Here is a 56941-nt window from a genome sequence, read left to right as displayed (position 1 = left end):
AGCCCGGTCTCGCCCGGGGTGCGGAACTCCTCACCGGACGGGCGGATCGCCTCGTGCGCCTCCTGGGCGTTCTTGACCTTGCTGGCGTAGACGCGCGGCTTGTCCGGCACGTACGCAGAGCCGTACAGCTTGATGGCCTGGCCGCGGGCGGCGGCGACGGCGGTCTCCGACAGCGTGATGCTGTCGGTACGCATGTAGGTGATGAAGCCGTTCTCGTAGAGCCGCTGGGCGATCTGCATGGTGTACTTCGCCGAGAAGCCGAGCTTGCGGCTCGCCTCCTGCTGCAGCGTCGTCGTCCTGAACGGCGCGTACGGCTTGCGTGTGTACGGCTTGCGCTCCACCGACGTGACAGCGTACGACGCGTTGCCCAGGCGTCCCGCCAGCGCTCCGGCGGCGGCCTCGTCCAGGTGGAGGACGTCGGCGCTCTTCAGCGCGCCCGTGGAGGCGAAGTCACGGCCCTGCGCGACCCGCCTGCCGTCCACGGCGGTCAGAGTGGCGCTGAACCTGCGCGGATCCTCGTCCCTGCCCGTGTCGAAGAGTGCCTGCAAATCCCAGTAGCTCGCGGCGGTGAACGCCATGCGATCCCGCTCGCGCTCGACCACCAGCCGCGTCGCCACGGACTGCACGCGGCCGGCCGACAGCCGGGGCTTGACCTTCTTCCACAGGACCGGGCTGACCTCGTAGCCGTACAACCGGTCGAGGATGCGCCGGGTCTCCTGGGCGTCCACGAGCCGGAGGTCGAGGTCGCGCGGGTTGGAGACGGCGTCCTGGATGGCGTGCGGTGTGATCTCGTGGAAGACCATCCGGTGCACCGGCACCTTGGGCTTGAGCACCTCGCGCAGATGCCAGGCGATCGCCTCGCCCTCGCGGTCCTCGTCAGTGGCGAGGTAGAGCTCGTCGGCGTCCTTGAGCAGCTGCTTCAGCTTGGAGACCTGGGACTTCTTGTCCGGGTTGACGACATAGAGCGGCTCGAACTCATGGTCGACGTTCACCCCCAGACGGGCCCATGCCTCTCCTTTGTACTTCTCAGGGATGTCATCGGCCCTCTCCGGAAGATCACGGATGTGACCGATGCTGGACTCCACGATGTAGCCGCGCCCGAGGTACCCGGCGATGGTCTTCGCCTTGGCAGGCGACTCGACGATCACCAGGCGGGTTGCGCCGGCGTTGCCGTCCTTGGCTGGCACGCTGCTTCCTACCTCGCTGTTCCCTGTCGTTCCCCGTGTTCCCAGTCGGGACAGCCGCCCTCACAGCAGGGTCGGCTGATCCTTCGCCCGGCCCGGCCACGGGATCGTTTCGACGGTAACCCGTCGCCGGAAGTCCTTCCCCCTCGGGCTACCCGGTCCCGCCCCGGTGTGTAACTCACCTGGACCTTCTATCCACGAGGACGCAGAATAGAGCCAGGCGGGTTCCCCTAACACACCTCTCGGAGACTAATCGCTGTGCTGGACTACTCCTACAAGGACCTCTATCTGCCGTGCGGGACCTCACGTGAGGTCGCCAGGCAGGTTCTCACGGAGCATGCCGAGTACGGAAGCTGGGAACTGGACCGGCTGCGACTTTATCCCGACGGAAGCAGGCGCGTCCGACTGCGCCGCAAGATCATACGCGTCGTCCGCACCATGTGACCACGTCCGCGGATGGTCGGCATGCCTTCATCGGCATGGCTTTGCCCGCCCCGGGCCGCGCCCCCGGAGCGGGCAAGCTCTTCGCGGCTTCGCCGTACCGGCCTGGTGAGAGCGGCCTTGGGCCGAGCCCGCCAGAGGCGTGACGAAGCTTTTCCACTTCCTCCCACTCCGGGTGCATCACCTGGAGGGGGAGGAAGCGCCTCTGCTCACTCGCTGGGCTGTTGGCCTTGCCAGTCGCCTGGGCGATGAGCGCTCGTGGTCACCCGCACCGGGGCCGGATCGGCAACCGGTTGCCACCGCGTGCCCCGGGCGGGTGAGATGTTTCTTACCTCTCGCCGCGGAGGCGGAAGCGGCGCACGACCGCGAACATGGTCGCCGAGGCGGCGAACATGGCGCCCAGGGCCAGCGCGATGAGCGAGCCGGGGTTCATCCCGGTCACGCCGACCGGCTGCTCGGCGCTCATCAGGCCGAGGTCACCGAGCGGGAGCACGTCGCTCGCCCCACCGAGGGCGTTCGCTCCTCCGAGGCCGTTCGCCACGGGCAGCGAACCGACCAGGCCCGTCACCGGGGCGAGCGCCGCACCGGCGCCTCCCTTGCCCGCGGCGGGCCGGCTCGGCGTCAGCGCGGCGGTGGGGAGCACCCCGCTGTCCGCGGCGCCAGGGACCATCGGCAGGGTGGACAACATCCCGCTGGTCTTCACCGGCACGGCCTTGCGCGCGCCCTTGTTCCAGGTGCCGTGCAAGGTCTTGCGGCCGTGCCACTGCCCGCCGCCCACGCTGGCGCCGCCGAGGCATCCGGCCGCGGCGTCACCGAGCACGGCCACGGCGTTGCCGCAGATGTTGATCGGAGCGGTGATCGGGGCGACGATCTGGTTCCCGCCCAGGATGCTGTGCGCACCGCTGGTGACGTTGCGACCCGCGCCGCCACCGGCGCCACCACTGACCGAGGCGCCGCCCTTGCAGTTGGCCTTGGCGTCACCGAGCACGGCCACGGCGTTGCCGCAGGCGTTGATCGGCGCGGTGATCGGGGCGACGATCTGGTTCCCGCCCAGGATGCTGTGCGCACCGCTGGTGACGTTGCGACCCGCGCCGCCACCGGCGCCACCGCTGACCGAGGCGCCGCCCTTGCAGCCGGAGAAGGCGTCACCCAGTACGCCGACCGAGTTGCCACAGACGTTGACCGGCGCCGTGATCGGAGCGAGGATCTGGTTTCCCCCGAGGATCGAGGAACGACCCGAGGTGACGTTGCCGCCCGTGCCGGCCCCTGAGTTCTTCACGGACGTGCCACCGGCGCAACCGGCGCTGGCGTTGCCCACCGCGTTGCCGCAGGCGTTGATCGGCGCGGTGATCGGGGCGATGATCTGGTTCCCGCCCAGGATGCTGTGCTCACCGTTGGTGACGTTGCCTCCGGCGCCGCCGGGACGGCCGTGACCGTGCCCGTGCCCGTGACCGCGGTAGCCGTGCCCGCCGCCGTTGCCCGGGCCGCCGACCGAGGCGCCGCCCTTGCAGCCGGAGAACGCCTCGCCCAGAACGGCGACCGAGTTGCCGCACAGGTTGATCGGGGCCGTGATCGGGGCGACCACCTGGTTGCCGCCGAGGATCGAGGACCGGCCGGAGGTCCGGTTGCCGCCGGCCCCCGATCCGGAGTTCTTGACGGACGCGCCGCCCTTGCAGCCCGCGGTGGCGTCGCCGAAGATCGCGACCGCGTTGCCGCAGGCGTTGATCGGAGCGGTGATCGGGGCGACGATCTGGTTCCCGCCCAGGATGCTGTGCTCACCGTTGGTGACGTTGCTCCCGGCACCGCCGTTGCCGCGGCCACCGTTGACGACCGACGCACCGCCCTGCGACGTCGCGGACGAGTCACCGGCGACGGCGACGGCGTTGCCGCTGATGTCGATCGGAAGTGAGATGGGGAGGTTGAGCTGGTTGCCGCCACCGATCGAGCCGCTGCCCGAGGTGTCGGCGAAAGCCGTACCGCTGCCGAGGGACATGACACCGACGGCGAGAAGCGCCACGGGGGTCGAACCCTTCGCCCACGTTCGCATGATGGATGCTCCTAGGTTCTTTGGGGGATACCTGACAACTCGCGACGGAGGTCCGGGCCAGGGCACAGCGGGGCCGTGGACCGTCACGAGGGATTTGGGAAAACTCGCGTCACCCGCACGGAGACGCTCAGGCGGCACGGCTCGGAGGAATCGAGGCCGTCGCAGGGCATGCTCCGCCACCGGTCCGGTGTTCGATGAGGTGGACCGGCGTGAACGCGGGATCAGTCAGGCGAGAAGGATGGGTCGTCCGCCGCTGTGCGCACGACCGGGGGAAGGACTGCCGCGACAGGCGCGGGCAGCGCCACGAGCCGCACGTCGTAGAAGGATCGTGCGACATCCCCGAACAGGATCGATCCACCGCTCCCTTGCGGAACCATGCCATGGCTCCCTGGGGTGTGGTCCGCGGTGGCCGGTGGTGGGAATCCGGGCGTCGACTGGCTGGTCAGCCCGTCGACCGTGCGCCCGGCCATCGCCTCGGCGTTGACCAAGGCATCGTCACTCGTGGGGAAACCGTCGGCTCTCGTGGAGGCACCGCCATCGATGACCGACCCGGTGACGACAGCTGAGGGGGCCGCGTCGGCACTGGCCGAAGCCGTGCCGAAGACGCCGAAGATCACACCGAGCAACCAGGCGACGGCGACGAATCCGCTCACGATCAGAAAGCGGACCAGCCGCGAGCCGGCCACGAACCGCGCCATCCGGCTCTTCCCGCCGGTCTCGGAAGCAGTCGCGGGCACGCACGGGTCGGCGGCGGGCATCTCTGCCCGCGACCGATCTTCCGCCGTGCGTGCCACGCGACCTCCCCGAGATCCACCGAGTCCGCCTTGGTGCGGATCAACCCCTCAACGCAGAGTTACTCTATCGATACGCCAAGTGATCGCAACCGGTTTCTCAGCAGTAATCGAGGAAACGGTCAAGAACCCGAACCCCGAACTTGAGCGAATCCACCGGAACCCGCTCATCGACCCCATGGAACATTCCGGAAAAATCTAGATCCGCCGGAAGACGCAGGGGCGCGAAGCCGAACCCGCGGATGCCCAGGCGGCTGAACGCCTTGAGGTCGGTGCCCCCGCTCAGCGTGTACGGCACGGCCTTGGAGCCGGGATCCTCCTCCTGGAGCGCGTCGGACATCGCCTTGACCAGAGAGCCCTCGAAGGCCGTCTCCAGCGCGACGTCGTGGTAGACGAACTCCCTGGTGACGTTCGGCCCGAGGAGCTCGTCCACCGTGCCGAAGAACTCGTCCTCATAGCCGGGCAGGAAACGCCCGTCCACGTGCGCCGAGGCACTCTGGGGGATGACGTTGGCCTTGTACCCGGCGTCCAGCATGGTGGGATTGGCCGTGTTCCGCAGGGTGGCGCCGACCATACGGGCGAGCGGGCCCAGCTTGGCCACGGCCTCCTCCGCGTCCTCCGCCTTCAGCTCGATGTCGAACGCCTCGCGGAAGAAGGACTGGACGGTCGGCGTGAGCCGTACGGGCCACTGGTAGCGGCCCAGGCGGCCGATCGCCTCGGCGAGCTCGGTGACGGCGTTCTCGTCGTTGAGCATCGAGCCGTGGCCGGCCCGGCCCGTCGCGGTCAGCTTCATCCAGGCGATGCCCTTTTCCGCCGCCTCGATGAGATAGAGACGACGGCTGTCCGAGATGCTCACGCTGAAGCCGCCGACCTCGCCGATCGCCTCGGTGCAGCCCTCCAGGACGTCCGGGTGATGATCGACGAGCCACTGCGCGCCGTAGTTCCCTCCGGCCTCCTCGTCGGCCGTGAACGCCAGCACGACGTCTCTCGGAGGCTTCCTGTTCTGGCTGAGCCGCTGCCGTACGACGGCGAGGATCATGGCGTCCATGTCCTTCATGTCCACCGCACCACGGCCCCACACGCAGCCGTCGGCGATCTCGCCGCTCATCGGGTGATGCGTCCAGTCGGCCGCGTTGAACGGGACGACGTCCAGATGCCCGTGGAGCAGAAGCGCTCCCCGCCCGGAGTCCGCCCCTTCGATGCGGGCGATGACGTTGGCCCGCCCGGTGTCGGATTCGAGGATCCGCGGTTCGAGCCCCACCTCGGCGAGCTTCTCCGCGACGTACTCGGCGGCTTGGCGCTCGCCCGGACCCGCGTTGTCACCCGCGTTCGTGGAGTCGATGCGGATCAGGTCCCGGCACAGGCCGACGACCTCGTCCTCGCCGTTGAGCGGAGTCATGCGCCTCTCCCCGTGTCTGCCGTGCTTCGGTCGGTCACAGCGTGGTCCTCCTGTTCACGTACGGCTGGTGCCTTCCATCCTGCCGTCCGCTCGCGTCCCGGAGGAGTGGGCATGGGGGCGTCTGATTCTCGGTATGACCCACACGCCGGACAGTGCTAATCTGTGTGAGCCGACGCGGGATGACGGTCCCACGTGCAGGCACCAAGTCCGGGTGGCGGAATAGGCAGACGCGCTAGCTTGAGGTGCTAGTGCCCAGTGATGGGCATGGGGGTTCAAGTCCCCCCTCGGACACCAAGATCATTCATGGGGTTGCATGAAAATGCAGGATTGAGTCAACGCTCGGGCGGTTTTGTCCGGGCGTTTCGCTTTTACTCGACCGGTTCAGTTACGGGTGTACTGCATAGTCCTCCATGGAGGTTCGACTCGCCGACCGCGTCACATCCTGATGACGATGCTTTCGCCTTGAACAACGGTCACGAGTGCGGGGACATCCGCCTGATAAGTGAGCGTCAGACCCATCGAGCGGCACAGGGCGACCTGTTCGGCGAGGACGCGCGGAACCTCGACCATCTCCAGATTGCTCCGTTTCGCCGACTCTGCGACTGCTCGGATGAGCCATGCACCCAGGTGCTCAGCCACCTTGTCGTCCCGGACGAAGACGTTCGGGTGATGCCCTTGACGGCACCGGTAGTTGGACCGGTTGTTGGTCCACGACCCTTCCAAGGACCGCTGGCAGAAGCCGCAGCGCAGCAGCCCTCTGAACGCATAGGTCCGTGTTGTGCCGAGGATCACAGGAGCGAACTGGGCACGGTCGAAGTCCCCGATGCTGATGATGGCGGGGTGAGCGGGATGCCGTGACCACACCCACGATGGCTCGGGATTGCCCCGCCTCACTTGGTGAACGCCCATAGCGATGTCACGGGGATCGACCAGCACCTCGGTCGTGCGTTGCTTGTTCCACACCTGGTAGCCGGTGTAGCGGGCGTTACGCAGGATCGACAGCACGGTGCCGACCGTCCACATCTCGCCAGAGCGGTGAGGATTCCGGGCGCGGTCGTGAGCCGACGGGCAGGGCACCCGGGTGGCGTTGAGGGTGGCGGCGATCCGCCCGGCGCCCAGCCCGTCGAGTCGAAGCATAAAGATCCTCTTCACCACCGCAGCGGCCGGCGGATCCAGAGCGAGCCGGTGGAGCCGTACCCCTGCGGCGGCCTGCTGGGGATTGGGGTGAAGTCCGGCGTCGGCCAGCCGATATCCGTACGGCGGGCGCCCTCCCAGGAAACGGCCTTCGAACTCGGTCTGGGCTGTCATCGCGGCGCGAACCCTGACCTGGATCCTGTGGCGCTCGGCCTTGGAGATCCCCGCGTACATGGACATGATGAGGTTGTGCGCCTCGGAGTCCGGATCGATGGGGCCACCGATCTCCGGAACCCACAGCGGCACGCCGAAGTGGGCGAACAGCGGGAAGGTCAGGACGTACTGGTTGTCGTAGAAGACCCGCTGCGGTTCGCCGATGACCACGGCGTCGAAGCCCCGTTCCGGATCGTCCAATGCGGCGAGCAGGCGCGCGGCCTGGGGACGCCGTGACCAGGCGACCGAGCGAGAGTACCCGATGTCGAAGAACTCGGTCACGATCGTGCCGTTGCCTTCGATCAGGCCCTCGGCTCGGGAGCGTTGCCACTGTTTCGAGGTCGTGGGATCTTGCAGGTCCTCAGTGGATACCCGCCCTGCGAACGCGAATCTGAGCACTCACCCATCGTGCTCGTCAAGGAGGTCCAGATACCCCTGAACGGCCTCCCACAGACGATGCTCCGGATAGCGGCCAGCCCCCCCGATGCTCATGACGCCACTCGTGCTCCCAGTACCTCGCGTGTACGGCACGCAGATGGCTCAGAGCCGTCCGAAGCTCCCCGACCACTTGAGCGCGTTCATCCCCTGGAGGCTGCGCCACCTGGCGCAGCCGGTCGAAACGGCGCTCGGCCAGCGCGTCGAGTGCGATCTCATCCGGACCGTCCAGAGACCAGAACCGAACCGGCCCGCTGATGACGTGGCTCCATACCGGCTCCAGGTGAGAGCGCCACCAATAGGCGACCCCGCCCTTGTCCAGCCGTAGGAGATCGGCCAGCCACTCGGTGCCACGCGGGTGCGACTCCCAGGGCACATCCTCTGGCGGGAGGTTCAGCACGAAGGCGACCTCCACGTTGTCGAGCGGATCGGCACCGGCGAGCACGTCGCCGAACACGTAGGCCTCGCGCAGGAACGGCTCCTCCAAGCGGCATCCGCTTGGTCCGCTCACACGCCTCGGCGAGGATCCTCAGCCTCTCCACTGCTCTGCGGTATCGCGTCGCCCACCACCTCTCGCGAGCGAGCGTACGGCTTGGTAGAGGGCGGTATGCGGAGTCAGCCGGCCCAGAGGATGTCGACGATGCGCAAGGACTGGGTCTCCTCATCGAGGATGAACGTCAACATCCCTTGGATGTCATCTCCGAAGAAGGCATGTCTCACCGCGGACTGACCAGGACGCTCCGCGACCGCGTCCCACGGATTGCGGAGGAGTTCGATGAGACGCTCAAGCAGCGGGCCGTCGCGAACCTCCTCGGGAAGACCGTTCAGTTCGTACAGGGCGCGTCCATGGAAGCCATCGAACTTGTAGCTCACACCCGGCCTTCCCACTCCGGCGGGGTGTAGCGAGTGAACATCTCCGTACGCCCCTGGAGAGCGTCATCGACAGCCTCCCCGTAGCCGGGGCGGGTGTAAGCGATCGCACGCAGGCGCCACTGACGCAACAGCGTCTGTACCTGCTTGAAGCGGACCAAGTCGTGCGCGGCTTCCAAAGCCTCGTCATACTCTGACCGGAATTGGGCACGGTGCGACGGCGGAAGCGCCTCGAAGATCGCAGCCGGGTCCTCCCCAGGATCACGAGGCGCGACGGGTTCCAGAGGCTGAGCGGTCATACCGACCAATCTATCCTCCCGAGCACAGCGTCGCCGCGAACTGTAAATCAGCGCCACCGACGCGGAGAACGGTTGGGCTGAACCGCTGGTCGATCACGTCATGTCGACTTCGGCACGCCGCTGCTGGCCGTACGTCTGCGTGACGGCGCCCTGGAGATCTCCACGATGAAGCCGCCGAAGCCGAGCAGCCGAATGTCTCGTCTGACTGACGTCTGCGCGCTGGCGTCGGTCGAGGCATTGAAGCGCTACGTCGACGAAGGGACCGACAAGCCGGTCGCTCCATTGGCCGAACTCCTCGTCGAGTTGCTGATCTCCGAACCGGAGCTCTCGCCGCACGGACACGTACTTTGGTACATGCTGGGCCTGGCTTCAGCTACGGCAATCCTCTGTGAGGGGTCGTAGACGAGGTGCAGGCCCATCCGCGTTTAGAGGTCGCTTCGGTCGGCTGGATCCGCCTCCTTCAGGACGTCTGTCATCTCGGACAGTCGTGGGATCAGCTCCATGATCTCCCTCTCGGTGGTCTCTCTCTTGTGATCGATCGCGCGTAGCTGTCCTTCCGCCTTGAGCCGCTCGGCCCGTGTCTCGGCCATCCACTTGCCGATCTCCTGGGGATCGTCGCCCGCGTACAGAGTCGAGCGGTAGCGGGCCATCCGGCGATCACAGTCGTCGACGGTCCGCTTGGCCACCTCGATCGAACAACCACGGACACCTCCGTACACAGTCCGTGTCCGCTGCCTCGTCCGGTGGCCACGGACCCACCCATTTCTCCCGAACTCAGCACCGAGGCGCTCACAGACGAGCATCTCCGCGGGCGCGGGGGCGATGCCCTGGTCGCATTTAGGCCACGCCCCAACCCGATACAAGTCGTATCCAAGGGGTGTTGCCTAGCCTCTCCCTGGACGCTAGACCGGGAGCGTCCAAGTATGAGATGCGTACGCAATATGCACCTCAGTTCTTCCCGGCTTTCCACGGCGAAGTATCAAGGAATTTCTCATGCAGATCGGATACGCAGTCCCGCAGTACGGCGCCTTCGCCGACCCGGATTTCATCCGGCAGGCCAGCGCGGATCTGGAGGCCATGGGCTATAGCAGCCTGTGGGCGGGTGATCGAATCATGCTGCCGCTTGCCCCCAGCGATCCCTACCCGGGAGGAGACGGCGAGGTCCCCCCGGCCTTCGCGACGTTCTTCGACCCGCTGACCGCATTGACGCTGGCCGCTGTCAGCACTCGGGAGGTCCGGCTGGGAACCAGCACGCTCAACGCGCTGTGGCAACCGCCGGTCCTGCTCGCCCGCATGCTGACCTCGCTCGACCTGCTCAGCCATGGACGGCTGGACGTCGGCATCGGTCTCGGCTGGCTGCGTGACGAATACACCGCGACCGGGGTGCCCTGGCAGGGGAGGGGAGACCGGCTCGAAGAGACGCTCGACGTGATGGAGGCCGTCTGGAGCAGTGAGGTGGTCGAGCACAAGGGCACTCTCTGGACCGTGCCGCCGTCGCACATCGACCTCAAGCCCTTCCAGCGGCCGCGCCCCCCGATCCTGCTCGCCGGTTACACGCCCTCGGCTCTGGAGAGGATCGGCCGGCGAGCCGACGGCTGGCTGAGCGCGGCGATACCCATGCCCTATCTGACCTCCCTGTGGGATATGGCGCTGCAGAGCGCGGCACGCGTCGACCGGGACCCGTCGGCCCTGCGAATGGTGGTGCGCGTCAATCCGAAGATCACCGATTCGCCCGCGCCCGACGACCAGGTGCCGCACGCCGGAACCGTGCAGCAGATCGGTGACTACCTGCTGACCCTCGCCCAGGCCGGTGCCCACGAGGCGTTCGTCGACCTGCAGACGACGACGTCCTCGCGCGATCAGTTCATGGACGTCGCGCATGAGCTCATCACCAGGCTGCACGCCGGCTGAGCTCGCGCGCCCAGCCCACGCTCGGCACCGTGGCACCGCAGGCGCATCCGCCCACCGACGCCGTCCTGACGGTCGAGGAGCGCAGCAGGAACGTGGACAGGTTCGGCCAGCTCGCGTGGTTGATGATGCCGTAGTCGGCGCATTCCCCCTCCAGCGGCTGTAGCAGGGTCGAGTTGGGCAGCGCGGTCTTGGCCTGCAACCAGCCGGCCGTGTACTCCCACACCTTCAGCAAGGTCTCGCGGTCGTCGGCGTAGAAGTAGTTGAACAGGAAGGCGTGGTCCGGGCCGTGGTCGACGTCGCCCAGCCGGGCCGCGTCGCGGCCCGCGATCTGGTGGGTGCGGCGGGCGGGCGACGGCGTGACGGTCGTTGACGAGCTTCACGAGGCGCCCCTTCAGCTGGGGTGGGCGTTCACGCGGCGTGCCGTCTGTTCAGGCCGGACAACCGCCAGGCCAGCCGGGTGCGGACGGCGGGGATGCGGCCGGCCAGGGCGAGGAGGAGATTGCGCAGCACGCGGTGGCCGGCGGCGGCGGTGGCCAGCTTGGTGAGCCGCCCGGCGAGGGCGACCACCTGCTCGGCTTGCGGGCGGCGGGTGGCGGCGTAGGAGTCGAGCAGGCTGTCCGGTTCGCCGTCGAGCACCCGGGCCAGCGTCTCGCCCAGGTGTACGGCGTCGTCGATGCCCAGGTTCATGCCCTGGCCGCCGGCGGGCGAGTGCACGTGGGCGGCGTCGCCGGCCAACAGGAGGCGACCCCGGCGGTAGGTGTCGGCGATGCGGTGGTGGACCCGGAAGCGCGAGCTCCAGATCAGCTCCTGCACCCGCGCGGGCTCGGCCTCGGGGCCGCGGGTGTCGAGCAGGTGCTGCACGAAGGGGATGCCGGGTTCCTTGGGGGCCTGGTCCACGGTGGCGACGATGCGGTGCAGGCCGCCGCGCAGCGGGGCGACGACGACCAGTCCGGCGGGCGAGAAGTACAGGATGACCTCGTTCTGCGGCACACCGCCCGACAGGCGGACGTCGGCCAGCACGAACGACTCGGCGTAGGTGCCGCCGGTGAAGCCGATCCCGGCGCTCTGGCGGACGGTGCTGTTCAGGCCGTCGGCACCGATCAGGTAGGCGGCTCGGATCTGCTGCCCGTCCTCCAGGGTGGCGGTGACGCCGTCGGCGTCCTGCTCGACGCGGGTCACCCGGGCGGGCCTGATCACCTTGCCGCCGAGCTCTTGCAGGCGGGCCAGCAGGTGGGCCTCAGTGTCGGCCTGGGAGATCATCAGGGTGTAGGGGTAAGCGGTGGGCAGGCCGCCGAAGGGCACCGGCACCAGCACCTGGTCGCGGTCGCGGATGGTGAAGACCGGAGTGGGGATGCCGTGCGCGGTCAGCCGGTCCGCCACGCCGTACGGCTCCAGGACTTCCAGGGTGCGTGCGTGCACGACGGCGGCGCGAGAGGTGTTGGCGCCCTCCGCCTGCGCGTCCACGATCATGACCTGCCGGCCGCGCTGGGCCAGGACGATCGCGGCGGTGAGCCCGGCGGGCCCGGCTCCGATGATGAGCGCTTCGGCGTTCACGTCGCCTCCTTGGTCAACGGCTGTGCGATCCGGAGCGTGCTCCCCTGCGGGCTTCCCTGATCGCCTCGCAACTGCTGGGGCTGGCCCTGTCCCGCTACATCCTGAAATTCCCGCCGATGGTGGCGACAACGGAGGAAGAGCTCATCGCCTGGCTGAGTCCCACGATCCAGCGCTATCTCACCGAGTGAAACCACAACGCCCGCCCATCGGTCCACGACTTAGCGGGGGGTGCGCCACCACGCCTGCACGGGAGGGGCGAGGTTTCAGGACCTGCGGTGCAGGCGCTGACTGCGGCGGTGTCCTGGCGCCCTGGCGATCGACGGCTCAGACGTGTTCAAATCCTCGCTCGATGGCGTCAAGCGCCTGCCCAACGACATCTTTGACCTGCCGTTCAACCTCAGTCGGCTCCGCCCCACCGAGGAGTCCTCGCTGGAGGAGATCATGGCGGAGTACCAGAGCGCCGACCATCAGAGCCGCCCACGGCGCCGATCCGCTGGCGGCCGCCAGCGGATCCAACCACGACTGAAGAATCGCAGCGCGACGAGTTCTCAGCGTCGGAGAGTCGTATTCGCATTGGGCCCAGACACGCATCGCGTTCCACGAGTCGGTGTCGACCCCAGTCCACGGACACGGAGCGGTGAGCAGGGGGCCGTCGAGAATCATCGGCCGGAGAGTGGTTGTCGCCGACACCGACGCGCGGTGCCGAAGCGCGTCAACGAAGGCATCGAGGATCGCGGGCTCAGCGTCGAAGAACAGGTCTTCCTTCGCCCCGAAGTAGTTGGTCACAGTCTTCACGGAGACGTCCGCCGCCTCCGCGACCTGCGCCAATGTGACGTTCTCGAAGCCATCGCGCTCGAACAGCCGCGTCGCACGGTCTGAGATGCGTTGCCGGGTCTCTACGCGCTTGCGCTCCCGAAGGCCTCCATTTACCATGATGGTAAGTTTACCATGTTGGTAATTATCTGGCTATCGCGCCACATGCGCCGCGGTGACCCGTGTCACAGGCCAGGTGCATGCGGCACCCCGACGCCATCCACGAGAAGGACTCATGAACGACCCATCCATGTGCATCGCCAGGGACCACTTCGCATCGACATCAGCCGGTCGCGATGTCGACTATCAGGTTCTCCTCCCGTCCGACTGGGAGGAGGGCGAACGGCTCCCGCTCGTACTCCACCTCCACGGCGCGATGTCGTCATCAGCGTCACTGGAACTCGCGAGGCCGTTTTACGAGGACCTCCTCCAGCGAGGCGAATTCCCTCGCGCTGTTGTCGCGTGCCCGAGCACTCCCACAGCTGGAGGTTTCTATATGGACTGGCCGGACGGAGCCTCGTGGGAGGCGTTGATCACCGATGAGTTCCCTGAGCATCTTGCGGTGAAGTATGGGCCCTTCACCGAAACGGCCCTCATCGGCGCATCGATGGGAGGCTATGGGGCCCTCAAGGTGGCCTTCGGTGATCCGGATCGCTTCGCGGCAGTCGCAGCGATCTCGCCTGCCGTGTTCCCCGGCGAGACGCCGGAGGACGTTCCCCAGCCGAATCTCCCCTCTGTACTGGGTGATCTTCACCAGGCCATGGCGAACGGATCTGGCGACGCCGATACGTACGTCGGTAATTCCGTCTACGGGAGAGCACGTTTCAACGCCCACAGGATCCGCGACACTGCTCTTCCGATCCTGGTGGATTGCGGTGCCGCCGACGAGTTTCTCCTGCACGAGGGGGCGGACTATCTGCATGGAGTACTCACGGAGCTCGGCATCGCCCATGAGTTCCGGCTCGTTGAAGGCGCAGGGCACGTTGGGCCGGCGGCTGACGCTCGGACGCGGGATGCGATTCGGTTTGTCGGAGCTGCGCTCGGGCCTTTTCGTCGTTCAAATCACGGTGTTCACGCTGCGGGCGAACACCGCGGCTGATAGCGCCTGTCGGGGCCGATTCCTGACCAGCGCAGGCAGTTGGTGAAGCGACGGCGCCGCAAGGCCCGGCTGAAAGCTGCCGAGCTGGGCCGGTCGCGGGAGACAAGGCCTACTCCTATGGCCAATCGCGCCTACCTACACCGACGCCACATCAAGGCGGTCATCCCCTCAAGGGATGGAAGGAGCTGGCCACCCGCTACGACGCAACCCCGGCAGCTACCTCGCTGGCCTCCACCCGCACGGAATGCCCGAGGCCCGCCTGCAGGCCGCCCTCAAGGCCTTCCAGACCGACCGCCCGAAGTGGTTCGCCCGGCAGGCGCAGGTGTGGTTCGCCACCCATTTGAACGAGATCTCCCCGGCCGCCGTCGAGCACACCATCAGCCAGTGCCTGGCGACCTCGCCGTGGGCCACCGCCAAGCTCTTCGAGGCCGCCTTCCATGAGGACCACCGGGCGGGGCTGCGCGAGATCACCATCCCCGCCCTGGTCGTCCACGGCACCGCCGACTCCTCAGCGATGATCGCCGTCACCGGCCGCCGCACCGCCAAGCTGATCCCCGGGGCGATCTTCAAGGAGTATCCGACCGCCGGCCACGGCCTCTACTTCACCCACAAGGACCAGCTCAACGCCGACCTGCTGGACTTCATCACGGCCTAGCGCTGGACCGCCCGGCCGACGCTCCACGGGCGCTTGGTGTTCCTGGCGGGCCAGGCGAGGCGGTGCGGCAGCGCTCGAACCGAAGCAGGGTGATCCTCGCGCCTGTACGACCCCGCCGGGTCCGGATCTCAGTGATCCATCGGATGACGTCCGTTCCGAATAGAAAATTTTTCTTGACGAAAAAAGTTGTCGGTGGGAGGGTGGGGAGGCACACGGGACAAGAGAGGCAGGGATCAGTGATGAGGAAGATCGTTGCGGGGCTGTTCATCTCGCTCGACGGCGTGGTCGAGGCGCCGGACCAGTGGCACTTCCCGTACTTCAGCGATGAAATGGGCGAGGCTGTCGGCGGCCAGATGGCGGACACGGACACCATGCTGCTGGGCCGTCACACGTACGAGGCCTTCGCCGAGTACTGGCCGCACCAGAACAGTGACGTGCCCCCTGCCGACTTCATGAACGGGGTACAGAAGGTCGTCGTCTCCACCACGCTCGACAAGGCGACGTGGGAGCCGACCACGATCATCGGTGGGGACGTGAACGCTCAGCTCACGGCGCTCAAGGCGCAGCCAGGCAAGAACATCTCCATCACGGGCAGCCCGACCCTGGTGCGCACGCTGCTGCGCGACGGCCTGCTCGACGAACTGCGGCTGCTGGTGCACCCGATCGTGGTCGGCCATGGTCAGCGGTTGTTCGACGAAACGGCCGAATCGATCGGGCTCGCACTGGTGAGTTCACGGACCATCACCAACGGCGTGCTGGAGCTGGTGTACACGCCGGCGCCGATCCCGGCCCCGCAGTCACCCGAGGCCTGATCGTCCACCTGTTCACAGCGCCGGCGTGGAGATCACCGGGCCGATCTCCACGCCGAGTGCCTTCAATCGTCCAAGGTGGGCGGGCAAGCGAGCGGGAGCGGGATCACCCCTTCACCGCCCCGGCGATCATGCCCGTGCCCACCCGGCGCTGGAGGAACAGGAAGACGACGAGAACGGGCAGGGCGAACAGCGTGGCCGCGGCCATGGTGGCCCCCCAGTCGGCGCCGAACACGTCGCGGAAGGACGACAGCCACACCGGTAGCGTCCGCTTGCCCTGCTCCTTGATGATCAGGATGTTGACGAAGGCGAACTCGTTCCAGGCGGTGATGAACCCGAACAGCGAGGTCGCCATCAGGCCGGGCGCGAGAAGCGGGAAGATCACTTTGCGGAAGGCCGCCGACCGGTTACAGCCGTCGACCAGGGCCGCCTCCTCGACCTCGGCCGGGATGGCGGCCAGGAAGCCGCGGAGCGTCACGATCGTGAACGGTAGCGTGATCATGAAATACACGCCGGTCAGCATGGTGAGCGAGTCCAGCAGATCGCTGTCGCGGGCGATGATGAACATCGGCACGAGCAGCGCCTCCCAGGGCGCCATCTGCGCGGCGAAGACCGCCACGATGAACGCCCCCCTTCCCTTCCAGCGCATCCGCGCGACCGCGAACGCGGCAAGGAGCGAGACGACCAGCGCGATCAGCACGGCGGCACCGGTGACGATCAGGCTGTTGCGCCAGAACGTCCAGAACCCGTCCGCGCCGACGGCTGTGGCGAAGTGTGCGGTCGTTGGGTGAGCGGGCCACAGGGCGGGGGTCTCGGACTGGATGTCGGCGGTCGATGTGAACGCGGTGACGACCATCCAGTAGACCGGGAAGATCATCACGGCCAGGACGGCGAGGGCGGCCGCGTTGAGCGCGATCCGGCGCGGTCTCACGTCTCTGCTCCTTCCTGCTTGAGCATCCGCCGCAGGTTGCCGACCAGGGCGACGGTGAGGACGACGACGGTGAGCATGGCCACGGCCGAGCCGAGGTCGTAGCGGTGCAGCGCGCGAGCGATCTTGAAGGCGTAGACGGGCAGGGTGGTCGTCGCGCCGTCGGGACCGCCCTGGCTGAGGACCCATATCTGCGGGAAGCATTTGAACACCCAGATCACCTCCAAAGACGTGATCAGCGCGAACATCGGGCGCAGGATCGGAAACGTGATCTGCCGGAAGATCTGCCATGCGCCGCCGCCGTCGATCCTGGCCGACTCGTAGAGTTCGACAGGGATGGTGGTCAGCCCCGCGTAGAGGGTGAGCGCGGCGAACGGCACCGACTGCCACACCACCAGGACGACCAGAACGCCGAACATGGCTGTACCGTTCGCGAACCAGGAGAACCCCCGGAAGGAGTCGAGTCCGAGGCTCGTGAGCACCCAGTTGACGACGCCGAGTTCCGACTGGAACAACCACTGGAAGATCGTGGTGGCGGCGATGATCGGCGTGGCCCAGACCAGCGCGAGCGAGCTCATCAGGGCCGTACGCATGCGGCGGCCCAGCCGCACCAGCATCAGCGCGATCCCGGTCGAGATACCCACGATGAGGACCACATTGATCGCGGTCCAGACGAAGGTCCGCAGCACCACGGTCCAGAACTCGCCGGTGGCCAGTAACTCCCGGTAGTTATCCAGACCGACGAAGGCGGCTCCGCCCCTGATCAGCTCGCCCATCCTGAAGTGCTGGAAGGAGATCAGGGCCGCCCGCAGCAGCGGGTAGAGCAGCAGGAACACGCCCCCGGCCACGGCCGGGGCGACCAGCAGGTACGGCCACGGCCACGAATCGCGGCGGACTCCGTTGCGACCGGTAGGCGGCGCCGGGCGCCGGCGGCCGGTGTCGGCGTCCGGGGCGGGGGCGTGGATGGCGACGGGCACGACGCCCTCCCTCCAGGGTCGGGCGTCGCCCGGCGTTCCGGCCGGGCGACGCGAGGACGTTCAGGAGCCGCTGTTGAGCGTCGAGGTGATGGCCTCGGAGGTCTTGCGCGCCTCGGTGGCCGCGTCCTTTCCGGTGAGCGCCGCGGTCATGTACTGCTTGATGACCTGCGTGGCCTCCACCGCGGCCCAGTTGGGGGTGTTCGGGGTGGCCCTGCCGCCCGCGGCGCCCGCGGCCATCGCGGCGGTGCCCTCGTTCGCGTCGAGCACGTGCGCCAGTGACGTCTTGTTCGGCACGAAGCTCATCGCCTTGGCCAGCTCGGTCTGGAACTTCTCGCCGGCCAGCGCCTTGACCACCTCGTAGGCCGCGTCGTGGTGCTTGGACGCCTCGGGGATGATCAGGTCCGACCCGCCGGTGAACACGGCGCCGGGCTTGTCGGCGGTCTTGCCCGGGATCGGGAAGAAGCCCATCTTGTCCTTCATCCCGGGCGCGACCTCCAGCACTCGGGCGGCGCCGCCGGGCACGCTGATCATCTGGGCGACCTTGCCCTTCGCGAACACCTCGTGCTGCGGCGGGTTCGCCTCGTCGGCGTCTTTGGGGCCCTTGCCCAGCGCCTGGAGCTTCCTGTAGAAGTCGAGGCCGGCCAGCGCCTGGGGCGTGTCGAGCGCCCCCTTCCAGGTGTCGCCGTCCTTGACGGCGAGGTCGCCGCCCTCGTCCCAGATGAACCCGGCGAGCACGTACCAGGTCTGCCCGGTCAGGTAGATGCCCTGGTCGCCGCCTTCGTCGAGCTTGGCGGTGTCGGCCAGCCACTCGTCGCGGGTGTTGGGCGGGGAGTCGATGCCGGCCTTGGCGAACAGGTCCTTGTTGTAGATGACGACGCGGTTGGCGGCGTACCACGGGACGCCGTACTGCCTGCCGTCGATGTTGCCCGGCTGGGCCAGGCCGGGGATCCAGTCCGCGCCGCCCAGGTCCGCGATCTTGTCGGTGAGATCCGTGACGCCACCGCTGGAGGAGTACTGCGCGACCTGGGTGTTGCCGACCTCGATCACGTCCGGCGCGTCTGTGCTGGCCAGCGCGGCGGTGACGCGCTCGCCTATGCCGTCCCACGCCTGGATCTGGATGTCCAGGTCCAGGCCCTGATGCGTGGCCTCGTACTCGGTCTCGAACCGCTTGATGAGCTCGCCGGTGACGCTGCCGTCCATGATCCAGACAGTGAGCTTGGCCGGTCCCGCGCCGGTGGGGTCGGCGGCGGGCGGCTCGCCGGAACCGCAGGCGCTGACGCCCGCGGTCATGACGAGCGCGGCCGCTGCGGCAAGAAGGCGGTGCTTCATGGTGCTTCTCTTTTCGGGGGGTACGGCTGGCGCCGGTCTTCTCAGGGAAAAGGGGGCGGTGCGGCTCGCGCCGGGCGGCGCGAGCCGCACGGCGACTCAGGAGTTGGGGACGGTGTCGGTGAACGTGGTGGAGGCGGCCCGGAAGGCGCCGACCCTGTTCTGCACCTCGGCGGGCGAGACGACCTCGCCCTTGCTGTAGTAGACCCAGTCGACCTGCTGGTGATACGTGCGCGGAGCGCTGCCGCCCTGCAGGTCGATGAACCACTGGTTGAACATCAGCCACATCGGCGTCTCGGGGTAGTAGATGTCGCCGTGGTCGGCGAACAGACGCCCGTCGATGTAGTACTTGACGCGGCCTCCGGCGACCTGGATCACCAGGTCGTGCCACCCGGCGAAGCTGGCACGCTCCTCGGTGTGGGTGTTGACGGCCAGCCACGGGTCGTTGCGGTAGGTCTCCCAGCTGGTGGTGTACATGATGTTGCCGGGCTCACCCCACCCGCCGTTGGGGAGGTACTCGAAGTCGAGTTCTCCGTAGTCCGGGTCGAGGTCGTGGGCCAGCGGCGTGATGGTGAAGAAGGTCTGCACGATGTGCTCGCCGTCGGGACCGCTCACCGGGGCGTCACTGAACTTCACCCTGGCGGCGTAGGTGCCTTCGAAGAACTTGCGGTTGGCCGTCGAGAGCTCGGTGTGGACGGTGCCCGAACCGGTGCCGTCGGTCGAGGAGGCGAGCTGGAGCACCTGGTTGCCGCTGACCGTGGGGAAGGTCACGGCGGCGGGTGACCAGGTGGCGCCGGGCACACCGGGACCACCGGAGTTCGAGCGCACCGTCCAGCCGCGCTGGGCGAGGCGCGGATCGGAGGATCCGGTGTAGGCGAAGTCGTCGAAGAGCGTGCCCTGGCTGGTGCCGGGGTCGCCCGAGGGGCTGGCCGAGGGGCTCGGCGACGGATCACCGCCGGCCGCGGGGACGCCCCAGGCAAGCCGGCCGTCCACGTACACCGCCACCTTGTCCCAGTCGGCGTAAGCGGTCTGGGCTCCGAAGGAGTAGTCGTCGCTCTGGGTGAAGTTCTGCCAGTCGGCGCGGTAGAAACGCAACTGCAGGTCGCCGGTGTCGGCACCGGCCGCGAGGGATCCGGAGGTGAAACCGACCTCCAGGTAGCGATCGGCGGTCGGCACGGGGGTGGCGAGGTTCACGAACTGCCCCGTCACCGTGGAGCAACCGACCACGGCCCATGAGCAGGCGAAGCGGTAGGTCGTCTCACCCGTGAAGTAGTAGCGGATCTTGACCTGGTTGAGCGGGACGGGCGTAGTCCCGGTGTTGAGGAGTTTCAACCACGGCTCGGCCTGCGCGGTGGTGGCGCCGGTCGAACTGGTCCTGTACTGCAGCCGCACAGCCTGGGCGGCGGAGGCCGGCGTCGCCAGGACGATGCCGGCGAGGGAGACGGGGAGGGCTAAGGCCAGCAGAACCTTCAGGAAATGTCGGGACATGAGGTGATCTCCTTTTACGGGACCCCCGAGCGGTTGGACGGCATGGCGACAGCAGCCGCCGTCGATGATCGGCCGGGGCCGCGCGCCCCCACGGCGGAACGCGGCTCGCGACCGGAGTTCCCCGAGATGGGTCAGGCGCCCCGGCGAATCCGGCCGGCATAGCGGGCCTCGAGTGCGAGATTGTGCGCGTCGCCCTCGGGAACGTTCGCCGACAGGTACACCGGCGGCACCTGGCCTGCCGCGAGCAACTCGCCTACCGCCTCGGCGACGACGAGTTGGACGAGCAGGGCGGAGGTGATGGTGGAGACGGCTCCGACGGCTCCTCCGCCGGGCAGCGGGAGCACGGCGTCGCCGTACGGGGCCCGGTTGTCGAGGACGACGTCGGCGAGGTCGCACAGTTTGCGGCCCGAGGGGTGCTTCGGGGAGACCGCGGAGCTGTGCTGCAGGGAAGTGATCGCGATCAGGTCGTGACCGCGCTCCTTCACGAGGGTGGCGAGCTCGACGACGACGCCGTTGACGCCCGAGCTGGAGATGATGACGAACAGGTCGTGGTCCTCCACGGGCGCGACGTCCAGGATGCGGCGAGCGATGGAGGGGTCGCGCTCCAGGTCGTAGCGCTGGAGCTCCTTCGGGTCGGCGCCGCCGTACAGGACGATGTCCCTGAGCGCGAGCCGGTTGGTGGGCACCAGGCCGCCGGCCCGGCCGGCGATCTCCATGGCGACCGCCTCGGAGTGGCCCGAGCCGAACGCCTGGATGACGCCGCCTCGGCCGAGTGCCGTCGTGACAAGGCCCGCGGCCCGCGTGACGGACGCCGCCTGGTCTGCGGGAATGGTCTGCACCAGCTCGGCGATGTGCTCGGCGTAGCGGTGCGGGTCGATCGTCACGCGTCTCCTCCGGGAAGCCGGTGGCCGGTCACGGCCCTGAGCGTCAGGTCGAACGCCTGGCGGGTGCGCTCGTAGGAGCGCTGCGCGATCGAGACGTAGACGACGTCGAGGACGAGCAGCTGGGAGTGGATCGCGGCGAACCCATCGCTCCTGAACGTGGTCTCCCTGCTCGCGGTGGTCAACACCAGCTCGGCCACCTCGGCGAGCGGCGATCTCGGGTGCGAGGTGACCGCCACCGTGATCGCTCCGTGGCTGCCCGCCTCGGCGAGCACCTCGATCACCTCACGGGTCCTGCCGCTGTGCGAGATGCCGATGGCCACGTCCCGCTCGCCGAGCAGCGCCGCGTCGGTGAGCGCGCTGTGCGCGTCGGATCTGCTCCAGGTGGGGATGCGGATGCGCTGAAGGCGGTACTCCATCTCGCTCGCCACCGCCGCGCTGCTGGAGACGCCGAACAGCAGGACCCGGCCTGCCTGCGAGATCGCGGCGGCGACCTTCTCGACCGTGGCGAGGTCGAGCTGGGCCGCGGTCTCCTGGATGAGCCGGATGTCGTTCCCCGACACGACCCCGAGCACCCGCTCCAGGTTGTCGTCGGGCAGGATCTCCTGGCCGATGTCGGTCTCCCACGTCTGCTGGGCGACCCTGCCCTGCTCGGTTGCGATCGCCACCCTGAGCTCGGCGTAGCCGCCGAAGCCCAGCGCCCGGCAGAAGCGGGTTATGGTCGCGGTCGAGGTGCCGCTGCGCTCTGCCAGGTCGACGATCGTCGACCTGGCGGCCTCGCCGGGGTTGCTGAGGATCAGGTCCGCCACCCGGCGCAGGGCCTCGGGCAGCTCCGACCGCTCGGCTCGGATCCGGCCCAGTAGCTCCACGTTGCTCCTCCTCTCACCGTGCAATGAAAATTATGCTCAACATATAGCATCGTCAAGGGGAATAGGTAATAATTTTTGACATGAGCCTGGTTCTCGGCGTGGACGCGGGGGGCACGTCGTCACGCACGGTGTTGAGCACGATCGGCGGTGCCGTCGTCGGCCGCGGCAAGGCGGGGGGAGGCAATCCGATGGCGCTCGGGCCCGCCGACGCCTTCGCGCACGTGGGCGCGTCCGTCCGGCAGGCCCTGAGCGCGGCCGACCCGGAGGAGGTGAAGGCCGTGATCGTCGGGATGGCGGGATCCGGCCTGCTGCGCGAGTCGTCCGCCCTGGCGGCGTTCGAGCGGGCATTCGCTGACACCGGTCTCGCCTGTACGCCGCGGGTCGTGGGTGACGTCGTGGTCGCCTTCGCCGCCGGCTCTCCCTCGCCCTCGGGCACCGTGCTGATCTCCGGGACAGGAGCGATCGCGGCGAAAATAATCGCCCATGCGCCCGTGGCCCTGGCTGACGGATTCGGCTGGCAACTCGGCGACGAGGGATCGGCTTTCTGGCTCGGCCGGGCCGCCGCACGCGCCGCGATACGCGAGCTCGCCCGGGCGACCGGCCGGGCGGGCGCACCCCGTGTACCCGGTGCGCCCCGTGCGCCCCGGATCGTCGGCGGTCTGACCGATCTCGTTGTCCGGCACCTCCTACCGGGCGACGCGGACCTGGACGGTGGCTGCGTCGACCGGCTTGCCACGGCGGTGCAAGGGGGGCCGCCCCTCGCGCTCGCCGAGCTGGCGCCGCTGGTCAGCAGGGCGGCGATCGACGGCGACCCTCGGGCGCTCGGCATCGTGGAGGAAGCCGCACGATGCCTGGCGCGCAGCGCCCTGGAGGTCCACCACCCGGGCGACGGCACCCCCGTTGTCCTGGGCGGGAGCGTGCTGACGAGCAAAGGTCCCGTACAAGATGCCGTTCGGGACCTGCTCCAGCCGGAGGTGCCGGTCGCGGTGGCAGGGGACGGCGCTGGGGCCGCGGCGTGGCTCGCGCTGCGCGAGCTCGTCCCTCCGGCGGAGGCCGCCCGCCTGCACGCGAGACTCGCGTCGACGGGCAGGTGACGCTAGAGCCGTACGGTGACGGTCGAGGAGCCGCCGCCGTGGGCGGCGAGGCGCTCGAAGGTGAGGGTGAGTGTCGCGCCGGTCGCGGCGCTCGCCAGGAACGGATCCCCGTGAAGCACCGCGGCGACCGGCCGATCCCAGGTCACGGTCAACTCGCTCAGGTCGCGCCGAGGGTCCGACACGGCCAGCGTTGCCGTACCGTCGCCTCTTTCTCTGACGAGGACCGCGCACGGGGCGGAGGCGGACAGGCCGCCGGCGGCTCCCTCGTTCCAGAAGTTGACCGCGGTGATCCCGAGGGACGGCACTTCCACACCCTGCGTGCGTGCGGTGTTGGCGAGCACGCGCGCCCAGCCGGTGTCGGCGGCGCGGGTCCGGGTCTCCGCGAGACTCGCCCCCGGCAGGAGGAGGTAGACATAGCCGGCCGAGCTGGGATCCACACCGTGGTCGAGCCAGAGAGTCGCATAGCTCCTGGTCACCGAGCTGCTCGCGCGTTCCTCGCACAGCGTCTCAAGGCGGGCGCCACCGGGCAGGACGTAGCCGCCATGTCCTTCCAGGTGGGCCCAGCCCGCCGCGTCGTCGACGGTGAGGAGCGCGTCGGTTCTGCGGTTGTCCACGATCGTCTCGACCGGTACGCCGTCCCGGCCGCTGATCGCGGCGCCCAGGCAGATCACGGCGTCATCGAGGAAGAACCACGACTTGAAGGCCTCCATCGTGCTCTCGAAGCCGTTCAGGTGCTGGCCGACCGTCGCGTACATGCCGTCGGTGGCGCCGCCCACCCAGCGGCCCGGCGGGCAGGTGTCGCCCCACCCCTCACCGGCGCCGTCGGCCAGCCGCCGGGTGGAGACGGTCGTGCCCGGCAGGCGGTAGGGGTCCACGGTGGACCAGAAGGCGTCGGAGTACTGGTCGCCGTGGCCCTCGCCCCACCAGTAGAGCATTCCTGAGCCGGTGTGCCAGCCACGCGGGTTCTCGCCGTTGCCGTGCTCGTAGTGGCCGATCCGGTAGGACGCCATGCTGAGCCCCGCGCACCATCCCGGGCGGCGATGGACGGCGCGGGCGCTCATCGCCATCAGCCGGTGCCCGACGGGTTCCTCGGCGGCGGGGATCGCGTCGTCGTCCAGCACCGCGGCGAGGCGGGCGTGAAACCCCAGATCGCTGCTCTCGGCCGCCTTCAGCATGGGTACGGAGGTGTTTCGCGACGCCCACCCTTTGACCATCCGCTGCCAGCGGTCCCGCTCGGCGGCGGTGGCCGCCTCTGCCAGCAGCAGGATCGAGGAGGCGATGCCGCGCCCCTTCCTGTGGTCGCCGTAGGGTTCCCTTCCGATCCCGCGCCCGCTGACCAGGTCCATGCAGAAGCCGTCGTGGACGACCGGCGCGAAGGACCGCTCGACCATGTCGAAGACGACCTGCCGGTTCGGGTCGGTGATCTCCCACGGCGAGCCGCGCACCACCGCGAACAGCGTCGCGAGGCCGGACAGCGTCACCGCCCCGTACCCGCCCTGGTAGGGGACGAAGGTGTGCTGGATGAAGGATCCGTCGCGGTAGAAGCCGTCGCCCTCGTGAACGTACGGGAAGACCGGGGAGAGCGCCGAGACGGCCAGCGCGGCCTTGTCCGGGTCGGATCTGAGGATGGCGCGCAGCAACATCACCGTGCACAGGTCCACCCGGTTCGCCCCGGTGCTGGTCCCGCTGTAGTCGTTCAGGCGGCATTCGGGGACGAAGTGGTCCACCGCGTCCCGCAGCGCGCCGCTCCGCCGGTTCGTCAGATGGGGACCGATCAGCACAGCCGCGTCGAGGAGCTTCCTGGGCGTGCCGATCTGCCAGTCCCACCAGTTGCCGACCGGGTCCGCGCCCTCGGTGTACACCCGCCGCCGGTAGTGGTCGATGCCGGTGGCGACGGCCGCGGCCAGGCTCGCGTCACCGGTCAGGCCGGTCCCCTCCAGTGCGTACGCGCGGGCCATGGTCCGCAGCCGCGCCGGGGTCTCGGTGAGGGAGGGGAACGGCAGATCGGGCCAGAGCGACGCGTCGGCCGGCACCATGGCGTCCCGGTGTCCGGCCGCCACGGCCCCCAGCCTCGCCAGCCTGGTCCGGTACGGCTCGGCCTCCGCGTCGAACCCCGATCCCGCCGTCACGTCCCGCCAGCGGCGGCGTAGTCGCGCGAAGGAAGCGTCCCCAGGGTGCTCGGCGTGGACGCGCGTGACGCATGCCGAGACGAGCGCTCCGGCGGCGGCGACACCGCTGAGCTGGAGAAATAATCGCCTCGAACATCCCATTTACGGAATACGTTATCGCGCGAAATCGATAGCGGTTCTGAATATCACACCATGCCGCCCAAAATGGGTCTTGTGTCGGCCTGACGGGGTCCTCATCATGAGGGCACGTCCGTCACAACGACGTCGTACGCGGCGAGGACCTTTTGGCTGCTTTCCGGATCCGACCCGCCGCCCGGCCGTTTCTCCCGCGGGGAAGAACTGCGGCGCTCGGATGGGGAAAAGCCGCTGCGAGGTCTGCACTCCTGATGCTCCTCCTCCTCTCGCTCGCCCCCGGGCCGCCGCCCGGTCCTCCGCCGGTTCGCCGTCCACCGGCCACGTCCGGCGTCATGGTCACGGCGGACGCCTCCGCGTACGAGGGCCGCGACCGGGAGGACAGGGTGCTGTGGCGGACGGAACTGGTCGCCCGGGCGATCGGCGACCTGGCCTCCGGTCGGCTCTCGTACGGACGGTTCCTCATACTCGACTCCGAGGCGGGGGCGGCCGATCCCGACGAGGTCCGCTACGTGGCCGAGGAGCGGCCCCGCAGGATCACGGTCCTCGACACGACCACGGGAGTCGTCCGCTGGACGATCACTTCCGGCCGGGGGGAGGACGAAGGCGGCCGCTCCTACTTCTATGCCCTCGGGGCCGCGGACGGCCGGGTGATCGTGGACCTGCCCGCGCTCGGCGTGATCCACGCCCTCGATCTGGCCGACGGCGCGCTGGGCTGGGAGGCGCGGCTTCCCACCGGATGCCGGAGCCTCGGCCGGGACACGCACATGGACGGGCACACCGAGGCCTGGGACGGCTCCAGCAGGAGCGAAGATTGGGACATCCCCCGTGAGCTGGTGACCGAGGACGAGGTCACCCTGCTCGTCCACTGCGAGGGAGGCCGGACCCGGCTGCTCCGCTTCGACGCCCGGACGGGAGCGCCGCGTGGCGAGATCGCCGTGGCCCCGGCGGGCCACCCGCGCCTGCGGGTCGAGCGGGGAGTCACCGTCATCCGCGCGGACGACTCGATCACGTTGGTCGATCCCCTGGGACGAGTGATCTTCGACCGTGTCTCGGGGAGGTGTGGCTGCGACGCCCTCGTCACTCCGGCCGCCGCCTTCGTGGTGTGGGGAAGCGACGAACACGCCTCCCTCCTCACCGTCATCCGGCGGGACTCGGGCCGGGCGGTCGCCACGCGGGCCTACCGCAACGCCTGGATCTCGGGTTTCGACGAGCGGCGCGGCCTGGTCTTCGTCTTCCGCTCCTGGCCGTATCCGCTCCACCAGGAGGTCGGAGGCTTCACCACGTTCGACGTCCTGGAAGCCTCCACCGGACGCCTGGTCACCGTCGTCAGCGAGCCCCTGACCGAGGACGACGCCGTCCGCGCCATCGCCGAGGGCGGCGGGTGGGGTGCGCGGGGCGGAGTACCCGCGACCGCGTGGCCCGATCCGTGCGCCCTGCTCCCCCCCGAGGCACTCACGGCCCGTACGGGAATCGCCTACCGCGCGATCCCCGTTCCCGGGCCCGTGGAACTCGGTCTGACGACGCCGGTCTCCTGCCGGTTCCTCCCGCTGCGGGCCGGGCGGCTGGAGGTCACGGTGACCGTCAACTGGGTGTACGCCTCGGAGGCGGCCGCCGACGAGACCATGTCGGGGCTGCTCCAGCGGTCCACGCCGGGCGGCCCCGATTTGGCCGACCGGGCGTACTGGGTGGACGACCTGGAGGACGCCGTCGCGCTGCGCGCCGGGAACACGATCGTCCTGGTCGAGGCGCTCGGGGAAAGGGACACCGCGCTCCGCGCCGCCGAACTGGTCGCGGCCCGGCTCGAAGGGGGAGTCGATGACGCGTGACGCCGATGCTCCGGAGGACGGCGCCGCCGGCGACGCTCCGCCTGGCCGCGCGTTGAGAGCGCTGAAGAAGCCCGCGGTGTGGCTGGTCGGCACGGTGGGCGCCGCGCTGGCCTCGATCATCGGAGGCGTGGTGCTCGGAGCCTGGCCGTGGCTGCAGGACATGTGGGCCGATCACCAGGACCGGCCGCGGATCACCGCCGTCGCGTACTCGCCGGTGGAGGAGGGCGACTCGTTCGCCTTCCGGCGCGCCATCACCGGCGGTCCGCGCCGCATCCTGCACGGCAGCCCCGACGATACGAAGCTGGTGGACTTCATCCGCCGGGAGCGGGGCGCCCGGATCGGGTCGATGAACGTGACACTGGTGCTGCGCGGGGAGCGGCGCGACATGATCAGGATCGTCGACGTGCGCCCCCGCGTCCGGAAGTCGATGCCGAACGCGTCCGGCACCTGCTTCGTCATGCCGAACGCGGGCAGCGCCGACGTCTTCGCGATCGTCGCCGACCTCGACGCGCTCGCCCCCGGAGGCACGGCCAAGCGAGGGGCGCGTTTCCTGAAGAAGAACATCGATCTCGCGTACGGCGAGCGGGCCACGGTGGAGATCACCGCCGAGGCCGCCAGGCGGGCCTACGAGTGGGACGTCCAAATCGACTACGTCTACGGCGACGACCTCCTGATCCAGCACGCGTACGTCACAGACCGGGACGGGCAGCCGTTCCGGATCACTGGAAAGGCCCGGACGTACCAGGTGGCCTACGACCAGCGAGGTCTGACCGACGTCTTCAGGGTGGCCAGGAGGAACCGGTCGTGCTGACGACCCGCCTGCGGAGGGCCATCGCCGGGATCGGAGCGCTCGTCCTGCTCATGGCCGCGCCACCCGCCTCCTCGCCGCCGGGCAACGGCGGGACGCGCACCCTGTGGCGGGCGGCCTATCCGGCCCCGCTGATGGGCGAGGCGGCCCTCGCGGGCGGCGACGTGGTCGTGGTCACCAGCGCGGTCGCTGCGGTCCTGGACGCGGCCAACGGGACCGAGCGCTGGCGGCGCTCCATCCAGGACGCGCAGGTCGTGGACTGGCTGGCGCCGGGCGGCGCGGTGGTGCTGGCCCACTCGCGGCCCTCGCCCACCGGCGACCTCCCCGCTGTCGAGGCCGTCTCCCGGGCGGACGGGCGGCCGATCTGGCGACGTGACGGCCTCGGCCGGGCGGGCGTGTGGCGCGGCCCGTACCAGGGAGGGAACGTTCCAGCCCTTCCCGCGTGGACGGCCGAGGGGGCGCTGGCCGGGCTCGACCCGGCGAGCGGTGAAACGCGGTGGACGTGGCGGCCGCCCCGCGAGTGCGCCGTGCCGCGTTTCTCGGCGGCGGACGCCGCGGTCATGGTCGTGGCCGTCACTTGCGGCCGGGACACACTCTTCGCGCTCGATCCCGCCTCCGGGCGGTCGCGCTGGCGCCGGGACCTCGCCTCGCTTCGGGACGTCCGCCTCCTGGACGGGGTCGTGGCGGCGGCCGGGGACGACCGCGTCGCGCTTCTGGCCGCCGCCGACGGCCGTGAGATCACGGCTCCCGTGCCCTGTGCGGAGTTGTGCGCGTGGCCGGCATCGGCGGACGGCCGGCTGCTGGTCGCGCGCGCCGCCGGGGGCGCCGAGGTGATCAGTGGCGTGTCCGCCGACGACGGGAGCGCGCCATGGCATCTCGTCGAAGGGCCCACCCAAAACGGCGACGCGGCACGGCACGGCACGATCGTCGCGGACGGCCGGTGGGCTCTGGCCTTCGTGAACGAGGCCGACGTCCCCGGTCGGCCGGTCGATCTGATCGACGTCGACGGCGGGGCAATCAGCCGGGCCGTGCTGCCCCTGAGCGGCCAGCCGTTCGCGTTCAGGGGCAGGACGCTGTTCACCGGCTCCTACGTCACTGCGAGCCCTGGGCGACCAGCCTGGCTCGCCCTCACCGCCGTCGATCTCCCGAGACCGAGCTCGGCCCTGCCGTCCGCCCTGCCTTCGGCCCCGCCCTTCACCCCGCCCTTCGCACTGCCCTCGGCGAGGCCCGAGCCCGACCCCTGCCGGCTCGTACGGCCGGGGCTCGGGGTGACCCGCCGCCCGCTCGGCCGTCCACCGGCCACGCTCTGCGCGTACACCGACCGGGCGGGGCTGCGGTTCACCGTGGGGGTCTGGACCGCCGCGAACGACGAGAACGCCTCGGAGCTGTTCCGGGAACTGGGCGCCGCGCTGGGGACGAGCCCCCTGGACGACGTCGGCGAGGAGGCCTACTCGGCCGGCCCGCGCTCCTCGATGGTCGTCGCGCGCGAGGGCTCCCACATCTTGTGGGTCTCCTCACCGTACCTGCCGTTGCGGGACCGGCTGCCCGTGCTCGCCGCCGAGGCCGCCGGCCGTCTGGGCGCGGCACCGCGCGTCGTCCACGAGATCGCCGGTCCGCGCCCGGGGCCCGTCCCGGCCTCCTCCGAGCGTCCCATGACGGTCCTGCCGGGCACCTCGGTCACCGTACGGGACGACCCGGCGGGAGCGGTCTCCGTCGCCGGATATCGCGAGGACGGTGTGCTGCGTCTGCGCGACGGCTCGGGCCGGTTCCGCCCGGCGCCCGGCAGGCGGGTGTCCGTCTCGCCCGACGACCGCTGGCTCGTCAGCTTCCCTTCCCCTTCGAGGGTGAAGATCGTCGACCGGACGACGGGACGTGCCCGCCGCGTCACCGTGCCGCCGGGGGCGAACACACCGTCCTGGTCGCCCGCCGGGCTGCTGCTCACGACCTGGGAGGACGAATGGCAGCCGAACGGTTTCGTCGTCGTGGATCCCGTCTCCGGCACGACCCGGCGGGTGAAGGCGACGGACGAGAATGCCGACCTGGGAGCCTACCGGTGGAACGGCGACGGCCGGACCGTCGTGACCCCGTACGAGTACTACGCCCACGAGCGTCCGCCGGGCCTGCGCTCCCTGGACCTGTCCGGACGCACGGTGAGCGAGCTGGCCGAGATGGGGGACGAGGTCTCCGATGTCCGGGACCCGCTCTCTCCGAGCCGGTCCCGGTTCCTCACCCGCTGCTACGGCAGGCCCACCGACCTGTGCGTCCGTGAGTCGGACGGCGGGCGACTCCTCGCGTGGATCGAGGCCGGCTTCGTCCGCGTGCTCGGCTGGTACGACGACGAGCACCTGATCCTGTGGCAGCGTGAGGGCACGGGATACCGTGCCGCGGTGGTCGGCCTCTCCGGCGAGACGACGGCGGTGCTCGCCCGCACGCCCGCCCCCGGCGACAAGGACGTGGAGATCCTCTACACGCCCTCGCGCGGGAAGCCCCGGGACTCGGTCCCCTGACCTCTACCGTGACCACGTGCGCCGTCAGGCGGTGCGGTCCATCATCTCGTAGGAGGCGGCCGCGGCCAGGCCGTACCCGAGGTGGGCGCCTGTGGTCAGCGGTCGAAGCCGGCGGCGACCGCTCTGACGGCCTCGGCGAGGTCGCGGCCGGAGGGCGCGCGCTCGGGGTCGATCAACCACTGGGAGAGCAGACCGCTGAGCAGCGTCTGGTAGAGCCGCCCGGTTACCCGCAGGGTCTCGGCGTCGGCGTCCGGGTCGAAGATCTCGGCGAGCCCGCGTCTCGCCTCCTCCAGCCCCGTGCCGAACGCCTCGCGCATCTCGGGCAGGTGGTCGAGCTGGGTGATCGCCTCGAACTGGGTGGTCCAGAGCGGACGCTGGGCCGCGAACGACCCGGCCACCCGGTCCCAGATCTCCTCGAACCGCTCCCGCGAGCCCGGGCGCATGCCCGTGTCGGTCCCGAGCGCGCGCTCCAGCTCTTCGCCCCACTCCCGCATGGCGTCGAAGAGCGCCTCGTTGAGCAGCGCCTTCGTGGACCGGAAGTGATAGCCGATCGAGGCCAGGCTGGTGCCGGAGGCCGCCGCGATGTCACGCGCGGTCGTGCGTGTGTAGCCCTTCTCGTACAGGCAGCGCTTGGCTCCGGCAAGCAGGTCTTCGCGATTTCCCATGCCCCGCACCCTACACCACCGTCTGAGACATTTGTACTAGACAGAATTCTGAGACAGTTGTACAGTCGGCGGCGTACGGACAGAGCGGATGAACCCGACAAGCCCGAGGGAGCCCCCCATGAAGACGGTCCTGATCTCCGGCGCGAGCATCGCCGGCCCCACGCTCGCGTACTGGCTGAGCGAGTTCGGCTTCGCCCCGACGGTCGTGGAGCGCGCCCCCGCTCCGCGCGACGGCGGCTACAAGATCGACATTCGCGGCGTCGCCCTCGACGTCGTCGAGCGCATGGGCCTGCTGCCCAAGGTGCGGGCGCTGAGCACCGACATGAAGGCGGCCCACTTCGTGGACGCCCACGGCAAGGTGCTCGCCACCATGGACGCCGAGCTCTTCGGCGGCCGCGAGGACGCCGACGTGGAGATCATGCGCGGCGACCTCGGCCGCCTCCTCCACGAGGCGACCGCCGACCGGGTGGAGTACGTCTTCGGCGACTCGATCACCTCGCTGACCGAGACCGACGACGGCGTGCTCGTCACGTTCGAGCGCGGTCCCTCACGCGTCTTCGACCTGGTCGTCGGCGCCGACGGCCTGCACTCCAACGTCCGCGGGCTGGCCTTCGGCGACGAGGGGCGGTTCGTCCGCGACCTCGGCCACCACATCTCGATCTTCACGGTGCCCAACCACCTGAACCTGGACCGCACCGAAATGTGCCGGGCCGTGCCGGGCGGCACGGCGCTCATGTACGCCACGGCGCGCGCCGCCGACGCCCGGGCGATGTTCCTCTTCGCGTCGGAGGGGCCGGCCCGCGACCGCAACGACGTCGAGGGGCAGAAGACGACCGTCGCCGAGCGGTTCGCCGACCTCGGCTGGGAGGTTCCCCGGCTGCTCGACGCCATGGCCGACGCCCCGGACTTCTACTACGACTCCCTCAGCCAGATCCACATGGACACCTGGTCCAGTGGCCGGGTCACCCTGGTCGGCGACGCCGCCTACTGCGCGTCCCCGGCCTCGGGGCAGGGCACCAGCCTCTCCCTCGTCGGCGCGTACGTCCTGGCCGGGGAGCTGGCCGCGGCGGCCGGTGACCACACTGCCGCGTTCGTCGCGTACGAGCGCGAGCTGCGGCCCTTCGTCACGGCCAACCAGGACCTCGCCGAGGGCAACCTCAAGGGCATGGTCATGAAGTCGGGGCTCCAGATCAGGTTCCAGATGTTCATGCTCCGCCTGCTGCCACACCTGCCCGGCTCCTCCGCCATGGCCAGGCGCATCACGGAGAAGATCCACAAGGCGGCCACCTCCGTCTCCCTCAAGTCGTACTGACCGGGCGCCCGCCCACGCGTGCTCAGTGCGTGTGCGGGTAGGAGCCGCTGCATACCGAAGGAGGGGTGGGCATGCCTGACCGTGCCGCGCTTGAGGAGATGCAGAAGGTCCTGGACGAGGTCTTCCGGGACCGCGACCGGGCCACCCGCCGCGAGGTGTACGCCTCGGCGTCCGCGAACGTACGCCTGTCGGCCGACATGCTGACGCATCTGAACGAGATGCCCGACCGCAGCTACAGCCGGCAGGAGATGGTGGACGCGATCAACAAGGTCATCGAGAGCCGCGGCGAGCAGGACGCCTTGGGGTTGCTGTGACATGGGGTCACGACCCGGCCGGTTCTCCCCTGCGCGCCTGCCGGGCGGTGTAGTGCGGCCGGTCCGCGAGAGACTCCCTGTGGGCGTCGGCGGCGAGGAGCACGAGCTCCTCGGCCCGGTGCGCGAGCGCGCCGTCGCGGCGCCAGGCGACCAGATGCCTGATCCACAGCGGCGTTCCCACGAGCGGGCGGACCACGATTCCCGCACTCGCCTGGAAGGTGGCCTGGCAGGGTGAGATCGCGTGTCCCCGCGCGACGAGGTCACCAATCATCTGCGGCTCGACCATGATGTGGGGCACCCTGGGGCTGAATCCCGCGTCGCTGCAGGTGGTCACGAAGCACTCCGGCCAGCCGACCCCGTCCGGCGGTGAGAGCACCCAGTCGTCGCCCGCCAGCTCGGCGAGGGACACCTCCTCCTTCACCGCGACGGGATGGTTCTCCGCCATCGCGACGAAGACGGGCTCCATCCCGACGGGCCGCATGCCGACCGAGGGCAACACCGGCAGCTCGTGGCCCGGATAGTCGATGAGGGTCGCCGCGTCCAGCCGCCGCGAGGCCAGGAGGTCCAGGAGCAGCCGCGGCGAGTGCTCGGTGTGCACGGTGATCGACACACCGGGGACGTCGAACAGGCGCTGGAGCAGGCCGCTGAGCAGCGGATTGGCATAGCCGCCCATCCGGGCCACGCGCGCCTGCCCGCCGTACGGCAGGGCGCCCGCCGTCAGCTCGTCCACGGTGTTCACCGCGGACCTGGCGCGGGTGAGCACGAACTGCCCGAACGGGGTCGGCGTCACGCCCAGCCTGCCGCGCCGGAAGACCTGGCCAATATCTCTGGGATAAGACGTGAGCCCCTCACGTGCCGCATGCAAGGACACGTGCACCTACAGCGTGCAGGTGGCCGACTCCACCGACTTCGTCCGGAACACCGCCTACAAGGCGGACATCCTGAGCACGTCGATCACCTGGACGATCACCGGCTGCGAGCAGTAGCCCACCTGGTACGGCTCAGTCCTCGGCGACCACGATGACGTGGTCGCCGTCGTCCAGGACCAGCGGCGCGCCCTTCGGCGGGTTGAGCGTCACACCGTACGCGGGGGGCTCGTCGCTGTGGCCGGCCCGCCGGTAGCCGATGGCGACCTCTCCCCTGCGCCGCGCCGACTCGATGACGGTCGCGAAGTTCGCCTCCACGCCCGGCAGCACGTAGTCCGACGCGGGCTTGAGATAGATCTCCGACCCCGCCGGGTCGAAAAGGTCGGCGAAGACCGCGTACAGGTTCCGGTTCTCGGCGAGCTGGGTCAGCATCAGGCAGATCAGCTTGCTGCTGACGATGAAGTCGTCGGCCTTGGTGACCTGGGCGACCTCGCGGTTGTTGTCGTCGTTCATCTCCGTGACGATCGAGTACGGGTCGCCCAGCCGTACCTCGATGTCGCGCAGGTGGAGCAGTGTCACCAGCGTGCGGTTGTCGGCGCGGTCCGGGTCGACGCCGTCGTTGGAGAGCACCACGATGTGCTGGTACGACCCGAGATCGAGGGACTCCAGCGACCGCCTGCTGGTCGGCTCGCAGGGCTTGAAGCCGACCACCAGGTTCTGCCGGGGCATCTCCACGGCATACACGGGCCTGCGTGGCGCGGCGACGTCCACGGCGGAACCGGGCGGGGCGAGCCGGTCCAGCAGGGCGATGATCTTCGCGGCGCGGGCGTTCCAGCCGATCAGCAGCGTCCGGTCGGGCACGGGCTTCCGTTCGGGAGCCGTGGTGATGACCTCCTCGATGATGGGAGGTCGGTCGGCGGCCAGCCGGATGAGCAGGTCGTCCTCGGCGACCACGATCATGCTGTCGCCCGCGGCGATCGACGTGTCCTGCGGCGGGTTGACCAGCACCGGTCCGTCGGCCTTGTGCACTCCGATCGGCACGCCGAGCTCGTACGCGCCCAGCGCCTCGCCGTACGTCGAGCCGGCGAGGGCGGGCTCGGGCCGGAAGTAGATCTCGTTGCCCGCGAAGTCGAGCAGGTCGGTGCAGACCGTGGACAGGCCCGCCTGCCGATGGGACTGCACCACCATGCGGACGGTGATGTCGTCGGCGTCGATCACCAGCGCCGACTCTCCGGCGGCGAGCCGGGCCGCCGCGAGGTTCTCCGAGTCCTGGACCGCGGCCACGATGTGCGGGCGGGCGCCGGTCCACGGCCGGTTGTTCAGCAGCAGCAGGACCTTGATGACGTCGATGTCGGCGTCCTCGCCCTGGGGCGGCAACACCATGATCGATTTCGCGGTCTGCGGGCTGACGAGTTCGAGGTCCGCCCGCTTGAGCGGGTTGCCCGACCGGCAGATCACCCGCGTGTGGCCGGTGTCGGGCACCCGCATGCGGATCTGGTCCTCCATGCCGACCTTGTCGCGGTCGGCGAGGATCACCACGCACGAGCGCCGGGCGCTCTGGTTGGCCTTCACCAGCTCGCCGATCACCGTGAAGACCTGCTCCGACCAGCCCAGGATGATGGTGTGCCCGCGTTCGACGAGTTGTGAGCGGCCCTTGCGGAGCTGTTCGATCCGTGTCTCCAGGCCGGTCGTGAGCACACCGATGAGGGCACTGACGATGAAGATGCCGCCGACCGTGACCGTGAGCATCAGGCCGAGGAACACCGGATTGCCGGTGTCGCCGCCCATGGTGCCCGGGTCGAGGGTCCGCAGCAGGCTCATCCATGCCACGCCGATCCAGCCGTCGTTGAGCTCGGCGTCCTCGTTGGTGAGGAGGACGACCAGGATCGTCACCACCGCGATGAGCGCGACGGACGCCAGTCCCAGCCAGCCGATCAGCGCGGGGGTGCCCCGGTCCATCGTGCCGTCGAACCAGTACCGCAGGCGGGTCCGCAGTCTCACCCGCACCGGTCAGTCACGCTCCCGCCGTCAGCCCGCCGTCACCTCGGGCCAAACCCGCCCAAAATCGCGCAGATCACCCGGATAAACAGGAAGATAGCAAGTCGATCAGAAGGTCAGTTCGGCTCGGGTGCGCCCTGCCGCCAGTACCCCATGAACGCGACGCAGGAGCGGTCCACACCCAGTTCGCGTACGAGATGGCGGCGCAACTCCCGGACCACACCCATCTCGCCGGCCAGCCACGCGTAGAAACCTCCGCCCGCCTCCACGGGCACGTCCCAGAGCAGCTCGGCGTCGTCCGGCTCCTCCTCCGCGTGCTCGCCCGGCACGGTGCCGAGATCGCGTACGGCGTCGCGCACGGCGGGGATCAGGAACTCGCCGTGCCGTGCCGTACCGCGGGGCAACCAGGTGACCTCCGCGCTCGACGGGACCCGCAGGTCGAGGACGTCCTCGGGCTCCGGCACCTCTAGGAGCACCTGGGCGGGGACGCCGTCCGCCAGGGACTCGGCGATGGCGGAGATCGCCGGCACCGCGGTCTCGTCTCCGGCCAGCAGCAACCGGGCCGCGTCGGCCGGGGGAGCCCACTCCAGCCCGACCGGCGGGCCGGAGTACAGCGCGTCCGGGCCGACGATCAGCGCGGGACTGCCGGGGCACGCCTCGGCGGCCCACTGCGAGGCGACGCCCGAGGGGCCGTGCAGCGCGAAGTCGATGTCCAGTTCGCGGTTCTCCCTGCGCACGGCGCGCACGGTGTAGGTGCGGACCGGGTTCTTCCTGCCCTCGGGGAGCTCACGCCAGATCGGGAACCAGTCCGGCTCCGCGGGGAAGGTGTCCAACCCGACCTCCGGCAGCGGCACCACGACCTTGACCCGCTGGTCATAGCCGTCATGGCCGAACCCGGACAGATCGTCACCGGCGAACGTGACCCGCATGAAGGTCGGACTGAGGCGCTCGGTACGCGCGACGTGCAGGCGGAAGGGCCGGTAGGCGGCGGTCATGGAGCACTCCCCTTAGCTTAGGCAAGCCTAATTTTGATTAGGTTAACCTAGCCTTATCTTGACCCGCCAGGGAAGATCCGCCAAGCGGTAGGCAAGTGCGGGTCGCGGCCCTGCCGTCACCGGCGTGGGGCGCTTGCGCCGGATGCCGGTTCGCCGATGCTCGGCCCTATGACCACCACTGACGGATGGCATCGCGTCCGGAAGGCCGGGCGCCGGTGATCGCGGTGATCCTGGCCATCCTCGCGGCGGCCTGCAACGCCCTCTCCTCGGTGCTGCAGCGCCGCGCGGCGCGGACCGCCCCGGAGAGCGACGCCTTCAAGCTGTCGCTGATGTGGGACATGATGCGCAAACCGGTCTGGCTGGGCGGAATCGGCGCCCTGATCGGTGGCTTCCTCCTCCAGGCGAGCGCGCTGAACTTCGGGACTCTCGCCCTCGTGCAGCCGCTGCTGATCACCGAACTGCCGTTCACCATGGTCATCATCTGGCTGATGTACCGGGTCAAGCTGAACCGGAACGTGTGGCTGGCCATCATCTCCGTGACCGTCGGACTGGCGGTCCTGCTCGCCTCCGCCCGCCCCGGGGGCGGGCACAAGGCGCCGACCCCCGGGGACTGGGCGATCATCACCGTGATCTGCGGAGGCATCGCCGCGTACCTGATCGGGATGGCGCGGGTCACCCGCGGCTCACACCGCGCGGCGCTGCTCGGAACCGCCTCCGGCCTGGGGTTCGCCTTCACCGCCGCGCTGATGAAGGAAAGCACCCGCCTCTTCGACACGGAGCAGGCCGAGGTGCTGACCGCCTGGCCGGTCTACGCCATGGTGGCCGCGGGCATCTTCAGCGTGTACGTGCTGCAGAACGCGCTGCAGAGCGGCAACCTCGTCGTCGTCCAGCCGACCCTCAACGTCACCGACCCCGTGGCGAGCATCGCGCTCGGCGTCGGGCTCTTCGGCGAGAGCATCCGCCTGGGCGCCTGGGTCCTGCTCGAACTGCTCGGCGTGGCGCTGATCTTCTTCGGCAGCGTCAGGCTGGCCCAGTCGCCGCAGATCCGCCAGGACGACCTGATGGGGCCGAAGGAATGAAGAAGGACTCGGCCGGCGCGGCGGCGAACAACCCGGCTCCGGGGGCCGTGTGCCGCTCACGCTCGCTCTCGGCTGCGATCCGGTCGAGCGCGGCCAGCAGTTCGGCCGCGTCGCGGGCGTAGACGCTCAGCCCCGCGCGGGCCATCGCCAACGCGCCGTCCCTCCCGTGCCCCGGGATCGGCAGATAGGAGATCACCGGCACCCGAGCCGCCATCGCCTCCCTGCACGTCAGCCCGGCCGCGTTGTCGATCACGGCGTACGCGGTGGCCATCAGGGCGGGCAGGTCGTCGCACCAGCCGAGCACCACCACGGGGCGCCCCAGGCGGCGGCGCAGGCGGCGGCGCAGCTCGCCGTTGCGCCCGCACAGGACGACGGGCAGGTACCGCCCCGACCCGGCCAGCACGCGAGCCGTCCTCTCGACGCCGCCCACGCCCCAGGAACCCGCCGAGACCAGCACCGGCCGCTCGTCCGCCCGCGGCCCGGCGATGGTCGCCCCGCGTGCCAGGAACTCCGGGCGGACGAGCGGCGCGTGCCACGAGGCGGGCCGTCCGGTCGCCGCCCGCACCGCGCGCGCGGTCTCCGGATCGGGGCACAGGTAGCGGTCGTTCCCCGGATGCAGCCAGAGCCGGTGCGCCGCGAAGTCGGTGAGCAGCACCGTGCTCGGCACCGGCAGCAGGCCACGCGCGCGGAGGTGCCCGGCGGCCTGCGCGGCCAGGTGGAAGGCCGACACGACCTCGTCCGGCGCCCGGCGGAGCAGCAGCCGCCGCAGCCGCGCCGCGACCAGGACCGTCAGGGGGGACGCCGACGGCGAGCCGCGCGACACGAAGAAGATCCGGTAGATCAGCGCGTACGACCAGGGGGCGGAGCGCATCATCCAGCCGTACCAGCCGCGCAGCGCGGCGCCCAGCCGCAGCGGGAGCAGCTCCAGGACGTCGGTCACCTCGGCGTCGACACCCCGGGCGGCGAGCCGCCTGGCCAGCTCGGTCGCGGCGGCGTCGTGCCCCGCGCCCATGCTCGCGCTGAGGATCAGGACCGTGCGCCGCGTTGGCATCGCCACACCTCTCCCGCACACTTGACGGGGTGACCTGGGGAAACGGCGGGACGCGCCGCATCGGACCGGCGCTCGGCGGCCTGGCCGGTCTGGCCGGGCTGGCCCTGCTGCACGCCGGTCCCGCCGCGACGTGGCTGCCGGCCGTACGCCGCCTGCTGCCCGGCCTCGCGGGCGTGGGCGCGGACACCCATGTCGCCCTGACCTTCGACGACGGACCCGACCCGCGGACCACGCCGCGCTTCCTCGCCGAGCTGGAGCGACTCGGCTGCCGGGCGACGTTCTTCGTGCTCGGCGAGATGCTCGACCGCCATCCCGAACTCGGCCGCCGCATCGCCGCGGGCGGCCACGAGATCGGGGTGCACGGCTGGCACCACGACAACGCGCTGGTCGCCCGGCCGGGACGGATGGCGGCCGAGCTGGGCCGGGCCGCCGACCTGGTCGCCGCCGTGACCGGGGCGGCTCCCGGGTGGTACCGGCCGCCCTACGGCGTGCTCAGCGCCGAGACGCTGATCGCCGCCCGGCTCCATGGACTGCGACCGGTGCTGTGGACCGTGTGGGGCCGGGACTGGACACGCTCCGCGAGCCCGGACTCCGTGGTGGCGGCCATGACGCCCGGCCTGCGCGGCGGGGCGACCCTCCTGCTGCACGACACCGACCACACCTCGGCCCCCGGCTCCTGGCGTGCGGCCCTCGGCGCGCTGCCGCGGCTGGTGGGCGCCTGCCGTTCCGCGGGCCTGCGGGTCGGGCCCCTGCGGGACCACGGCGTCTGCTGAGCGCACGGGAGACACACCTCCGAACTCGCGATTTCCCGTTTAAACGACCATTTCGGCAAATAGCCGCCGGTTAATTCACAGAAATGCGGCGGCACGTCCGGATAACAAATATTCGCCCAGCTCATGCCCGGCAAACCCCAATGAGCTGTGCGTCCGCGTTTATGGCCGCCCACGACGGACAGCCTCAATTTATGTCATCGGGGGGAGACGACGCACGAGACGTCGCACTCAAAGCGCGCCGGGAGAACTTCCCGGTCGCTTCCCGGCTGCTGCCACGGGGTCATCGCCATCACCTCCTCGCGGTGTACGGCTTCGCGCGGTTCGTCGACGACATCGGCGACGAACCCGGGCACGGCGACCCGCTGCGGCTGCTCGACGCCGTGGAGACCGACCTGCGCCGCCTCTACGCCGGGCGGACCCCGTACCTGCCCGCCGTACGCGATCTCGAAGCGACGGTCACGGCCTGCTCCATCCCGCCCGCGCCCTTCCACCGGCTGGTCGAGGCGAACCGACGCGACCAGACCGTCACCAGGTACAAGACGTTCGACGAACTGCTCGACTACTGCGAGCTGTCCGCCAACCCGGTCGGGCACATCGTGCTGCACGTGTTCGGCGTGGCCGCCCCCGACCGTCTCGACCTCTCCGACCGGATCTGCACCGCGCTGCAGATCATCGAACACTGCCAGGACGTCGGCGAGGACTACGCGCGCGGCCGGATCTACCTGCCCAACGAGGACCTCCAGCGGTTCGGCTGCGTCGACGCCGACCTCGCGGAGGCGAGCACTCCGGGGCGGTTGCGCGATGTGGTCGCGCTCCAGACCGAGCGGGCCGAGCGGCTGCTCCACGAGGGGGACCCCCTCGTCGCCTCGGTGAACGGCCTGGCCCGCCTCGCGATCGCGGGCTACATCGCCGGGGGCCACGCCACGGTCGCCGCGCTGAGACAGGCCGAACACGACGTTCTCGGGCAGACCGTACGGCCGCGCGGCACGCGCCTGGTGCGGGCGTGGCTGCGCATCCTGGCCAGAAGGGGGTTGGGCCGTGGGCGTCCCTGAGGCGTACCAGCACTGCGAGCAGATCATGCGGAAACAGGCACGGAACTTCTCCTACGGCCTCCGGCTGCTGCCGACGCCCAAACGCCGCGCGCTGAGCGCGGTGTACGCGTTCGCCCGCCGGATCGACGACATCGCCGACGGCGAGGGGACGGCCGGGCAGCGGCTGGCCCGCCTGACCGTGGCCAGGGAGGCGCTGGACGGCCCGCCGGGGATCCGGGACGGGAACAGCGACGATCTCGTCCTGATCGCGCTGCACGACGCCGCCCGGCGCTACCCGCTGCCGATCGCCGCGTTCGGCGAGCTGATCGACGGCTGCGCCGCCGACGTACGCGGCACGACCTACGCCAGGTTCGACGAGCTGCTGTCGTACTGCCGGTGCGTCGCCGGGTCGATCGGGCGGCTCTCGCTCGGCGTCTTCGGCACCGACGACCCCGAGGGGGCCACACCGCTGGCCGACGCCCTCGGGGTGGCGTTGCAGATCACGAACATTCTCAGGGACGTACGGGAGGACCGGCTGGCCGGGCGGATCTACCTGCCGATCGAGGACCTCGAACGGTTCGGCTGCACGCTCTCCCTCGATGGCGCCGGCAGGTTCACCGACCCGCCGCACCGGCTCGCCACGCTCATCCGATACGAGGCCGTCCGCGCCCGCGAGTGGTTCGCGGACGGCATGCGCCTGCTGCCCGCGCTCGACACCCGCAGCGCGGCGTGCACGGCGGCGATGGCCGGCATCTACCGGTGCCTGCTCGACCGCATCGCGGCGGATCCGGCCGTGGCGCTGTCCGCCCGCTTATCGCTGCCGCCCTGGGCGAAGGCCATGGTGGCGGCGCGCGCGCTCGCGGGGGCGGGCCGATGACGGGGGCTCCGGTAGCGATCATCGGCGGCGGTCTCGCGGGCATCGCCGCCGCCGTGGCGCTCGGGGAGGCGGGCCACCCGGCGACGCTGTACGAGGCGCGCCCGAGGCTGGGCGGCGCCACCCACTCGTTCGTGCGCAACGGCCTCGTGGTCGACAACGGGCAGCACGTGTTCCTGCGCTGCTGCACGGCCTACCGCGGGCTGCTCGACCGGCTCGGCGGCGCGTCCCAGGTGGACGTGCAGGACCGGTTCGACGTGCGGGTGCTCACCCCGGACGGGCGGTCGGCGCGGCTGCGGCGGTCCGCGCTCCCCGGGCCGTTCCACCTCATGCCGGCGCTGGCGCGGTACCCGCTGCTCGCGCCGGCCGACCGGCTGCGCGCGATGCGGGGCTCGCTCGCCCTGCGCCGGCTCGACCCGGCCGACCCCGCGCTCGACCGGGTGGACCTCGCGACCTGGCTGGCCGCGCACGGTCAGGGCGACGCCGCGCGGCGCGTCCTGTGGGAGCTGTTCGCGGTCGCCGCGCTGAACGTGTGCGCCGGGGACGCGGCGCTCGGCCCGGCCGCGATGGTGTTCCAGACCGCCCTGTTCGGCCGGGCGGACGCCGCCGACATCGGCGTGCCCACCGTGCCGCTCGGCGAGCTGCACGGCACGGCCGCGCAGGCCGCCATCGCCCGCCACGGCGGTGCCGTACGGCTGTCCGCCAAGGTCACGGCGATCGAGCCGGGACCGGTGATCGTCGTGGACGGCACGCGGGTGAAGGCGTCGGCGGTCATCGTCGCCACGCCGCACGAGCAGGCCGCGGGGCTCGTCCCGATGGACGCGGCGCCGGACCGGGAGCGCTGGAACGGCCTGTCCGCCAGCCCGATCGTGAACGTGCACGTCGTCTACGACCGGAAGGTCACCGACCTGCCGTTCGCCGCGGTCGTGGGGTCGCCGGTGCAGTGGGTGTTCGACAAGACGCGGGTCGCCGGGCTGCGCGACGGCCAGTACCTCGCGGTCTCTGTCTCGGCCGCCGACCGCTGGATCGACACACCCACCGCGCGGGCGCGGGCCGTGTTCGTCCCAGCGCTGGAACGGCTCTTCCCCGGCGCGCGACGTGCCCGGGTCACGGACTTCTTCGTCACCAGGGAACGTCGCGCCACCTTCCGCCAGGGTCCTGGCAGCGGCGCGCTCCGCCCCGAGGCCGCCACCCGGTGGCCCGGACTGTTTCTCGCCGGCGCGTGGACCGACACGGGCTGGCCCGACACCATGGAGGCGGCCGTGCGCAGCGGACTCAACGCGGCCAGATTGGCCAGGCGTCATCTGGACACGGGGGATCCCACCACGTGGAGTCCCAACGCGGAGGCGGCCCGGTGAGGGCGGTCATCCCACCGACCGTCGTGGCCGCCCGCGGGCTGGTGGAGCCGGTGCTGCGCGACGCCGTGGCCAGGCTCGACCCCATCACGGAGCGCGTCGCCGCCTACCACCTCGGCTGGGCCGACCCGGAGGGGCGGCCCGTCACACCGGGAGGCAAGGCCCTGCGGCCGGCGCTCGCCGTCCTGTCGGCCAGGGCGGCGGGCGCGGAGCAGTCGCTGACGGCGGCCGCGGCGGTCGAGCTCGTGCACGCGTTCTCGCTGCTCCACGACGACATCATGGACGGGGACCGGATGCGGCGGCACCGGCCCGCGGCGTGGACCGTCTTCGGCCAGTCGGCGGCCATCCTCGCCGGGGACGCCCTGCTGTCGCTCGCGGGGGAACTGCTGCTCGAGGACGGCTGCCCCGGACGGGTCCCCGCGGCCCGCTGCCTGGCCGCGGCGACCCGGCGGCTGATCGCCGGGCAGGCGCTGGACCTGGAGTTCGAGCGGCGCTCCGACGTGAGCCTGGACGAGTGCCGGCAGATGTCCACCCAGAAGACCGGCGCGCTGCTGGCCTGCGCCTGCTCGATCGGAGCCATGGCGGTGGACGGCCCCGACGCGCTCATCGCGGCGCTGGCCGCCTTCGGAGCCGAGGCGGGACTCGCGTTCCAGCTCGCCGACGACCTGCTGGGCATCTGGGGCAGCCCGGCCGCGACCGGCAAGCCGGTGTTGTCGGACCTGCGGGCCCGCAAGAAGTCCCTGCCGATCGTCGCCGCGCTCACCAGCGGCACCCGGGCGGGCGAACGGCTCGCCGCCCTGATGGCCGGCACGGAACCCCTGTCGGAGGCCGACCTGCGCGCCGCCGCCGCGCTGGTCGAGGAGGCGGGCGGCCGGTCCTGGGCCGAGACCGAGGCCAAGCACCGGCTCGACGCGGCGGAACGCCACCTCGCCGACGCCGACATGCCCTCGGCGGTCCGCGCCGAGTTCCTCGACATCGCCCACTTCCTGACGTCCCGGGGACACTGACATGACGACAGTCGCCGCTCCCAGTTCCGCCGCGCTCGCCCTCGACGCGGCCTGCGATCACCTGCTCGGCCTCCAGACGCCCGAGGGGTGGTGGAAGGCCGAGTTGCAGACGAACGTCACCATGGACGCCGAGGACCTGCTGCTGCGGCAGTTCCTCGGCGTACGCACGGAGGAGGAGACGGCGGAGGCGGCCCGCTGGATCCGCTCCCAGCAGCGCGACGACGGCACCTGGGCCAACTTCCACGCGGGACCGGGCGACCTGTCCACCACCATCGAGGCGTACGCGGCGCTGCGGCTGGCCGGGGACCCGGTCGACGCGGCGCACATGCGGGCCGCGGCCGGGTTCGTCCGGGACTCCGGCGGGATCGAGGCGTCCCGGGTGTTCACCCGCATCTGGCTGGCGCTGTTCGGCCAGTGGCCGTGGAAGGACCTGCCCGTCCTCCCGCCTGAGATGATCTTCCTGCCGCCGTGGTTCCCGCTCAACGTCTACGACTTCGCGTGCTGGGCCCGGCAGACGATCGTGCCGCTCACCATCGTGAGCGCGCGGCGCCCGGTGCGGCCGCTGCCGTTCGGCCTGGCCGAGCTGCGGACCGGACGGCCCTCCCCGCGTGCCGTACGCGGCGGCTGGGACGGCTTCTTCCTCACGCTGGACCGACTGCTGCACCGGTACCAGAGGCATCCGATCCCGGGGCTGCGGCGGGCGGCGATCCGGCGCGCGGCCGAATGGATCGTGACGCGGCAGGAGCTGGACGGATCGTGGGGCGGCATCCAGCCCCCGTGGGTGTACTCGCTGATCGCCCTCGACCTGTGCGGCTACCGCCTGGACCACCCCGTCATGCGCAAGGGCCTCGACGGCCTGGACAGGTTCACCATCAGGGACGAGCGGGGCCGCAGGCTGGAGGCGTGCCAGTCCCCGGTGTGGGACACCGTTCTCGCGGTCAACGCCCTGCTCGACGCGGGCCTGTCCGGCGACCATCCGGCGCTGGTCAACGCGGCCGACTGGGTGCTCGGCGAGGAGGTCAAGGGGCCGGGCGACTGGAGCGTTCGGCGGCCGTCGCTCGCGCCCGGCGGATGGGCGTTCGAGTTCGACAACGACGGCTACCCCGACATCGACGACACGGCCGAGGCGATCCTGGCCCTGCGCCGGGTGAAGCATCCGGACGCCCGCCCCGCCATCGACCGCGCCCTCCGCTGGGTCGACGGCATGGTGTCGCGGGACGGCGGCTTCGGCTCCTTCGACGCGGACAACACCCGCGAACTGTGCACACGCCTGCCGTTCTGCGACTTCGGCGCGGTCATCGACCCGCCGTCCGCCGACGTCACCGCGCACGTCGTCGAGGCTCTCGCGGTCGAGGAGCCCGCCTCCGACGTCGTACGGCGGGCCGTCGTCTGGCTGCTGAGGGCCCAGGAGGCGGACGGGTCGTGGTTCGGCCGCTGGGGGGCCAACCACGTGTACGGCACCGGCGCCGTGGTGCCCGCGCTCGTCGCGGCCGGGGTGCGCCCCACCGCCCCCTGCGTACGGCGGGCGGTCTCGTGGCTGGAGGCGCACCAGAACGACGACGGCGGCTGGGGAGAGGACCTGCGCTCGTATCGCGACCCCGCCTGGATCGGCCGGGGGCGCTCCACGGCCTCGCAGACCGCGTGGGCGCTCCTGGCCCTGCTCGCCGCCGGGGAGATCCGTTCACCGGCGGTGGAGCGCGGCGTGGCGTGGCTGGTCGGCGAGCAGCGTCCGGACGGCACATGGGACGAGCCCTACTTCACGGGCACCGGCTTCCCCGGCGATTTCTACATCAACTACCACCTTTACCGGCTCGTCTTCCCCATCAGCGCGCTGGGGCGTTACGTGCGGGCCGGTGACGAGGGGGCTTCGCCGTGACCGATCTGCTGATCTGCACCGCCCTGGGCATCGAGGCGAGAGCCGTACGTGACGGCATCCCGTCCTCGGCCGGCGGCGTGGAGGTGATCAGGACCGGGATGGGACCCGGCCACGCCGCCCGCGCCGAGGAGCGCCTGGGCAAGGCCGGAGCGCTGGCCGTGACCGGTTTCGGCGGCGCCCTCGGCGGCGGGCTGCGGCCCGGCGACGTGGTGGTGGCGAGCGAGGTCCGGTTCGGCGGCCGGACCCTGCCCTGCCCGTCCGCGCCGCTCCTCGCCGGGGAACTGGCCCGCGCGGGCCTGCCCGTACGCGTCGGGCCGCTGGTCACCTCCGATCACATAGTGACGGGCGCGGAGCGCAGGCGGCTGGCGGACGAGGGGGCGCTGGCCGTCGACATGGAGTCGGGGCCGGTGGCGGCCGCCGCGGCGGGCCGGCCCTTCGCCGCCGTGCGGGTCATCGTCGATACCCCCGAAGTCCCGCTGCTGCGCCCGGCGACCATCCGCGGCGGCGTCCTGGCCTGCCGCACCCTGCGCCAGGTCGGCCCGCCGCTGACCCGCTGGGCGGCGGCCGGCGGACCGCGCCTGGTGCTGTTCGCCGCGCCCCGGTCGTTCTGCGCCGGGGTCGAGCGGGCCATCGAGATCGTCGAGCGCGCCCTGGACCGGTACGGTCCCCCGGTCTACGTGCGCAAGCAGATCGTGCACAATCTGCACGTCGTACGCGAGCTGGAGGAGCGCGGGGCCGTCTTCGTCGACGAACTCGACGAGGTGCCCGAGGGGGTCGTCACGGTCTTCTCCGCGCACGGCGTGTCCCCCGGCGTACGCGACGAGGCCGCGCGGCGCGGCCTGCGGGTGATCGACGCGACCTGCCCGCTGGTCACGAAGGTGCACGCCGAGGCGCGCAGGTTCGCCGCCCGCGGCGACCTGGTGGCGCTGATCGGGCACGCCGGGCACGAGGAGATCGAGGGCACCCTCGGCGAGATCCCGGACTCCGTCGTCCTCGTCGAGGACGTGGACGACGTGGCGGCGCTCCCCGACGGCCGGCGGGTGTCCTACCTGACGCAGACCACCCTCGCCGTGGACGAGGCGGCCGACATCGCCGCCGCGATCCGTGACCGGTTCGCCGACGCCGAGGGCCCCCAGAAGGACGACATCTGCTACGCCACCACCAACCGGCAGCACGCCGTACGCGAGGTGGCCGAGGAGTCCGACCTGGTGCTCGTCGTCGGCTCGGCCAACTCGTCCAACTCGCGGCGGCTGGCCGAGGTCGCGGGCCGCGCCGCCCCCGCCCACCTGATCGACGGCCCCGGAGACATCGCCCTGGACTGGCTCGCGGACGCCCGCGCGGTCGGGCTGACCGCCGGCGCCTCCGCCCCGCCCGCCCTGGTGGACGCGGTCGTGGCCGCCCTCGGCGGGCTCGGGCCGGTGACCGTCGAGGAGCGCAGGGTGGCCGAGGAGACCATCCAGTTCACGTTGCCCAAGGAGGTGCGATCGAGATGACGATGCCGGTTCGCCAAGCCCTGCGCATCGGCGGCTACATCCTCCGCCAGAGGCTGCGGGGGCGGGCCAAGTTCCCGCTCCTGGTGGAGTTGGAGCCGCTGTTCGCCTGCAACCTGAAATGCGCGGGCTGCGGCAAGATCCAGCATCCCGCCGACGTGCTCAAGCGGCGCATGCCGGTCGAGCAGGCCATCGCCGCCGTCGAGGAGTGCGGGGCCCCCATGGTGTCGATCGCCGGCGGCGAGCCCCTCATGCACCCGCAGATCGCGGAGATGGTGCGGGAGCTCGTCGCCAGGAAGACGTACGTGTTCCTCTGCACCAACGCGCTGCTGATCCCCAAGAAGATCGACCAGTTCGAGCCGTCGCGGTACTTCGCCTGGACGGTCCACCTCGACGGGATGCGCGAGCGGCACGACGCGTCGGTGTGCAAGGAGGGCGTGTTCGACGAGGCCGTCGCCGCGGTGCGGGAATGCAGGCGCCGCGGGTTCCGGATCACCACGAACACCACGTTCTTCAACACCGACAGCCCGCAGACCGTCATCGACGTGCTCAACTACCTCAACGACGACCTCAAGGTCGACGAGATGATGATCTCGCCCGGGTACGCGTACGAGAAGGCGCCCGACCAGGACCACTTCCTCGGCGTACGGGAGACCAGGGAGCTGTTCCGCAAGGCGTTCTCCGGCGGGAACCGGCGGCGGTGGCGGTTCAACCACACGCCCCTGTTCCTCGACTTCCTCGAGGGCAAGGTCGACTTCCCATGCACGGCGTGGGCCATCCCGTCGTACTCGCTGTTCGGCTGGCAGCGCCCCTGCTACCTCATGTCCGACGGGTACGCGGCGACCTACCGGGAGCTGGTCGAGGACACCGACTGGGAGTCCTACGGCCGGGGACGCGATCCCCGTTGCGCGAACTGCATGGCCCACTGCGGCTACGAACCCACCGCCGTGTTCGCCACGCTCTCCTCGCTCAAGGAGTCGCTCCGGGCCGTGCGCGGCGACTGACCGGCGTGCCGAAGACGTCGGCCAGTGCCCGGAACGGGCCGGGAGCGGCGCCCTTCAGCCGGGCGGGCACCCGCAGCCAGGCCGGAGCGAACGACTCGGGACGGCCGTGCTCGACGGCGGCCACGATGGCCCTGGCGACCCGCTCCGCCGGGATCGGCGTGGGCCACCGCCGGGTGTAGGCCGCGCCGCGCCGCGCGAAGAACGGCGTGTCCACCACGCCCGGCAGCACGACGGAGACGCCGACCCGGCGCAGTTCGTACCGCAGGCTCTCGGCGAAGGCGATCAGCCCCGCCTTGGTCGCGGCGTAGACCGCCTCGTCGCGTACGCCGACCGCTCCCGCGATCGAGGCCACGAAGACGAGGTGCCCCCGGCCGCGCTCGACCATGGCGGGCAGCAGCAGCCGGGTCAGCCTGATCGGGGCGGTCAGGTTGGCCGCGATCAGCTGCTCGGCGGTGCCGTCCGGCATCGCCGTGAGCGGCCCGGCCCACCCGCATCCCGCGTTGGCGACCAGGACGTCCACGGGGCCCGCGCGCTCGACCAGGGCCGTGATGTCCGTCGTGAGGTCGCCCCTGACGGCCAGCCCTCCGCTCTCCGCCGCGACGGCGTCGAGCCGCTCCCGGTCACGACCGGAGAGCACGAGGTCGGCCCCGGCCACGGCCATCGCCCGCGCGGTCGCGGCCCCGATGCCCGAGGACGCGCCGGTGATCATTACACGGGCACCCGCAAGTCTCATCGCCCGACCCCCCGTCGTCTCGGGGAGGTCGTTCCCCCGCGTTCGCGGGTTTACCTCCCGTCAGGGTGACGGCGCGGGCGACTTGGGATGCTCGATGATCGGCACGCTGGACCGCACCACGCTCTCCCCGGTGATGGCCAGGCCGTCGTCCGCCTTCCACGCGTCTAGAAAATGGGTCCCGGCCGGGACTCCGGTCCATTTGTGGTACTGCCAGGAGTTGCAGGCGAACCGCACCGTCTCGCCCTTCGGCCGCAGGGCGACCCAGTACGCGGCGACGCCCGGCGGGCAGGTCTTGTTCTCCCAGATCTCGATGTCGCCCGAGGCGTTCTGGGTCCAGGAGCGCGACGGAAGGCGTACGGCCATGCTCTTGGTCACCAGGTGCATGCCGTACTCCGGGACCACGTCGGGGGGCGCCGACGTCGGGCTCGCGATCACGGACACCGCCGCACCGGACAGCGCCGTGGGGACGGACGGCTTTCCCGTGGGCGGCCACAACTGCCAGATCACCCAGCTCACCGCGATCGCCGCCGCGCCGCTCGCGCCGAAGAGCACGGCCTTCTTCCGCCAAGGGGCCGCCCGCTCCTCGCCGGTGACGCCTCGCGCCGTGCCCGCCGGTCCCATCGCGAAGGCGGACTCCCGCGCCCGTGCGGCGTAGCGGTTGCTCGCCCGGATCCGCCAGGCCCGTTCCATGGCCTGCATCCGCTCCCGCAGCGCGTCGATGCGGCGCCCCAGGGCGAGGAGCTCCTCGGCCTGGGCGCTGGACAGGTCGAGCGCCTTGATGATCTTGTGCATCACGTCGGCGCCGGGCAGCTTGTTGCCCTTGGACAGCTGTTCGCCGCCGCTGAGCCACTTCGACACGGTTCCCTGGTCGGCGACCTTGCGGTTCGCCAGCACCTTCTGCGGCCATCCTCCGGTCTCAAGGACGCGGCTCAAAGCGGCGGAGGCGTCTTCGAGCGCCTCGATGAGGGCGTCGGCCAACTCCTCGAACGGAACCCGTTCGGCATCCACCCTGGCGATCCTCTCCTCAGATTCCGCGGCCTCAGGTTCCAGCCCGATAAATGATCTTATTTTCCGGCGGAGAAATCCACCCGTACAACCAGGTGGAAATTGGGCGTCTCGGGGATACGTACGACGCGCACGGATTCTGAACGGAGGGCCGAACCCCGCATACCGGGCGAGATCGCGGTTCCGCATTCCCATCTCTTCCCCGGCATAACGCTGCGGGCCACGCGACCCCCGAGAGCGGCCGGACGATCCTGGAGATCGAGCCGTACGTCACCGCCCACGGCACCGCCATTCCCGAACGGGCGTGGACCGTCAGGCCGATCGACGAACACGACGACGAGGTACACATCCGGCCCGGGGCGTGCGTTTGAACAGTAAAGCCCTCACCGGCCGCGCACAGGTCCATATGTTCTCCCCCATGCGGCATCGAGCGACATTGTCATGTCCCATTTCGCGGCGACAACGATAGGGGGACAAAGACGCGTATCTCCCCCTTTTCTTCTGAGGAGTTCACCGGAGCTTCGTCACGGACACGCTTCAGGGGCTCGCGGCGCCCAGCGACCTCGACGCGCCCGGAGGAACCTCACGCCCGAAGGAGCCCCACGTTCGAAGGACTCCAGAGAAGTGGCACGGCCTTGGTTCTGAGCTGACCCCTCACCGGAAAAGAGGACGGCATGGACGAAATGGGGAGACGCCGGGCCATCTACCTCGGGGTTCTGGTCGCCGTCCAAGGGACGCTGGCGGCCTGCGCGGACACATCGGCGCCGGGGTCGCGTCCCGTCGCGGACGCGTCCCGGACACGCGGCGCGAACCGCACCCCCAGCCGCTCGCCCAGCCCCTCACCCAGTCCTTCGCCCAGCCCGGTGTTCCAGCCGGTCGCGGTTCCGACCCGAAAGCCCATCCACCAGATCAGCGAACTCAACCCGGCGGCGCCGCCGAACGCCATCGCCCTGACCATCGACGACGGGCCCGACCCGGAGTGGACGCCGCGCGTCCTCGACCTTTTGGCCCAGCACCACGTGGTGGCCACCTTCTGCGTGATCGGCGACGCGGTTCGCGAGCATCCCGATCTCGCGAAACGGGTCGCGGCCGCGGGGCACGCCATCTGCAACCACACGATGAGCCACCCGCAGCCCTTCGCCGGGCTGTCGTCCGAACGCATGAGCTCCGAGGTCGCCGGCGCCCACCGCGAGATCTGGAACACCACCGGCGTCACCACGCGGCTGTTCCGCGCGCCCGGGGGGTCCTGGTCGCCTGCCGTGCTCGACACCATCGCGAGCAACGGGATGCAACCGCTCGACTGGGACATCGATCCCAGGGACTGGTCCCGTCCCGGCGCCTCAGCCATCGAGACGGACCTGCTGCGCGCCAAGCCCGGCAGCATCCTGCTGTGCCACGACGGGGGCGGCGACCGCGCCGAGACCCTGCGCGCCCTGTCGAACGTCATCCCCGCGCTCCAGAGCCGGGGGCTGACCTTCATCACCCTCTGACGGCCGCCCCCGGACCCGCGCCGCGCGGCCCATCACGAGCCCGGCTTGGTGCAGATGGCCCGTTTCACCCAGATGGCATGTTTCACGTGGAACCAAACCGGGAATGGCGTGCGCGGGCCGTCCCCCGAGATCAGTACGGTGGAGGTGTGCGCGCACGCCCCGTGTCTCCTCCGCTGCTGGTCGAGGAGCTCGCCGACCGGATCGCCTCGGCTCCGAGGCCGTCCTGGGTGCGCGTCGCGCTCGACGGCGCGCCGGCCACCGACCCGGGACGACTGGCCGACGACCTGGTGGACCCGCTCCGCCTGCGCGGACGGGAGGTGCTGCGGGTCTCGGCGTCCGACTTCCTCCGCCCGGCCTCGCTCCGCCTGGAGTTCGGCCGCAGCGACCCCGACGCGTTCTACACCGACTGGCTGGACACCGGAGCGCTGATCCGCGAGGTCCTCGGGCCGCTCGAACCCGGCGGGACCGGCAGAGTACTGCCCGCCCTCTGGGACAGCGCCCGGGACAGGGCGACCCGCGCCCCCTACGTCACTCTGCCGCCGGGCGCGGTATTGCTGCTGGACGGGACCCTGCTGCTCGGCCGCGACCTGCCGTTCGATCTTGTCGTACACCTCTGGCTTTCCGAGGCGGCACTCGCTCGACGCACCCTCGGCGAACACCGTTGGCGACTACCCGCTTACACTCGGTATGAACACGAAGCGAGACCGTCACAGGTCGCCGACATCGTCGTCCGCGTCGAAGACCCACGACACCCGGCTGTGGTCACCGAGCCCGGATCATGAAGTCTCGATCCGACCTGGCGCGTGAGCACCGGTATCCAGAAGGATGACGTTCGGGAATGTGGGTGAGAAAGGCGGCACGGGGAGATGGCTCAGATCGTCGGTGGCGGAAGCCCCGTCAATGACGCCGAGCGAAGGGTCATCGCCCATCTGCGGGACAATGCCCCACACGACTGGCTACTGCTCCACAACATCGAGGTGCCGCGCGGCGGCGACCTGTTCGAGGTCGACGTGATCGTGATCACCGGGCACTCGCTCTGCGTGATCGACGTCAAGGGCGCCCGCGGCCGGTTCGAGGTTTCCGGTACGCGCTGGTTCCCGCAGCGGGGCGGAGAGGCGTTCGGCTCTCCCGTGGCCAAGCTCCGCGGTACGGCCCGCGCCCTCAAGGGCGTGCTCCTCGACATCCACCGGGGCCTCGACCGCGTCTACGTCGACAGCGTGGTGGTGCTGACCGCGCCCGACGCCGTCCTCGTCGACCCCAGCGGCCGTGACGCCCGGCACGTCACCAACCTCACCGGCCTCATCGGGATGCTGGGCGACGCCTCCCGGGTCAGGCAGGGCTGCAGCCCGGACGCCACGCCGTACCGCACGGCGCTCATCGAAGCCCTCAACGGCACCGTACGCCGCTCGACCGCGCCGCCCAGGTTCGGCAACTGGAAGGTCGAGGAGCAGCTGGGCGGGGACAACCGGGTCACCGAATACCGCGCCGTCAACGCCACCGCCCCGGCCAGCGAGACCGTCCTGCTGCGGGTGTACCAGGCGGACCCGCTCGCCGACCGGGACCAGCGCGTGGCCGAGCAGCGGCGGATCGCCAACGCCTACCAGGCCCTCGCCAAGATCCCCGCGCACCCGTGCGTGGCGCGTTCGCGGGACTTCTTCGCCATCGACGACGAGAGCCGCTTCGTCCTGGTCCTCGACGACGTACACGGGCAGGCGCTGCACCTGCGCCTCGCCGGACGGATGCCCGCCACCGCCGCCCGGCTCGACATGGTGGACGACATCCTGAGCGGACTCGCCCACGTCCATGCCAACCAGGTCATCCATCGCGCGCTCAGCCCCGCCTGCGTCCTCGTCACCGACAGCGGTCAGGCGGTGCTCACCGGTTTCGACTACGCCAAACCCGGACCGCGCAAGCACACCGTCGCCAACGAGCTGCCCAACGTCCTGGACACGCACTACGTGGCCCCTGAATGCCGGCTCAGGCCGGATCGCATGACCGCCGCGTCCGACGTGTACGCCGCCGGAATCATCGCCTTCCAACTGCTCACGGGGCAGTTGCCCACCCCGGGTACGGACATCGAGACCGCCGCCACGGGCGTCGCCCCCGAGATCATGGACTTGCTGCGCCGGATGCGCGACGAGACGCCCGGAAAGCGCCCGGAAGCCGCGGAGGCCCTCACAGTGCTGCGCCAGGCACGCGACACCGGCAACACCTACCCGGCGCGTACGCAACCCCTGCTCCTGGACCGGCTGCGCGGCGCCCTGCGTCGTTTCACCCGCGACTAGCCGTTTCCCCCCGCGGCCTGTTGTCCGCTGCATCCTCTGTGTCGGCTGCATCCTTTGTGCCCGCTACGTGTATCTGCGTTCGCTGCCATCTATCTGCGCTCGCTGCATTCACCTGCGGCGGATCATCGAGCGCGTAGCACAAGAACGAAGCTCATCGCGGTCAGAACGACCAGGGCGGGTGCAGTCAGCTCGTCGAGATGGCCCAGCGCTCCAGCGCGCGGATCCCACAACCACAGATCCCACGGAGCGCAGATCTCAGAAGGGCGGGATGTCGTCGGCCGGATCCGATGGCGGGCAAGAGGCGCTCTCGGGTTCCGCTGGACTCGGCGTGAGTGTGGGTTCTTCCCACCAGGCGGGTTCGTAGTTCCCTGTCGGCAGGAACGGGAGCTCGTCATTGGCGGGGTCGGTGATGCTGCCCGCGCCGTACCCGCTGACCGCAAGCCCGTGTGCTCCGCTTTCGCCTCCGATCCCGCTCACGATCTCTCTGCCGCCTCCGCCGCCGACTCCAATTCCGCCTCCGCCTCCGATCCCGCTCACGATCTCTCTGCCGCCTCCGCCGCCGACTCCAATTCCGCCTCCGCCGCCGACCTCGCCGCCGATCCCGCTGCCGCCTCCGCCGCCGACCTCGCCCCCGATCCCGCTGCCCACCTCCCTGCCGACCTGGCGGCCGCCCTCACTGTCCCCGTCGTCCCCGTCATGGCCAGCGGTTGAGAGGTCTGGCGTGCCGACCACCCGTCCCCCCACACCGCTGCCATCCGTCGTGGATGCACCCGCCTGTGACCCACCCGCCGTGGGCACGTCTGCCTCGGGTCCTCTTGTCTCAGGCTCGCCTGTCTCGGGCTCGCTCGCTGTGAACGAGCCGGGCTCGACCCCGCCCACTGTGAACGAACCGGGCTCGACCCCGCTCGCTGTGGACGAGCCGGGCTTGGGCCTACTCGCTGTGGACGCGCTTGCCTTGGGTGCTCTTGTCTCGGAACCGCCTGCCTCGGAACCGTATGTCTCGGAACCGCATGTCTGGGCCCCGTTTGCTGTGGCACGTACCTCGCATCCGCACGCCTTGGGCCCGCTCGCCGGGTGGGTGTTGGCCGCTCCGCGCTCGTTGGGGCCGGTCCAGCCGTTGGGGGCGAAGGGTTCGGGCATGGGTTCGATGATCGGCGGCGGCTCGGCCGGGTAGCGGTGGCCGGTCCGGCTGATCCAGGTCACATGTCCGGGGCTGGTCTGGATGACCTGCCAGCCGTTGTCGCGCAGGTCGTGGTCGTGCGCGCACGCGGTGGCGAGGTTGTGTTCGGTGGTGGGGCCGCCGTGGGCGTACTGGCGGGTGTGGTCCATCTCCGACCGGGCGGCTGGTGCACGGCATCCGGGATGGGAGCAGACCCTGTCGCGGATCTCGATCCGTCGCCGCAGCCCGGCTGTGGGGAACCGCCGCCGCTCATCCCCGAGAGGTGTTCGGCCTCCGGCGGCCGAGCCTCCAGCATCGTCCCCGGCGCTGACCATTCTGGCCAGATCAGCACCAACCGCGTCACCGCCAGCGCCGTTACCCCCAGCGCCGTTACCTCCAGCGCCGTTACCTCCAGCGCCGTTACCCCCAGCGCTGTCGGCTCCCACCCCGTCAGCTCCACCGCCGCCGTTCTCAGCGCTGCCCCACGTCATGCCGCCCGACGCCGTACTGCCTGACGCCGTGGCGCCTGGCGTCATGCTGTGCGTGGTGGTGGGGCCCGTACAGCGTGGTTCAGGGCCACGAGGAACGCTGCGGGCGGCGGTCGTGGTCGGCCCCGTCCAGGGATGGCCGTCTCCCCTGCTCCGCTCGGCCGTGTGGTTTGCGGCCTCGTCGTATTGGCGCATGATGTCGGCGATGACACCGGCCCAGCCGCCCTGGGCGTAGATGTCGGCGTGCAGCTCGCGCAGGAGCGACAGCGGGAGCTGGAGCTCGACGATCCCGCGTCGGCGAGTCGATGCGGATCTCCCGCGAGGATCCGTTTCCGGTTCGGTGTCCGGCTCGCGGGCAGGGACCGCCCTTCTCCCGATCGCCCCTGAACGACCACCCACGGCCGGAGGGCTGGAAGCCGAAACAGGATCGGACTCCCGCTCGCGGTTGGCAGTCGGGCAGGAAGCAGAAGCAGGACCCGGATCAGCCGGACGGAATAGAGGCGGGAACGGTGGATCAGCCAGAGGGAATGGAGGCGTGGCCGCTGGATCAGCCGGGCGAGATGCGGAAGAGGTGCCCGGTCCGGCCGGATGGGATGGAGGGGTGGGTGCTGGATCGGCCGAGCGGGGCGCAGGGGCGGGTGTGGGGTGGCGGGGCCATCCTGTGGGGCGGCGTCGGGTGATCCCGGCGTGCAGGAGTTGGCCCTGTTCGTCGCAGATGGCGAACCGCCACTCGCCGCCGATCTGTCGTTTGGCGAGTCGGCGTGCGAGTTGGGCGTGGATGGGTCCCCATCCGGCGAGTTCGGCGGGCAGGTCGTCCAGGTGCATCAGGGTGGAGACCTGGACCCGTAGCTCACCGGCCGCGAACCCGACCACCCCGACCGCGCCGGCTACGCCGACCGCAGTCCCGTTCTCGTTCTCCGTGCTTCCTGTCATGGTGCCCGCGCCTGCCAGGCCCGTCTGCAGGTTGCTGTTACCGGTCCCAGAAGCAGGGGCAGCGTTGGACTCGTCCCCAGAGCCGGGGCCAGTGTCGGGACCGGACCCTGGGGCGGGACCGGCGGGACCACCAGGACCAGGATCGGGGTCGGGATCGGACCCCGGGGCGGGACCGGCGGGGCCACCATCGCCAGGACCATCGCCAGGGCCAGGACCAGGACCAGGATCGGGATCAGGATCAGGATCAGGATCAGGATCGGGATCAGGATCAGGATCAGGATCGGGGCCGGAGTCAGGGCCGGGCGGACCCGCGTCAGGCTCGCTGTCGCGGGGCTCGGGGGTGCAGACGTCGCCGCCGTTGTCGAAGGGACTGCGGGCACTCGCCTCGGAGCCAGGGGCGTCGCTACCCCCGAGGGGATCTCTGACGCTCGCATTGGGGCCGAGGTCGCCGCCACCGGCGCCGCACGCGTCAAACACACCGATGCGGTTGCCGTGATCGGCGGGACCGGAGGAGGCCGCGCTTGTGTCGGTGTGGG

The 56941-nt window shown here is 70.4% G+C and carries 54 protein-coding genes and 1 tRNA gene (1 of these 55 cut by a window edge); 27 read left to right on the top strand and 28 right to left on the bottom strand.

Annotated features, from left to right (window positions below; genetic code table 11):
* On the bottom strand, positions 1-1187 hold the beginning of the coding sequence (topA, locus tag AB0I59_RS38820; RefSeq protein ID WP_061260358.1) for a type I DNA topoisomerase. The gene continues 1489 nt to the left of window position 1, outside the view; the window shows 1187 of its 2676 coding nt (coding positions 1-1187); the start codon lies at positions 1185-1187; its stop codon lies off the left edge, out of view.
* Between the two features lie 255 nt (positions 1188-1442).
* On the opposite strand from topA, the gene AB0I59_RS38815 reads away from it, so the two are divergent.
* Complete coding sequence (locus tag AB0I59_RS38815; protein ID WP_061260356.1) at positions 1443-1628, top strand: DUF5703 family protein; 186 nt, start codon at positions 1443-1445, stop codon at positions 1626-1628.
* 325 nt (positions 1629-1953) lie between these two features.
* On the opposite strand, the gene AB0I59_RS38810 is transcribed toward AB0I59_RS38815, so the two are convergent.
* The 3 genes from AB0I59_RS38810 to AB0I59_RS38800 all read right to left on the bottom strand — a co-directional run bounded on the left by AB0I59_RS38810 (position 1954) and on the right by AB0I59_RS38800 (position 5862).
* Positions 1954-3672 carry a chaplin family protein gene (locus AB0I59_RS38810; RefSeq protein ID WP_358141367.1) on the bottom strand — a complete coding sequence of 573 codons (1719 nt, stop codon included), beginning with the start codon at positions 3670-3672 and terminating at the stop codon, positions 1954-1956.
* A gap of 221 nt (positions 3673-3893) precedes the next feature.
* Positions 3894-4466: a hypothetical protein gene (locus AB0I59_RS38805; RefSeq protein ID WP_358141364.1), complete on the bottom strand. Its 573-nt coding sequence runs from the start codon at positions 4464-4466 to the stop codon at positions 3894-3896.
* A 97-nt stretch (positions 4467-4563) separates the two neighbouring features.
* Positions 4564-5862, bottom strand: coding sequence for a M20/M25/M40 family metallo-hydrolase (locus AB0I59_RS38800; protein ID WP_061260350.1), 1299 nt, complete (start codon positions 5860-5862; stop codon positions 4564-4566).
* A gap of 205 nt (positions 5863-6067) precedes the next feature.
* On the opposite strand from AB0I59_RS38800, the gene AB0I59_RS38795 reads away from it, so the two are divergent.
* Positions 6068-6156, top strand: a tRNA-Leu gene (locus AB0I59_RS38795).
* Between the two features lie 141 nt (positions 6157-6297).
* Here the strand turns inward: AB0I59_RS38795 and AB0I59_RS38790 are convergent.
* The 4 genes from AB0I59_RS38790 to AB0I59_RS38775 all read right to left on the bottom strand — a co-directional run bounded on the left by AB0I59_RS38790 (position 6298) and on the right by AB0I59_RS38775 (position 8813).
* Positions 6298-7608: a recombinase family protein gene (locus AB0I59_RS38790; protein ID WP_358141361.1), complete on the bottom strand. Its 1311-nt coding sequence runs from the start codon at positions 7606-7608 to the stop codon at positions 6298-6300.
* Between the two features lie 16 nt (positions 7609-7624).
* A complete protein-coding gene (locus AB0I59_RS38785; protein ID WP_358141358.1) occupies positions 7625-8131 on the bottom strand; it encodes a DUF7711 family protein in 507 nt (168 codons plus the stop codon).
* A 128-nt stretch (positions 8132-8259) separates the two neighbouring features.
* Positions 8260-8517 (bottom strand): hypothetical protein, encoded by a 258-nt coding sequence (locus AB0I59_RS38780; RefSeq protein ID WP_228646926.1) that lies wholly within the window; start codon positions 8515-8517, stop codon positions 8260-8262.
* On the bottom strand, positions 8514-8813 hold the full coding sequence (locus tag AB0I59_RS38775; RefSeq protein ID WP_061260342.1) for a DUF6247 family protein: 300 nt from the start codon (positions 8811-8813) through the stop codon (positions 8514-8516). The genes AB0I59_RS38780 and AB0I59_RS38775 overlap by 4 nt, the downstream gene beginning before the upstream one ends.
* A 165-nt stretch (positions 8814-8978) precedes the next feature.
* Here AB0I59_RS38775 and AB0I59_RS38770 point away from each other — a divergent pair, with 165 nt between their 5' ends.
* Positions 8979-9215, top strand: a complete 237-nt coding sequence (locus tag AB0I59_RS38770) for a hypothetical protein (RefSeq protein ID WP_358141353.1) — start codon at positions 8979-8981, stop codon at positions 9213-9215.
* Between the two features lie 23 nt (positions 9216-9238).
* Here the strand turns inward: AB0I59_RS38770 and AB0I59_RS38765 are convergent, their stop codons facing one another.
* Positions 9239-9499 carry a hypothetical protein gene (locus tag AB0I59_RS38765; RefSeq protein ID WP_358141350.1) on the bottom strand — a complete coding sequence of 87 codons (261 nt, stop codon included), beginning with the start codon at positions 9497-9499 and terminating at the stop codon, positions 9239-9241.
* 307 nt (positions 9500-9806) lie between these two features.
* Here AB0I59_RS38765 and AB0I59_RS38760 point away from each other — a divergent pair, with 307 nt between their 5' ends.
* Positions 9807-10724, top strand: a complete 918-nt coding sequence (locus AB0I59_RS38760) for a TIGR03619 family F420-dependent LLM class oxidoreductase (RefSeq protein WP_061260337.1) — start codon at positions 9807-9809, stop codon at positions 10722-10724.
* Here the strand turns inward: AB0I59_RS38760 and AB0I59_RS38755 are convergent.
* Positions 10702-10947 (bottom strand): hypothetical protein, encoded by a 246-nt coding sequence (locus AB0I59_RS38755; RefSeq protein ID WP_358141346.1) that lies wholly within the window; start codon positions 10945-10947, stop codon positions 10702-10704. The genes AB0I59_RS38760 and AB0I59_RS38755 overlap by 23 nt on opposite strands.
* Positions 10948-11132: 185 nt before the next feature.
* Complete coding sequence (locus AB0I59_RS38750) at positions 11133-12278, bottom strand: FAD-dependent oxidoreductase (protein ID WP_358141343.1); 1146 nt, start codon at positions 12276-12278, stop codon at positions 11133-11135.
* 20 nt (positions 12279-12298) lie between these two features.
* On the opposite strand from AB0I59_RS38750, the gene AB0I59_RS38745 reads away from it, so the two are divergent.
* Positions 12299-12466 (top strand): TetR/AcrR family transcriptional regulator, encoded by a 168-nt coding sequence (locus tag AB0I59_RS38745; RefSeq protein ID WP_358141430.1) that lies wholly within the window; start codon positions 12299-12301, stop codon positions 12464-12466.
* A gap of 136 nt (positions 12467-12602) precedes the next feature.
* Here the strand turns inward: AB0I59_RS38745 and AB0I59_RS38740 are convergent, their stop codons facing one another.
* Positions 12603-13211, bottom strand: a complete 609-nt coding sequence (locus tag AB0I59_RS38740; protein WP_358141340.1) for a TetR/AcrR family transcriptional regulator — start codon at positions 13209-13211, stop codon at positions 12603-12605.
* Positions 13212-13326: 115 nt separating this feature from the next.
* On the opposite strand from AB0I59_RS38740, the gene AB0I59_RS38735 reads away from it, so the two are divergent.
* From AB0I59_RS38735 to AB0I59_RS38725, 3 genes are all read left to right on the top strand, one after another.
* Positions 13327-14190 (top strand): alpha/beta hydrolase, encoded by an 864-nt coding sequence (locus tag AB0I59_RS38735; RefSeq protein WP_358141337.1) that lies wholly within the window; start codon positions 13327-13329, stop codon positions 14188-14190.
* A 175-nt stretch (positions 14191-14365) separates the two neighbouring features.
* Positions 14366-14845, top strand: a complete 480-nt coding sequence (locus AB0I59_RS38730; RefSeq protein WP_358141334.1) for an alpha/beta fold hydrolase — start codon at positions 14366-14368, stop codon at positions 14843-14845.
* 239 nt (positions 14846-15084) lie between these two features.
* Positions 15085-15657: a dihydrofolate reductase family protein gene (locus AB0I59_RS38725; protein ID WP_061260328.1), complete on the top strand. Its 573-nt coding sequence runs from the start codon at positions 15085-15087 to the stop codon at positions 15655-15657.
* A gap of 103 nt (positions 15658-15760) precedes the next feature.
* Here AB0I59_RS38725 and AB0I59_RS38720 read toward each other — a convergent pair whose 3' ends face one another.
* From AB0I59_RS38720 to AB0I59_RS38695, 6 genes are all read right to left on the bottom strand, one after another.
* Positions 15761-16585, bottom strand: a complete 825-nt coding sequence (locus AB0I59_RS38720; protein ID WP_061260326.1) for a carbohydrate ABC transporter permease — start codon at positions 16583-16585, stop codon at positions 15761-15763.
* Complete coding sequence (locus AB0I59_RS38715) at positions 16582-17559, bottom strand: carbohydrate ABC transporter permease (RefSeq protein ID WP_082777519.1); 978 nt, start codon at positions 17557-17559, stop codon at positions 16582-16584. Before AB0I59_RS38715 ends, AB0I59_RS38720 begins: the two co-directional genes overlap by 4 nt.
* Before the next feature lie 60 nt (positions 17560-17619).
* On the bottom strand, positions 17620-18888 hold the full coding sequence (locus tag AB0I59_RS38710; protein WP_061260323.1) for an extracellular solute-binding protein: 1269 nt from the start codon (positions 18886-18888) through the stop codon (positions 17620-17622).
* A gap of 96 nt (positions 18889-18984) precedes the next feature.
* Entirely contained in the window at positions 18985-20373 is a 1389-nt protein-coding gene (locus AB0I59_RS38705; RefSeq protein ID WP_358141329.1) for a cellulose binding domain-containing protein, read from the bottom strand.
* 131 nt (positions 20374-20504) lie between these two features.
* Positions 20505-21257 carry a sugar isomerase domain-containing protein gene (locus AB0I59_RS38700; protein ID WP_061260318.1) on the bottom strand — a complete coding sequence of 251 codons (753 nt, stop codon included), beginning with the start codon at positions 21255-21257 and terminating at the stop codon, positions 20505-20507.
* The gene (locus AB0I59_RS38695) at positions 21254-22123 is read right to left on the bottom strand and encodes a MurR/RpiR family transcriptional regulator (RefSeq protein ID WP_061260316.1); all 870 of its coding nucleotides are present in this window, start codon (positions 22121-22123) and stop codon (positions 21254-21256) included. Before AB0I59_RS38695 ends, AB0I59_RS38700 begins: the two co-directional genes overlap by 4 nt.
* Before the next feature lie 80 nt (positions 22124-22203).
* Here AB0I59_RS38695 and AB0I59_RS38690 point away from each other — a divergent pair, with 80 nt between their 5' ends.
* Positions 22204-23217 carry an N-acetylglucosamine kinase gene (locus AB0I59_RS38690; RefSeq protein ID WP_358141326.1) on the top strand — a complete coding sequence of 338 codons (1014 nt, stop codon included), beginning with the start codon at positions 22204-22206 and terminating at the stop codon, positions 23215-23217.
* Between the two features lie 2 nt (positions 23218-23219).
* On the opposite strand, the gene AB0I59_RS38685 is transcribed toward AB0I59_RS38690, so the two are convergent.
* Positions 23220-25346: a polysaccharide lyase 8 family protein gene (locus AB0I59_RS38685; RefSeq protein WP_358141323.1), complete on the bottom strand. Its 2127-nt coding sequence runs from the start codon at positions 25344-25346 to the stop codon at positions 23220-23222.
* Between the two features lie 386 nt (positions 25347-25732).
* Between AB0I59_RS38685 and AB0I59_RS38680 the strand changes: the two genes are divergently transcribed.
* From AB0I59_RS38680 to AB0I59_RS38670, 3 genes are read left to right on the top strand one after another with little or no spacing between them, the layout of a single operon-like run.
* Positions 25733-27307 (top strand): outer membrane protein assembly factor BamB family protein, encoded by a 1575-nt coding sequence (locus AB0I59_RS38680; protein ID WP_358141320.1) that lies wholly within the window; start codon positions 25733-25735, stop codon positions 27305-27307.
* Positions 27297-28118, top strand: a complete 822-nt coding sequence (locus tag AB0I59_RS38675) for a hypothetical protein (RefSeq protein ID WP_358141317.1) — start codon at positions 27297-27299, stop codon at positions 28116-28118. Before AB0I59_RS38680 ends, AB0I59_RS38675 begins: the two co-directional genes overlap by 11 nt.
* Complete coding sequence (locus tag AB0I59_RS38670; protein WP_358141314.1) at positions 28112-30622, top strand: outer membrane protein assembly factor BamB family protein; 2511 nt, start codon at positions 28112-28114, stop codon at positions 30620-30622. The genes AB0I59_RS38675 and AB0I59_RS38670 overlap by 7 nt, the downstream gene beginning before the upstream one ends.
* Before the next feature lie 95 nt (positions 30623-30717).
* Here AB0I59_RS38670 and AB0I59_RS38665 read toward each other — a convergent pair whose 3' ends face one another.
* Positions 30718-31287 (bottom strand): TetR/AcrR family transcriptional regulator, encoded by a 570-nt coding sequence (locus AB0I59_RS38665; protein ID WP_061260312.1) that lies wholly within the window; start codon positions 31285-31287, stop codon positions 30718-30720.
* Positions 31288-31405: 118 nt separating this feature from the next.
* Here AB0I59_RS38665 and AB0I59_RS38660 point away from each other — a divergent pair, with 118 nt between their 5' ends.
* Positions 31406-32599 carry an FAD-dependent monooxygenase gene (locus tag AB0I59_RS38660; protein ID WP_358141311.1) on the top strand — a complete coding sequence of 398 codons (1194 nt, stop codon included), beginning with the start codon at positions 31406-31408 and terminating at the stop codon, positions 32597-32599.
* A 71-nt stretch (positions 32600-32670) separates the two neighbouring features.
* On the top strand, positions 32671-32913 hold the full coding sequence (locus tag AB0I59_RS38655; RefSeq protein WP_061260308.1) for a hypothetical protein: 243 nt from the start codon (positions 32671-32673) through the stop codon (positions 32911-32913).
* Between the two features lie 7 nt (positions 32914-32920).
* On the opposite strand, the gene AB0I59_RS38650 is transcribed toward AB0I59_RS38655, so the two are convergent.
* On the bottom strand, positions 32921-33703 hold the full coding sequence (locus AB0I59_RS38650) for a LysR family substrate-binding domain-containing protein (RefSeq protein ID WP_358141308.1): 783 nt from the start codon (positions 33701-33703) through the stop codon (positions 32921-32923).
* Between the two features lie 49 nt (positions 33704-33752).
* Between AB0I59_RS38650 and AB0I59_RS38645 the strand changes: the two genes are divergently transcribed.
* A complete protein-coding gene (locus AB0I59_RS38645; RefSeq protein WP_358141305.1) occupies positions 33753-33899 on the top strand; it encodes a hypothetical protein in 147 nt (48 codons plus the stop codon).
* Positions 33900-33914: 15 nt separating this feature from the next.
* Here AB0I59_RS38645 and AB0I59_RS38640 read toward each other — a convergent pair whose 3' ends face one another.
* Positions 33915-35786 (bottom strand): CASTOR/POLLUX-related putative ion channel, encoded by a 1872-nt coding sequence (locus AB0I59_RS38640; RefSeq protein WP_358141302.1) that lies wholly within the window; start codon positions 35784-35786, stop codon positions 33915-33917.
* A 107-nt stretch (positions 35787-35893) separates the two neighbouring features.
* Positions 35894-36772, bottom strand: coding sequence for a siderophore-interacting protein (locus tag AB0I59_RS38635; RefSeq protein ID WP_358141299.1), 879 nt, complete (start codon positions 36770-36772; stop codon positions 35894-35896).
* A 185-nt stretch (positions 36773-36957) separates the two neighbouring features.
* Between AB0I59_RS38635 and AB0I59_RS38630 the strand changes: the two genes are divergently transcribed.
* Positions 36958-37851 (top strand): DMT family transporter, encoded by an 894-nt coding sequence (locus tag AB0I59_RS38630; RefSeq protein WP_358141296.1) that lies wholly within the window; start codon positions 36958-36960, stop codon positions 37849-37851.
* On the opposite strand, the gene AB0I59_RS38625 is transcribed toward AB0I59_RS38630, so the two are convergent.
* Positions 37793-38902, bottom strand: coding sequence for an MGDG synthase family glycosyltransferase (locus AB0I59_RS38625; RefSeq protein ID WP_061260301.1), 1110 nt, complete (start codon positions 38900-38902; stop codon positions 37793-37795). The genes AB0I59_RS38630 and AB0I59_RS38625 overlap by 59 nt on opposite strands.
* A gap of 29 nt (positions 38903-38931) precedes the next feature.
* Between AB0I59_RS38625 and AB0I59_RS38620 the strand changes: the two genes are divergently transcribed.
* From AB0I59_RS38620 to hpnH, 8 genes are all read left to right on the top strand, one after another.
* On the top strand, positions 38932-39675 hold the full coding sequence (locus AB0I59_RS38620; protein WP_358141293.1) for a polysaccharide deacetylase family protein: 744 nt from the start codon (positions 38932-38934) through the stop codon (positions 39673-39675).
* A 191-nt stretch (positions 39676-39866) separates the two neighbouring features.
* Entirely contained in the window at positions 39867-40727 is an 861-nt protein-coding gene (gene hpnC / locus AB0I59_RS38615) for a squalene synthase HpnC (RefSeq protein ID WP_358141290.1), read from the top strand.
* Positions 40714-41583, top strand: a complete 870-nt coding sequence (gene hpnD, locus AB0I59_RS38610) for a presqualene diphosphate synthase HpnD (RefSeq protein ID WP_358141287.1) — start codon at positions 40714-40716, stop codon at positions 41581-41583. The genes hpnC and hpnD overlap by 14 nt, the downstream gene beginning before the upstream one ends.
* Complete coding sequence (gene hpnE / locus AB0I59_RS38605) at positions 41580-42938, top strand: hydroxysqualene dehydroxylase HpnE (RefSeq protein WP_061260297.1); 1359 nt, start codon at positions 41580-41582, stop codon at positions 42936-42938. Before hpnD ends, hpnE begins: the two co-directional genes overlap by 4 nt.
* Positions 42935-43942, top strand: coding sequence for a polyprenyl synthetase family protein (locus AB0I59_RS38600; RefSeq protein WP_358141283.1), 1008 nt, complete (start codon positions 42935-42937; stop codon positions 43940-43942). The genes hpnE and AB0I59_RS38600 overlap by 4 nt, the downstream gene beginning before the upstream one ends.
* 1 nt (position 43943) lies before the next feature.
* Positions 43944-45818, top strand: a complete 1875-nt coding sequence (shc, locus tag AB0I59_RS38595) for a squalene--hopene cyclase (RefSeq protein ID WP_358141280.1) — start codon at positions 43944-43946, stop codon at positions 45816-45818.
* Positions 45815-47311: a 4-hydroxy-3-methylbut-2-enyl diphosphate reductase gene (gene ispH / locus AB0I59_RS38590; RefSeq protein WP_358141278.1), complete on the top strand. Its 1497-nt coding sequence runs from the start codon at positions 45815-45817 to the stop codon at positions 47309-47311. The genes shc and ispH overlap by 4 nt, the downstream gene beginning before the upstream one ends.
* Entirely contained in the window at positions 47308-48312 is a 1005-nt protein-coding gene (gene hpnH, locus AB0I59_RS38585) for an adenosyl-hopene transferase HpnH (protein ID WP_228640846.1), read from the top strand. The genes ispH and hpnH overlap by 4 nt, the downstream gene beginning before the upstream one ends.
* On the opposite strand, the gene AB0I59_RS38580 is transcribed toward hpnH, so the two are convergent.
* Together AB0I59_RS38580 and AB0I59_RS38575 are read right to left on the bottom strand one after the other, a co-directional pair.
* Positions 48278-49021 (bottom strand): SDR family NAD(P)-dependent oxidoreductase, encoded by a 744-nt coding sequence (locus AB0I59_RS38580; RefSeq protein ID WP_358141274.1) that lies wholly within the window; start codon positions 49019-49021, stop codon positions 48278-48280. The two genes, hpnH and AB0I59_RS38580, sit on opposite strands and share 35 nt — an antisense overlap.
* A gap of 84 nt (positions 49022-49105) precedes the next feature.
* Positions 49106-50053, bottom strand: a complete 948-nt coding sequence (locus AB0I59_RS38575) for a hypothetical protein (RefSeq protein WP_061260285.1) — start codon at positions 50051-50053, stop codon at positions 49106-49108.
* A 671-nt stretch (positions 50054-50724) separates the two neighbouring features.
* Between AB0I59_RS38575 and AB0I59_RS38570 the strand changes: the two genes are divergently transcribed.
* From AB0I59_RS38570 to mads6, 3 genes are all read left to right on the top strand, one after another.
* Positions 50725-51540, top strand: a complete 816-nt coding sequence (locus AB0I59_RS38570; protein WP_358141271.1) for a polysaccharide deacetylase family protein — start codon at positions 50725-50727, stop codon at positions 51538-51540.
* A 146-nt stretch (positions 51541-51686) separates the two neighbouring features.
* Positions 51687-52322: a nucleoside/nucleotide kinase family protein gene (locus AB0I59_RS38565; RefSeq protein WP_061260281.1), complete on the top strand. Its 636-nt coding sequence runs from the start codon at positions 51687-51689 to the stop codon at positions 52320-52322.
* 84 nt (positions 52323-52406) lie between these two features.
* Positions 52407-53825, top strand: coding sequence for a methylation-associated defense system protein kinase MAD6 (gene mads6, locus AB0I59_RS38560; RefSeq protein WP_061260278.1), 1419 nt, complete (start codon positions 52407-52409; stop codon positions 53823-53825).
* A 255-nt stretch (positions 53826-54080) separates the two neighbouring features.
* Here the strand turns inward: mads6 and AB0I59_RS38555 are convergent, their stop codons facing one another.
* Positions 54081-55319, bottom strand: coding sequence for an HNH endonuclease (locus AB0I59_RS38555; RefSeq protein WP_358141267.1), 1239 nt, complete (start codon positions 55317-55319; stop codon positions 54081-54083).
* A 1082-nt stretch (positions 55320-56401) separates the two neighbouring features.
* Positions 56402-56785, bottom strand: a complete 384-nt coding sequence (locus tag AB0I59_RS38550) for a hypothetical protein (RefSeq protein WP_358141264.1) — start codon at positions 56783-56785, stop codon at positions 56402-56404.
* Between the last annotated feature and the right edge of the window lie 156 nt (positions 56786-56941).

The organism is Microtetraspora glauca, assembly GCF_040656155.1.
Taxonomy (GTDB): Bacteria; Actinomycetota; Actinomycetes; order Streptosporangiales; family Streptosporangiaceae; genus Microtetraspora; species Microtetraspora glauca.
The sequence above is the reverse complement of the archived record's forward strand: the minus strand, read 5'-3'. Positions and strand labels throughout refer to the sequence as shown.

Excerpts from the sequence above, each read along its gene's own strand:
- AB0I59_RS38810 (WP_358141367.1), bottom strand. The coding sequence starts at position 3,672 with ATGCGAACGTGGGCGAAGGGTTCGACCCCCGTGGCGCTTCTCGCCGTC.
- AB0I59_RS38800 (WP_061260350.1), bottom strand. The coding sequence starts at position 5,862 with ATGACTCCGCTCAACGGCGAGGACGAGGTCGTCGGCCTGTGCCGGGAC.
- AB0I59_RS38775 (WP_061260342.1), bottom strand. The coding sequence starts at position 8,813 with ATGACCGCTCAGCCTCTGGAACCCGTCGCGCCTCGTGATCCTGGGGAG.
- AB0I59_RS38770 (WP_358141353.1), top strand. The coding sequence starts at position 8,979 with ATGAAGCCGCCGAAGCCGAGCAGCCGAATGTCTCGTCTGACTGACGTC.
- AB0I59_RS38760 (WP_061260337.1), top strand. The coding sequence starts at position 9,807 with ATGCAGATCGGATACGCAGTCCCGCAGTACGGCGCCTTCGCCGACCCG.
- AB0I59_RS38740 (WP_358141340.1), bottom strand. The coding sequence starts at position 13,211 with ATGGTAAATGGAGGCCTTCGGGAGCGCAAGCGCGTAGAGACCCGGCAA.
- AB0I59_RS38735 (WP_358141337.1), top strand. The coding sequence starts at position 13,327 with ATGAACGACCCATCCATGTGCATCGCCAGGGACCACTTCGCATCGACA.
- AB0I59_RS38730 (WP_358141334.1), top strand. The coding sequence starts at position 14,366 with ATGGAAGGAGCTGGCCACCCGCTACGACGCAACCCCGGCAGCTACCTC.
- AB0I59_RS38725 (WP_061260328.1), top strand. The coding sequence starts at position 15,085 with ATGAGGAAGATCGTTGCGGGGCTGTTCATCTCGCTCGACGGCGTGGTC.
- AB0I59_RS38710 (WP_061260323.1), bottom strand. The coding sequence starts at position 18,888 with ATGAAGCACCGCCTTCTTGCCGCAGCGGCCGCGCTCGTCATGACCGCG.
- AB0I59_RS38705 (WP_358141329.1), bottom strand. The coding sequence starts at position 20,373 with ATGTCCCGACATTTCCTGAAGGTTCTGCTGGCCTTAGCCCTCCCCGTC.
- AB0I59_RS38690 (WP_358141326.1), top strand. The coding sequence starts at position 22,204 with ATGAGCCTGGTTCTCGGCGTGGACGCGGGGGGCACGTCGTCACGCACG.
- AB0I59_RS38680 (WP_358141320.1), top strand. The coding sequence starts at position 25,733 with ATGCTCCTCCTCCTCTCGCTCGCCCCCGGGCCGCCGCCCGGTCCTCCG.
- AB0I59_RS38675 (WP_358141317.1), top strand. The coding sequence starts at position 27,297 with ATGACGCGTGACGCCGATGCTCCGGAGGACGGCGCCGCCGGCGACGCT.
- AB0I59_RS38665 (WP_061260312.1), bottom strand. The coding sequence starts at position 31,287 with ATGGGAAATCGCGAAGACCTGCTTGCCGGAGCCAAGCGCTGCCTGTAC.
- AB0I59_RS38660 (WP_358141311.1), top strand. The coding sequence starts at position 31,406 with ATGAAGACGGTCCTGATCTCCGGCGCGAGCATCGCCGGCCCCACGCTC.
- AB0I59_RS38655 (WP_061260308.1), top strand. The coding sequence starts at position 32,671 with ATGCCTGACCGTGCCGCGCTTGAGGAGATGCAGAAGGTCCTGGACGAG.
- AB0I59_RS38635 (WP_358141299.1), bottom strand. The coding sequence starts at position 36,772 with ATGACCGCCGCCTACCGGCCCTTCCGCCTGCACGTCGCGCGTACCGAG.
- AB0I59_RS38630 (WP_358141296.1), top strand. The coding sequence starts at position 36,958 with ATGGCATCGCGTCCGGAAGGCCGGGCGCCGGTGATCGCGGTGATCCTG.
- AB0I59_RS38625 (WP_061260301.1), bottom strand. The coding sequence starts at position 38,902 with ATGCCAACGCGGCGCACGGTCCTGATCCTCAGCGCGAGCATGGGCGCG.
- hpnC (WP_358141290.1), top strand. The coding sequence starts at position 39,867 with ATGTCATCGGGGGGAGACGACGCACGAGACGTCGCACTCAAAGCGCGC.
- hpnE (WP_061260297.1), top strand. The coding sequence starts at position 41,580 with ATGACGGGGGCTCCGGTAGCGATCATCGGCGGCGGTCTCGCGGGCATC.
- shc (WP_358141280.1), top strand. The coding sequence starts at position 43,944 with ATGACGACAGTCGCCGCTCCCAGTTCCGCCGCGCTCGCCCTCGACGCG.
- hpnH (WP_228640846.1), top strand. The coding sequence starts at position 47,308 with ATGACGATGCCGGTTCGCCAAGCCCTGCGCATCGGCGGCTACATCCTC.
- AB0I59_RS38580 (WP_358141274.1), bottom strand. The coding sequence starts at position 49,021 with ATGATCACCGGCGCGTCCTCGGGCATCGGGGCCGCGACCGCGCGGGCG.
- AB0I59_RS38570 (WP_358141271.1), top strand. The coding sequence starts at position 50,725 with ATGGACGAAATGGGGAGACGCCGGGCCATCTACCTCGGGGTTCTGGTC.
- mads6 (WP_061260278.1), top strand. The coding sequence starts at position 52,407 with ATGGCTCAGATCGTCGGTGGCGGAAGCCCCGTCAATGACGCCGAGCGA.
- AB0I59_RS38555 (WP_358141267.1), bottom strand. The coding sequence starts at position 55,319 with ATGGTCAGCGCCGGGGACGATGCTGGAGGCTCGGCCGCCGGAGGCCGA.